We start from the raw sequence: 57,671 nt of genomic DNA, 5'->3' as shown, positions 1-57,671 counted from the left end.
GGGCGTACGAACAGGAACGAGTAGGTCACGTGATGTTTTCTCGCACGGCGCCTGATCGAGTGGCTCATCAGCCCGAAGAGGAAAGTGAAGAAGACATTCATCCGGCGAGCCTTGGCGAACGCTTTATCCAGTGGCCCGACGAGGGAGATGATCAAACCTCCTGGCTTGAGGATGCCGACGGCTTTTTTAATCGTGTCTCCTCGCGTTGTACCCAGCACCAGGTCGTAGTCGCGCAATGCTTGCTCGAACGCCTGATTTTTATAGTCCACCACTTCATCTGCACCCAGGCTGCGCACCAGCTCTACATTGCCGGTACTGGTGGTCGTGGCGACGTTGGCCCCCAGGTGTTTTGCCAGTTGAATAGCGAAGGTGCCGATACCTCCAGCCCCGGCCGGTATGAATACCTTCTGGCCGGGTTGAAGATTGGCGTGTTCCTTCAAGGCTTGCCAGGATGTAAGCCCGACCATTGGAATAGAGGCCGCTTGTACGAAATCCAGATTCGTCGGTTTAAGTGCAGCAGCGCGCTCAGGAACGGCTGCAAATTCGGCGATGCTACCTTTGCCGAGGTCAAAGATACTGGCGAAAATGGCGTCACCCGCCTTGAAGCGGGTGACAGCTTTGCCTACTGCTATGACCACGCCGGAAAGATCACTGCCCATAATGGCGGGTAGTTCGTGTTTGAGGACGGCCTTGAACGTGCCTGTGGTAATCATGTTGTCGATCGGGTTCAACCCGGCCGCGTGAACTTCCACCAACAGTTCATCAGGCTTGATGGTTGGCAGAGGCACATGCGTTATCGCAATTTCAGGCGACTTGCCATAGTTTTCGAAGGTAAGTGCTTTCATGACGCTAGATTTCCAGGGTCGTCTGACAGTGATGGGTTGTTTTTAAAAAACGATGTGCAGTTGAAGTTCGAACGCTTTATGCAAGGAACTCCAGAGCCGTTGAGACGAAGTCGGCGTGGTACTGAAAGGCGCAACCGTGGCCTGCGTCTTGATAAACCACCAGTTGCGCCTGCGGGAGACGTTGGCTCATATCGCGACTCAACTCGCTTGCGACCATGACGTCGCTGTCCCCGACGACGATAATTACAGGCACCCGCAGGCGTGCAAGATCCTGCTCTTGCTGTTTTCCCCAGGCTTTGATTGCTTTGAGTTGGCGAAGCAGCAAGCGAGGCGTCGGCGGCTTGTCGCGGTCGACGGTGCGTTCCTTCACCCTGCTCAAATAGCCTCTGGCGGCGCGTCGGCCATTGAGTGTGGAGGTGAAAAACATATAGACCTTGGGGTCTCGCAGCGTCAGCAAGCCTTTGAGAATAAGCGGCCAGGCCAGCGCACCTATGCGCTCGATACCGTCTCCGCCTGCCGGCCCAGTGCCTGCCAGAATAACCTTGCGTACCAGATCGGGTGCCTTCAATGCCAGGTCCTGAGCCACGAAACCGCCCATTGAAAAGCCAATCAGATCCACTTGCCTGTGGCCCATTGCCCGCACCAGCTCGAGGGTGTCCCGAGCCATCTCGCCTATCGTCAGCGGCGCGGTGCCGGTGGATAAACCAGCCCCGCGATAGTCGATGGCGATAACGTGATGTCGGGTGGCAAGACCGTCAACAATGCGCGGGTCGAAATCGTCCAGTACCGCGCCCCAATAGTTGAGCAACAAGAGCGGCACGCCACCACGCAAACCTGACTCGCGATAGGCGAAGGCAATGCCTGCGACTGTTGCGATTTTATTGGGCGCCTGGACAAACGACTGCGTCGAATGAGTCTGCAGATTTGAGCTAGGCATGATGGATACCCTGGTTTCAGGCTTTGGTCAGATAGCGCTCTGCGGCGTTCGCTTGTCGAATGTCCGACAGCAGCCCTTGCCGCGCGCCATCAAGCGCGTCCCAACGACCCGCAATGTGCAGTGGCGGAATGGTCACCAGTTCGCGACGGTCGAAGCCCACCAGCGCTGCATCGACCAGTTCTTCGACGTCCATCACCTCGGGGAGGGTGTTGAGGTCGATACCGGCGCGCTCCCAGATTTCGGTGCGGGTAGCAGCAGGCAGGACCGCCTGGACGTACACACCCTTGGCTGCCAGTTCCAGGTTCAAGCCTTGAGACAGGAACAGCACATAGGCCTTGGTAGCACCGTAAACGGTCATGCCGAACTCTGGCGCCAAGCCCACCACCGACCCGAGGTTGACGATTGAACCGGTACCGGACTGTGCGAAGCGGGGGGCTACTGCGGCAGCGAGTCGTGTCAGTGCAACAATGTTCAGGGCGACGAGTTTTTCAATGGCCTCAGCGCTCTGCTCAATGAACCCGCCGGACTGAGCTATACCTGCGTTATTGATGAGGACGCCGATGCTGGCATCGTCGCGCAGGCGAGTTTCAAGCGCTGTGAGGTCGGCAGAGTTGGTCAGGTCGGCCTGAAGCACTTCGACAGCTACGTTGTTTTCTTCACCCAGCCTTGCTGCCAAAGCATCGAGGCGTGGCTTGTCACGTGCGACAAGCACCAGGTTGTGGCCGCGACGGGCAAATCGCTCGGCATAAATGGCACCGATACCGCTGGAAGCGCCAGTGATGAGAACAGTGGGGAGAGTAGTCATTGGTGATGTCCTGACAAGTAATGCAATGAGGGCAGCCAAGCGTTTGCGCCTGCGATTGTCGGTCACCCGGCAGGGCCTTCGACGCTGACGCTGAAGGGCCCTGCCAATTGATCCTTGGCGTTATGATTACGATCTAAATCTAAAATGTCAACGTATTGATGTTGATCGACATCAAAATGCGGCGAGGTCGTGCGCACCCTGTATTCAGAGGCGAGGAGGAAGGAGAATCGTGCGCGCGGTTGCTTTCGCCGTTCTGGAGATGCGGCGCAGAGGGCGTTTCAGAGGGCTAAGTGGACGTGGAGGCCCGGCCGCATTTGCGGAGCGCGGAGCGCTATGGTGTAAGCAAAAAAGACGCCATCGGTTTGAGTATCGATTCGGCCGAGACCACAGAGAGTTCATCCGGCTTTCTGTCGATCGCCAACGAGGCATACCCATGCGCAGTGCTCCAGGCGAGGAAGGTGCGTTGCTCAAGCACTGTCGGGTCTGGTTCGGCACCATTTTTTGCGACCCACGCCGTACGTATCGACTGACGAAGCAGTTGCAGCGTGGCTTCGCCCGAAGTGAGCAACCTGGGTAATGTGCGGTTGACCCCGCCCATTCCGAACATCAACCGGAAGTGCTGTGGGTAGTTCTTAGCGAAATTGACATAGCCTATCCCGCAGCCCAGTACACAGTCGTCAAGGTCACGCTGTGCGGCATGAATAGCGTCGACCATCCGTTCATAACCATCGGCCACCACCTCTGCCATCAGGTTTTCCAGAGAGCCGAAATGGTGCGCAGGTGCGGCGTGTGAAACGTTCGCCCGTCTTGCGCATTCACGCAGTGAGAGTCCTCGCATGCCTGCTTCCCCCACGATGTCCCATGCCGCCTGCCGCAAGACGGTCGGCAAGTTGCCATGGTGGTAAGTACGCGGGTTATCTGAGGTCGGCATACGAAGCTCCCTGTCATGAAATAAAAGTTATACATCCATCGTACAGCCTATCTTGTCACTGACAAGATAGGCTGCTCTAATTGCGCAAGGTCTTATGGTTGGCGCGGAGAATACCGATGAGCAAACTTACCAACAGGCTTCGATTATTGACGCTGCGTGGCACCTTCATGCTTGCCAGCCGTATTCTACCGGGCCCCACCGGAAGATACCTTGCCCGACGTTTCGTGACACCCCAGGCCGCCGGACGTGCCAAGGCTGCCGCTACGCTCAGCGCATCGGCGGATGTGCAAACGGGCACTCTGGAACTGAACGGGATCAAGATCTGCACCTACGTGTGGGGAGATCCTTCCAGTCAACCTTATGTGTTGTTCTCCCATGGATGGTCGAGCTACGCGATGCGTTTTGTCGGCTGGGTGCCATTGTTACGATCGATGGGCTATGCGGTGGTTGGTTTTGATCAGCCTGCCCATGGATTAAGCGCTGGCGATATCAGCCACATGACGCAGTTCGTGAAAGTGCTTCGGCACGTTGGCCGCCATTTTGGAAAACCAGCGGCCGTGATTGGCCATTCGATGGGGGCCTCGTCAACCGTATTTGCTCAGGATGAGCAATGGCGTCCCGAGCGCTTTGTGTTGATTGCACCGTATCTAGTGCCAGCCCAGAGCGTATTTCAACAGTTTGATAGCGTCGGTGTTGCACACAAGGTATTCGTTCCCTTTGAGGCAGACATACATGCTCTGACGGGCGAGCGTTTCGCGGACTACGATGCTTCTCTGCGACTACATCTGCTCGACCGCCCGGCGCTTATTGTTCACGACCGCCACGATCGTGAAGTCCCTTGGGAAAACGGTGCCCGGTTCGCAAAACTATGGCCCGGAGCGCGTCTCTTCACCACGGAAGGGCTGGGTCATAACCGACTGATTGATCATCCCTCCGTTACTGCTGAAGTGATGGAGTTTCTGAAGCCGGGTAGTCACTTGCCAACGCCGATTGAACCCTGACCTGGCTGGAGAGGCGGGCCATGGTTGCGCAAGCGGGAGGTCACTGTGAGTAATCATCATTTTTCCGATGAGTTGGCCGTGCTGGAAATCGTTAACAACGCCCATTTTTTCCGCCCTGGAAAGATGACGTCTGGTCAGCTTTACCTGAATTTGATTCGTCTCCAGCCAGCGGTTCCGGCAATAGGGGAGTTCATGGAGATGATTGATCATCTCGTGAAAGAAGGCCTTTTGATTTCAGGTGCCGTATTGCCCTGCGACGCTTCGTTTCCCTATGTGCAGCATATTATTTTCGGTCTTACCGACGTGGGCGAGGCTGCATTGCAAGCAACGAGGTTTCAGCTAGAAAGCGTCAACAGCTGAGCGCCTGCACTCAGCCCGAAGCCCCCCGCACACATGCTCCTGAAATCTGTAGTGCAAACGTTCCGTGCGCAATGCTTGCAGATTGTCGACCTTCAAAACTACATTAGCGGGGTTGAGGGCATTGCGACATCAGTCGATAAAAACAGGAAGCCCAGACTTCCGCGCCCTTGAGAGTGACAACTTCTTTCCCTCTGTTTTTGCACGACGATCGTGCGATGGCTGCCGCCTACGGTAACTCATTGAAGCAGAAAGAAAATGATCGAACCCGAACGAATTGTGACCCTGTCCCGTGAAGTGGAATCGCTGGCGACTCGTGGCGTCAGCGACATACAACTGATTACCCGCCAGACTCGATTGCTGGCAATAAACGCGCTGATCGAAGCGGCGCATGCAGGGAAAGCCGGTCGGGGTTTTGCAGTGGTGGCCGAGGAGGTGAAGAATATCTCCGAGCAGATATCAAAAATTGCCAGCGGTCTGACTCAAGACCTGCAAGCGTCGGTCAATGAACTGACCGAACTTGGTAAGGGCATGTGTTTTGATGTACGAGGTCAGCGGCTGGCAGACCTCGCGCTGAACCTGATCGAAATCATTGATCGCAATTTGTACGAGCGCACGTGCGATGTTCGCTGGTGGGCGACCGATGCATCGCTGGTTGATGTACTGATGACCCCAACTGCGCAGAATCGCGCTCACTCCAGTGAGCGCCTCGGCGTCATTCTGGACAGTTATACGGTGTACCTGGACATCTGGGTTGCCGATACAACAGGCTGCGTGATTGCGTCCGGTCGGCCCGATACCTTCGGCAAGGTTATCGGCGCGAATGTAAATGATGCGACCTGGTTCAAGCAGGCGGTGCGGCACTCATCGGGCGATCAATACTTTGCCGGTGAAGTCGCTGTAGAGCCCTTGCTCAACGGCTCACAAACCTGTGCGTTCAGCGCAGCCGTGCGCAGTAACGCTGGCAAACACTCGCCTGTGATCGGCGTCATCGGGATTTTCTTTGACTGGAAGAATCAGTCGGACTCGGTGATCAATGGCGTGCGTCTGAGTGATGAGGAGCGCACCCGTACCCGAGTGATGATGGTCGATGCCAGCCACAGGATAATTGCCAGTTCCGACCCCCAAAGCCCGTTGGGCCACAGTATCGATTTGCAGACCAGAGCGGGGCAGGCCACCGGCTACAGCACACTGCCCAACAACAGCATTCAAGGCTATTCAATGACCCCGGGCTTTGAGACTTATCCCGGCATGGGGTGGCTGGGGGTGATTGAACAGCAGCTGCCTTAAGGGCCAGCAGGTTAGTCTGTTGAGGTGCTGTTGCGCTTTGACAGACGGTTCAGGGCCGCGATAAGCGTGGGTTGCCCCAGGGCACTTAAATGACCAGACAACGGACTGTCCATGCGGTCACAGCTTGAGGGCTGCTGGGTCATTCAAATCGAGATACCACTGCGCATAGGGTGTGTTTTCCACCTTGCACCGATTGAAATCCCTGGCCCCGTCAGTCCACCAGACGTCGCCGCGCTCGCCAAGCGCAACCTTGGCCTGGTGAACCCCGGCCCGGGCGGCTTTCAGTGCATCTGTATCCGTGCACGACTTGGCTGCCTTGACCTTGCGCCGGGCAGCCATCAACTCATCCACGCGTCGCTGACGAACCTCTTCGCTCAGGGACGGATTGGAACATCGCCAGAGTTGTCCCTTGACCACAAAATACCGGCCATCGGGTGTCGTAGGGTGCACGCTATCAATAGCCGCGAGCGGCTGCATCCGCGCCAATCAGGCCCGTCACTCGCCCGGCGAGCGCATCCAGCCCGAACGGCTTGGTCAGCACTTGTGTGCATGGCCGCAGGTGGCAGTCGTCCAGCACTGAAGTCTTGGCGTAGCCGGTGATGAACAGTGTCGGCAGACCCGGCCGGCAGTCACCCGCAGCGTCGGCCATTTCCCGGCCATTCATGCCGCCCGGCAAACCGATGTCACTGATGAGCAGGTCGATGCGGGTATCTGACTGCAGGATCTGCAAGCCTGACTGGGCGTCGGCTGCTTCCAGGCAGTTGTAGCCCAGACCGGTGATCACTTCGGCGACAAGCATTCTGACCGAGGGCTCGTCATCAACGATCAGAACGGTCTCGCCGGTGTGGTGCGCTGGCTCTTCGGTTATTTCGGGCTCGGCAGCGCGTGGAGCGTTTTCAGCAATATGGCGTGGCAGGTGCATGACCACGCTGGTGCCCTGGCCCTCAACCGACTCGACCCGGATCTGACCGCCGGACTGGCGCACAAAACCGTAGACCATCGACAGGCCCAGGCCGGTCCCGGCGCCAATGGGTTTGGTGGTGAAGAACGGTTCAAACGCCTTGGCGACGGTGTCCGGGCTCATACCCATGCCAGTGTCTGTGACGCGGATGCTCAGGTGCTCGCCGGCAGGAATGCCATGGTCCGGGTCGGTGCATTCTTCAATGGACGCATTGGCTGTTTCGATGATGATGCGCCCGCCATTGGGCATTGCGTCACGGGCGTTCAGGCACAGGTTCAATAACGAACTTTCCAGCTGGGCATGATCGATCAGCGCAGGCCACAAGTCATCGTGGGCAACGACTTTTATATCTATTTCCGGGCCGACCGTGCGTGCAATAAGCTCTTCCATGTCCTGAATCAACACGTTGACGTTGGTGACTCTCGGGGACAGGTTCTGGCGTCGTGAAAACGCCAGCAGTCGGTGAGTCAGCGAAGCCGCACGCCGTACCGCGCCCTGAGCGACCGACACATACCGGTCTACATCGCCGACACGGCCTTGGGCCAGTCGTTTGGTGATCAGCTCGAGACTGCCGGAAATGCCAGCCAGCAGGTTGTTGAAGTCATGTGCGATGCCGCCTGTCAGTTGCCCGACGGCCTCCATCTTCTGTGAGTGGCGCAGGGCATCCTCAATCTGCTCACGTTCGAAAACGGCTTGTTCGATGCGTTGTTCCAGCGTCTGGTTGAGCTCCTTGACGGCTTCTTCGGCTGTTTTTCTTGCCGTTACATCAATGGAGGAGCCGATCAGGCCGATGACTTCGCCGCTGCCATTGAGCAGGGGGGCTTTAGTGGACAGCCATACCGCTGCTGAGCCATCAGCCAGATTGACCCGTTCTTCGATCTGTTCGGCGGCGTTGTTCTGCATGATCCGGCGGTCGGTTTCCATCAGGATCCGCGCCTGCTCCTTGTCATCCAGAAAATCCATGTCGGTCTTGCCGATGAAGAAGTCTGGCGGCTTGCCGATCAATTCAGCGGTGCCTCGGTTGGCAACCAGCATTCGGCCTTCCAGGTCCTTGGCGTAGACAACGCCTGGCACGGCTGCCGTGAATATCTTGAGCAACTCGTTCAGCCGGTCGCGCTCGGCTTCAGCGCCACGCCTGCTGTCGATATCAAGCACTACGCCTGGACTGCGAACAGGCTTGCCGTGACTGTCGCGTTCAATTTTTCCGCTGGCTTCAACCCAGCGATAAATGCCGTCCTGGTGTCGAACCCGGTATTCGCATCGGTAGGTATCGCCGCCGAGCAGTGCCTCTTCGATAGCCTTGTCGACCCTGAGCGAGTCGTCGGGGTGAATGGACGCGGTCACCAGCTCAAGCGGCAGCCCTTTGGCACACAGCTTGGGGCACAGGCCGAATGTCCTGGCAAACCGCTCATCGCCCGTCAGTCGATCAGCAACGACGTCCCACACCCAGGTGCCCACCACTGCGCCTGAATCCAGGGCGAGTTGCAGCCGCTCGGCGGCTTCCTGCGCCGATGGACGGAGTGGCTGGGGGGCGAATGGCATGCCGCCGGAAACATCATTGCTCATTACTATCGACCCACTTGAACGCCTGGTTCACAAAGACTCAGTCATAGGGCAGCGCAGCAGCCTGAAAGTTGTACAAATTTTATTCTATTTTGTGCCTCAGGCCTTACAGGCGATCAGTGACACCTGATCATTCTATGGTTTTGGTCTGGAAGTGATATTAAATTAATATCATTTGATAGGTGTACTGTTTTCTATGGGGCACGCGCGGGGCCGTGCTTTCAGCCCATGCCGGGCTTGCCGAGCCAGCTGAAAGCACTGATATCACGAGGGGAGGGGTCTTTGTGCAACGTGCAGGCGCTGGTCCCGGTCAGGTGCCCAGCGCCTCGGCAGTTCTCAGTTCTGGCCGACAGGCGCAGGCAGGTTGGCAGCCTGCGCCGGAGACCAGCGGGTCATCGCATAAAACAGTGCGCCACCCAGGATGCAACCGGTGAACCAGGCAAAGTTGGCAATGGGCTTGAACCACTCGATAAAGGTAAAGCACAGACCGACCAGCGCCGTCAGCACTAGCGCTTTGACCGCGATCCAGTTCACGCCATTGGTGTACCAGTAGCGACCGCTTGGCGTGTCATTGAACAGGGCGTCGACATCAATCTGCTGCTTCTTTATCAGGTAGTAATCCACCAGCAGGATGCCGAACAGTGGACCGATGCAGGCCGCAAGCACGTCCAGGGTGTAATGAATCACTTCAGGGTTGTTGAACAGGTTCCAGGGTGTGATGAAGATCGACGCCACGGCAGCAATCATGCCGCCTGCACGCCAGCTGATGCGGCTGGGGGCGACGTTGGCAAAGTCGAAGGCCGGGGAAACGAAGTTGGCGACGATGTTGATGCCGACAGTGGCGGTCACGAAAGTAAATGCGCCGAGCAGCACGGCGGTGGTGTTATCGATACGCGCTACGGTGGCAATAGGGTCGTGGATCATTTCACCGAAAATCGGCAGCGTGCCCGACACAATCACCACCGTCACCAGTGAGAACGCCAGAAAATTCACTGGCAAACCCCAGAAATTGCCGCGGCGCACGTCAGCCATGCTGCGGCAATAGCGGCTGAAATCACCGAAGTTCAGGGTCGGGCCGGAGAAGTATGAGACCACCAGCGCGATGGCCATGACCACTTGCCCGAACGCCGCCCAGCCGGATAACTCTTTTTCAGCCAGGGTGAAACTGATGTTATCCCAGCCGGCGCGCCAGACAATCCAGCCTGCCAGCGCGAACATCACCGCATAAACGGCAGGACCGGCCCAGTCGATGAAACGTCTGATCGACTCCATGCCGGTCCAGAACACAGCAGCCTGAACCACCCACAACGCCAGAAAGCCGAACCAGCCAAGCCACGACAGCCCGAGAAAGGTCACGTTCTGATACGCAGCCAGTTCCGGGAAGAAGCGCAGAACCACGATCACCAGTGCGCTGGACGCCAGATAGGTTTGAATGCCATACCACGCCACTGCAATCAGCCCGCGGATGATTGCAGGAATGTTGGCACCGAAAACGCCGAAGGCCAGGCGGCAGATGACCGGGTAGGGCACGGCGGCTTGCTGGCTGGGTTTGGCGACCAGATTGGCAATCACTTGAATGATGCATATCCCCACCAGCAGCGCGATCAGCACTTGCCAACTGGCCAGGCCCAGAGCGAACAGACTGGCCGCGAAAACGTAGCCGCCGACGCTGTGCACGTCGCTCATCCAGAACGCCAGAATGTTGTACCAGGTCCACTTCTGCGGCACCGGCCCCAGATCATGGTTGTGCAGGCGCGGGCTGTATCCGGCCGGGCGTTGGTCTGTCATAGCGTTACTCCCTCGATGGATCGTGGCGGGATCGGGGTACGATCGATGATATTTTTGTATACGATCGTGTACGCAAAAGATGTGCCATACGTTTTTTCATAGGCAAAAAGTCAATGCGCGCTATGCCAGCTGGCGTTCCAGCCCAGAAAAGTCAGCACAGTGGGCACGTCCGTCATAGCGTTTAAAGCGCACACTAACGGAGCGCAATGGCCCATTTTCGGTGCGATTTTGCAGGCTGCCCAGCCCATAGGCGTTGCTTGGCGGCTTAGATAGCGCTATTCATCAAGTGATACATCGGGCACTATTCCTGTATACGATCTGTACCAAAATAGTGATACGAAACCATGACCCGACCTGCCAGCGCTCCCTTGTTCCTGACGCCCGCTGCCGATGAAAAAGGCCGTGACGAGCAAATTTACCAGCACGTGCTGGAAGCAATTGTCGAGCATCGGCTTGCGCCAGGCACGCGTTTGCCCGAGGACGCATTGGCTGAAGTGTTCGAGATCAGCCGGACCGGCATTCGCAAGGTCTTGCAGCGTCTGGCCCTGGAACGGCTGGTGACCTTGCGTCCCAAGCGCGGCGCAGAGGTCGCGCAACCGTCGGCGCAGGAGGCGCAGGATGTACTGGGTGCCAGACAGTTGATCGAACCCGCGCTGATGGCCGATATCGCCGCACGGGTAGGCGGCCAGCGTCTGGAATCACTGCGTACGCTCTGTGACCAGGAACATGAGGCGCAACACGCCGGGCGTCACAGCGAAGCTATTCAGCTGTCGGCGCGCTTTCATGTGCAGTTGAGCGCGCTGGCGGGCAATCAGGTATTGACTGAGCAAGTCGCACAGCTCACTACGCGTTCATCGCTGATCGTGGCGGTGTACGGTTCGCGGCGCAGCGTTGGCTGTGATTGTGGTCAGCACGTTGACTTGCTGACCTTGCTCGAAGCCGGGCAGGGTGAGCAGGCCCGCGTGTGGATGGCTGAGCATCTGCGCCTTATCCGCGCCAGCCTGAAGGTAGATGCACCGGTGAGCGAGACAGTGGATTTTCATAGCATTTTCAAACGGCGCTGAAGGAGTTCCGGTGCGTATTCAAGTAATCAACCCCAACACCAGCGAAGCCATGACCCACAAGATTGGCCTCGCGGCGCAAGCCATTGCGCGCCCCGGTACGCAGATTCTTGCGTGCAGCCCCGATGATGGCCCGGTGTCTATCGAAGGTCATTTTGACGAAGCGATAGCGACCCTGGGCGTGCTGGAAGAAATACGCAAAGGCCGTGAGCAACAGGTCGATGCGCACATCATCGCCTGCTTCGGCGATCCCGGCCTGCTGGCAGCCCGCGAATACGCCAGCGCACCTGTGATCGGCATTGCCGAAGCGGCCTTTCACATGGCCAGCCTGATTTCCACCCGATTCGCAGTGGTCACCACGCTGACCCGAACACGGATCATCGCCGAGCACCTGTTGCAGCGTTATGGCTTTAGCGAGCTGTGCACCTCGGTACGTTGTATCGATCTGCCGGTGCTGGCGCTGGAAGAGAGCGGGCCTGAACTGATCGAGTGCATGGCCGAACAGGCTCGCCGGGCACGCGATGAAGAGGGGGCCGGTGCCATTGTGCTGGGCTGCGGCGGTATGGCGGATCTGGGCAGGCAATTGAGTGAAGCGATTGGTCTGCCGGTGATCGACGGCGTAGCGGCGGCGGTGAAATTGGCGGAGTCTCTTGTAGACCTTGGGCTGAGCACCAGCAAGCACGGCGATCTCGCCGACCCCATCGGCAAACCGTTTAAAGGACGATTTGCCTACCTGAGCCGATAAAATGTGCGTCCGCAAATGCACTGACACACGCTTTGGGTGATGCTCCGCGGCACAAAGATCGGACGCAGAGCGTCCAGAACGGCATTCCCACGCTGGAGCGTAGAGAACGATAGTCTCAACGACCACTGTCTTCTGGACGCTCCGCATTCTCTATCGACGGAGCGTGTGGCGATCGCTCCCACGCTCCACGTGATAGCGCACTTCTGGACGCTCTGCGTCCGATCTTGAGCACCAAGGGTGCGCCTTACATGGCCGGCACGCCACCCGCAACCAGCGCTTCTGTCGTGGCGTCTGGCACCACAATGGTGTTATTACCCGGAGTCAGAATCACCTTGCGGCAATCCTCTTCCTTCTTGTCGAACAGCTTGTAACCCTTCGCGGCATCTTCCAGCGACATGCGGTGGGTGATGATGGCTTCGGGTTCAAGTCGTCCGGCTTCGATGTGCTCAAGCAGTTCAGGCATGAAGCGATGGACATGGGTCTGGCCCATCTTGAACGTCAGGCCCTTGTCGAACGCATCGCCGAACATGAAGCCGTGGATAAACCCTGCGTAAACGCCCGGTACGCTCACCACGCCGCCACGCCTTACCGCTGCGATGCACTGACGCAATGCCTTGCCACTGCTGCCTTCCAGTTTCAGCGTGGCCAGAATGGTTTCGGTGGTGCTGCCCTTGGCTTCGAAACCGACTGCATCCACCACACCGTCCACGCCGCGCATGCCAGTTGTCTGACGGATGATGGTGTCGGCCGGGTCATCGTCGTCATCGAAATTGATCGGGATCACACCATAGGTTTTTTGCGCGTAGGCCAGGCGATACGGGTGGTGATCGACCATGAATATCTTCTCGGCACCGAGCATTCTTGCGCATGCGGCGCTCATCAGGCCCACCGGGCCAGCGCCATAGATGGCGACGCTTGAGCCCTGGCCGATCCCCGCATTGGTTACCGCCTGCCAGGCAGTGGGCAAGATGTCGGAAAGGAACAGAACCTTCTCGTCAGCCAGTGTGCCCGGCACTTTGAACGGGCCGACATTGGCCTTTGGCACACGCACGTACTCAGCCTGGCCGCCGGGAATACCGCCATACAGATGACTGAAGCCGAACAGTGCTGCCCCTGGCGGAATGGACTTTTTGTTGATGATCGCGCCACGCCCGGTGTTGGTGGTTTCACAGGCTGCGAACAGGTCGATGTTGCAGAAAAAGCAGCTGCCGCAAGCAATCACAAAAGGGATCACTACGCGATCACCTTTCTGCACAGCAGTAACCGCCGGGCCAGTCTCTTCGACAATGCCCATGAACTCATGGCCGAATATGTCGCCGTGTTCCACCGTGGGTATCTTGCCGCGATACAGGTGCAGATCAGAGCCGCAGATTGCGGTCGCAGTAACTTTCAGAATGATGTCGTCGGCTTCTTGTATTTCCGGGTCCGGCACTGTGTCGACCTTCACACTGTTCGCGCCGTGGTAAGTCAAAGCTCTCATGATTAATCCTCGATGGCAGCAGAAGTTCTGATCCGTACTGAAGATGAACCATGAGGATTTTGTTGGTTCAGCGCGATTGGTCGATGCGGGACTAACGGTAGGTCAATTGCGAAACGCCGTCATGTCCTGCAACAGCATGCCCATCAGGCGGTTGGCACCGACGCTGAGCTGGCGACCCAGACGGCTGATCAAATGCGTCTGCGGGCTGCTGAACACCTCATGCTGCAAGGGCAGGGCGCGCAGTTTTCCGGCCTTTATCTCTTCCTCTACAACGAAGGTCGGCAGCAGCGTGACGCCACCCTGCATGGCGAAATGCTTGAGCATGGCGAAGGTGCTGCAGGTCAGGGTCGGTTGCACTGTGACACCCAGCTGATGTTCGGCTTGCAGAAGGATCTGGCGAATGCCGTAAGACACCGCAGGCAGCGCAACACGGTAGTGTTCCAGTGCCCGCAGCTCTATCGGAGCCTGCTCTTGCGTCAGCGGATGATCGGGGGCGGTGATCACGCACACCGGCTTGCGCTGATGGGCGTGAGAGCGGATTTTCGGGTCGGCAGCGGGGTTGAAGACCAGGCCGATATGCGCTTCGTCCTCCACCACCTGGCGAATTACCTCGTTGCTGCCGCAGACGTTCACGAGCAGTTCAATGCGCGGGTACAGCTCGGAAAACCGGGCCAGCGGCTGGGCGAGGCTTTCAAGAAAACCTTCTCCGGACACCAGTGTCACCGAGCCGCTGTGCAGGCCCTTCAGCGCCTGGATCGAGTCCAGCAAGACCTCCTGCTGCGTCAGCCGCTGGCGGTAATAGGCCAGCACCTTGTCGCCTGCTTCGGTAGGTTTCACCCCTCGACGATGACGCTCGAGCAATGGCGAGCCCAGCTCCTGTTCCAGTTGCGCGATCTGACGGCTGACCGCCGAAGGCGCAACGTTGAGGAAGTCGGCAGCAGCCCGGACGCTGCCCAATCGTACGGCTTCGAAAAAATACAGGATGCGTCGATCTTGAACGAGGCTCATGGGCTTCCAGTGTTGCGCTAAAGGCAACATAAATTCGATTTTTGGATTATTGCTGAGAGGGGAGAGCGCTGTCCATACTCGAATCATCAGCACATTGCAGGCCGAAGGGGCCCGCAGCGTCATCCTCTAATTCGTACAAAACCTTTGACCGGGATGCAGACATGACTTTGAAAGCAGGTGTGATCGGATTGGGCAACATGGGCGGCGGCATGGCTGCCACGCTGGCGGGCAAGGGCTTTGATGTCAGCGGCTTCGACCTGTCGCAGGCTGCGTTGGCCCAGGCTGAAAGCAAAGGCGTCAAGCCGGTTGCCGACCGCAAACAACTGATTCAAGGCGTGGATATTCTGATCCTGTCGCTGCCCAAGGCCGAGCATGTGGAGTCGGTGTGCCTTGGTGCGGGCGGTATCAGCGAGTTCGGTCGCAAGGGCTTGATCGTGGTCGATACCACCACATCAACACCGGAAATGAGCCGTAAGGTCGCCGCCGAACTGGCCAAAACCGGCATTGCCTTTATCGATGCACCTGTCTCGGGCGGCCCGAAAGGCGCAGCTACCGGCACCATGTCGATGGTCATCGGCGCTGAAGATGCCGATCTTGCGCGCGCCATGCCGATTTTGGAAGGAATGAGCGGCACACGCGTGCACGTCGGCCAGTGCGGCGCAGGCAATGTGGCCAAGATCGCCAACAACATGCTCGCCGCCTGCCACCTGATCAGCACTGCCGAAGCCGTGGCGATGGCCGCGCGTGCAGGTGTCGATCCGGAAAAACTTCTGCAGGGCCTGAATGCCGGTTCTGGACGCAGCGGTGCCACGCAAGTGATGTTCCCGACCTGGGTACTCAACAAGGCCTATGACTCGGGTTTCACCATGGGCCTGATGCGCAAGGACGTCGGCCTGGCCAGCGATCTGGCGGACAGCCTCGACATGGACCTGCCGCTGTCGCGCGTCGTCGCGCAATTGTGGCAGGCCAGCAGTGAAACCCTGGCGGACAACGAAGACTTCTGCGCCATCGTGCAACGCACCGATGGCAAACTTTACGGTCATGGAGAATAAGCGATGAGCACTGCAAAAATTCTTGAACTGATGCGTCCTTACTGGGGCGATCGCAGTGTCATTGCCAGCTACGTCGGCGGCCAGTTCATTGAAGGCCACGGCGCGCCGGTTGAAGTGCGCAATGCCCATGACGACAGCCTGCTGCTGAGTTTTCCGGACGCCGACGAGTCGTTGGTCGATGTCGCCGACAAGGCCGCCAAGGCTGCGCAGCAGCAATGGTGGGCGCTGACCGCTCAGGCGCGGGGTCGCGCGATGTACCAGGTGGGCAATCTGATTCGCGAAGAGCTGGAAAACCTCGCGCAGATCGAATCCCTGACCGCCAACAAGCCGATCCGCGATGCCCGCGTCGAAGTGCTCAAGGTTGCCGAGATGTTCGAGTATTACGCCGGCTGGGCAGACAAGCTGCATGGCGAAATCATCCCGGTGCCGACCACACACCTTAACTACGTGACCTACGAACCGCTGGGCACGGTGTTGCAGATCACCCCGTGGAACGCGCCGATCTTCACCTGCGGCTGGCAGATCGCCCCGGCGATTGCGGCGGGTAACGCAGTCATCCTCAAACCGTCGGAACTGACGCCGCTCAGCTCGCTGATGGTCGGTGTGCTGATCGAGCGCGCGGGCGTACCGAAAGGGCTGGTCAACGTGATTGCCGGTTTCGGTCATTCCATCGGCCAGGCGTTCATTGCCAAGGCTGACATTCGCAAGGTGGTGTTCGTCGGCTCGCCAGCGACCGGTCGCCATATCGCCGTGGCTGCGGCGCAGCGTTGCATTCCTGCGGTGCTGGAACTGGGCGGCAAGTCAGCCAACATCGTGTTCGACGATGCTGATCTGGAAGTGGCTTTGCGTGGTGCTCAGGCGGCGATTTTCTCCGGTGCCGGGCAAAGTTGTGTCTCCGGCTCACGGCTGTTGGTGCAGGAATCGATTTTCGAGAAGTTCACCAAAGCGCTAGCGGTGGCGGCAACTCAGTTCAAGGTCGGCGACCCCGGCGACCCGGACACCCAGATTGGCCCGATCAACAATGCCAAGCAGTACAACCATGTGAAGAGCATGGTCGAGCGTGCATTGAAAGACGGCGCAAGGCTGGTTGGCGAGCAGGCCGATCCTATCCCGAACAAGCCGGGTTACTACGTCAATCCGACGGTGCTGGCGGGCACCAACGAGCTGCATTGTGCGCAGGAAGAAATCTTCGGCCCGGTGGTGGTAGCGATTCCATTCAAGGACGAAGAGGACGCGATCCGTATCGCCAACGACAGCCGTTTCGGTCTGGCCGGTGGTGTCTGGACCCGCGATGTCGGGCGCGCTCACCGCGTTGCAAAGCAAGTGCGAGCGGGGACCTTCTGGGTCAACGGCTACAAGACTATCCACGTCAGCTCGCCGTTTGGCGGCTATGGTGAAAGTGGTTATGGCCGTTCTTCCGGTCTGGATGCACTGCGCGAGTACAGCGAAGTGAAAAGCGTCTGGGTCGAAACCGCCGCCAAGCCTGCCGCCAGTTTTGGCTACGGCGCGAGTCTGGAGTAAGTACATGCCTATTTCAAAGACACTGATCGACGAAGCAACTGTCTGGCGCCGCACGATCCACGCTGCGCCGGAGCTGGGGTTTCAGGAGCTGAAAACCTCGGACAAGGTGGCTGATCTGCTGAGTAGCTTCGGCATTCAGGTGCACCGCGGTCTGGGCGGTACTGGCGTGGTCGGCACCCTGCGCAATGGCGACGGCCCGACTATCGGCATTCGCGCCGACATGGACGCCCTGCCGATTCAGGAGCTGGGCGACAGCGTGCACAAGTCGGCCCATAAGGGTTGCATGCACGCCTGCGGACACGATGGCCATACGGCGATTCTGCTGGCCACCGCCCGGCACCTGTCGGAAACCCGCCGGTTTGCCGGCACGGTGCATTTTGTCTTTCAGCCTGCCGAGGAAAACCTCGGCGGCGCGCAACGGATGATCGAAGACGGCCTGTTCGAGCGCTTTCCTATGGAAGCGATCTACGGTCTGCACAACTGGCCGGGCGTGCCTGCTGGCAAGGTGGTGATCAATCCGGGGCCGATGATGGCGTCGCTGGACACCTTCGAAATCACCCTGACCGGCAAGGGCAGCCATGCGGCCATGCCTGACAAGGGCAATGACCCGATCGTGGCGGCTGCCGAACTGGTGCTGGGGCTGCAAACCATTGTCTCCCGGCGCCTGTCACCGCTCGACTCGGCGGTGGTCAGCATCACTCAGTTCAATGCCGGTGAGGCGATCAACGTCATCCCGGAAACCGCTGTTTTGCGCGGCACGGTGCGTTGTCTGCAAACGCCGGTGCGCGAGAAGGTTCAGCAACTGATCGGCGAGTTCGTCGAGCGTTTGCCGACGGCCTTCGGGGTGCGTGGCGAACTGGTCTACAACGTGGGGTATCCGGTGACTGAAAACCACGTCGATGCCGCTGCTACGATCCGCCGCGCAGCGGTCGCAGCGGTGGGGGAGAACAACGTGCAGTGGGGCTGCAACCCGTCGATGGCCTCCGAAGACTTCGCCTTCATGCTGCATGCCTGCCCGGGTGCGTACATCTGGATGGGCGTCGATGGCGACAAACCGTCAGCGGCGTTGCACAACCCGTACTACGACTTCAATGATCAGGTCATCGAACCTGGCGTTGCGGTCTGGACCTCGCTGGTGGAGCAGTGTTTGCCGCTGAGTTGATGGCTCGCATACATATGCCGTAGGAGTGAGCTTGCTCACGAAGGCAGTGGTCCAGACGCCCTTTTTTATGGGGTTTACCGGCCTCTTCGTGAGCAAGCTCACTCCCACCGGGAGCGGACTCCGTCAAGGTGCTGCGAGCAATTCCACTGCAATACCGGATATGTCCGGCAGGCAGGTCAGCAGGTGGTCGCGCAGTTCCAGTACTCGCTGGCGCTTGAAGCTGTCCTGCAGCCAGACCAGGTAATAGGCATCCCCGGTGCCAACCGCCGAGTTGAACGGCAGAAAAACCTGGCCTTCGTTCAAGTCATCAGCGACCAGAAACAGATCGCCAATCGACACACCGTGCCCTCTGACCGCAGCGGTAATGCCCTGATCAAGCGTGTCGAACACCTTGCCTTTGCTCAACGTCACCTGACCAGAGAGGTCCATCCGGCTCAGCCAGCGCCGCCAGTCGCGGCGGTCGCTGGATGGATGGATAAGTTCAGCGGCCTGAAGCCTCTCTGTTCCCCACGGCTGGTCGCCTAACGTGTCTGCCGAGCAGATCGGAATCAGCCATTCATCGAACAGCTTGCAGGTTTCCACCTCGGCACCAAAGTTGCCATTGCCCAGCAGAATCGCGCAGTCGAAAGGCTCCGAATAGAAATCCACGCTATCAAAATCCATCCACACGCTGGAGAGCTGCACCGGCAGGGCGGGTGCAGGCTTTTTGAAGGACTCCAGCGCGTGCAGCAGCCAGCGCATGGTCAGGGTGGACGGGGATTTAAGGCGCAGATTCGCGCCCTGACCCCGGAAGGGCTGGCAAGCGTCCTCGATAATCCGGAAGCCGATCTTGAGCTGGCTGGACAGCCGCCGGCCCTCGTCACTGAGCGAAAGCCGCGGGCCATTGCGCTCGAACAATCGACAGCCAAGGGTTTCTTCCAGGGTACGAATATGGCGGCTGATGGCACTCTGGGTAAGAGAGAGCTCCTGCGCAGCACGCGTAAATGAGCATGATCGGGCCGCTACTTCAAAGGCTCTCAGCGCGTAAAGAGGCGGTATACGTTCAGTCATGTGATAACTAACCATGATTATTTGTCATAGTAGGTTACACCTTTTTCCATTTTTCCGCGCACGCGTCTCCGGTCAGAATCGCCGGCTCGTCCACTGTCGTAAAAATCAAACAATAAGGCGGTGTTCTTATCTGCTGCGTGCGTGAGGGAATATGCTGCCCAAGTCCGAAAAGCTGTTGCGCCAATCTGTTGTAAGACATTTGCTGGAAAGTGACACCGCCCTGGAAATGGGCTGGCGGGTTCAGGCTTACAGGCAGTTCGAGCAGGTGCTGAGTGACAAGGGCTTTCCTTGTCTGTTTGGCCGCCGTGCCAACAAGTCCGGAAGCTGTCTGCTGCTGTTCATCCCCTGTGAGAATGAGCAACAAGCGCTACGTGACGGCATGGAAGCGTACGTAAAGTTCGTTAATGACACGCCACTTGAAGATCGCCTGTTCAACCCGTTGATTGTCATTTTCGAGAAAACCGATTTCAACACCTTGGCCGAAGAGCAGGCCTATGCCTGGGCCACCTTGCAGCATTTACATGACGGTGACCGAACGCCCTGGCCGGCCAAAGCCTGCACAGACCCTGAAGTGTTCGAGTGGACCTATCACTTCGCCGGACTGCCGATGTTCATCAACATGAGCTTTCCCCGTCACAGCGCGATGAAAAGCCGTTCGCTGGGTGGGCACATTGTGTTTGTGGTCAACCCTCGGGAGAACTTTGACGAGGTGGCAAGCGCCGAGACGGAAAGTGGTCGCAAGGTCAGGGAAAAGATTCGCCAGCGAATCGCCGATTACAACAACGGCGTGGTGCCCGACACGCTGGGTTTTTTCGGCGACCGTAGCAGCCTGGAATGGAAGCAATACCAACTATATGAAGAAGGCGGGCTTTCACTGTCCCGTTGTCCTCTGCATATCAAAGTCGACAAGACTGACCATTTGAACGAGCGTTGAGTACCCATGGATATATCGTTGCTGCTGATCTACATGTTCAGCGTCTTCATGCTGATCATCACCCCTGGTCCGGTGGTGGCACTGATCGTCAATACCAGCCTGGCGTGCGGGCCGAAACGCGCGATGCTGACGGCGTTGGGCACCAACTGGGCATCACTGGTGTTGGTGTTGGTCGCGGCATTGATTCTGACGGGAACGCTGTCGGTGAGCGTGAGCATGCTCAACTGGATCAGCCTGGTGGGCTGTTTCTTCATCGCCTATCTGTCGATGCAGGCGCTGGAACAGGCGTTGCGTTACGCCCCGACGCCGCCTGAAGCAGCGCCGGCACCGTTGCCTGCGCGTAGCAGGCACAGCGGGCTGGTGACCGGTTTTCTGGTCGGGATTTCCAATCCGAAGGACATCATCTTCTTCGTCTCGTTTTTCCCGCAGTTCATTCACGTCACCGAATCGTTCAAGGGCAGCATCGCCTTGTTGTCGTTGCTGTGGATCATCATTGATCTGTCGATCCTGTTCGCCTATATCTTCCTGATGCGCCAGAAACTGGCCTTGAAGTACAAGCGCAAGATCGAAGTCGCCTCCAGCGTAACCTTGCTGCTGATCGCGCTGGGCGGGATATTCTATTCGGGCTCGACACTGTTGAATCAGTAAACGCCTGCGCCGATCAGCACTCGATCAGATTGACTGCCAGCCCGCCGCGTGAAGTTTCCTTGTATTTGTCGTGCATATCCGCGCCGGTATCGCGCATGGTGCGGATGGCGTGGTCCAGCGAGATGAAGTGCTCGCCGTCGCCGCGCAGGGCCATTTGTGCAGCGTTGATTGCTTTCACGGCAGCAATCGCGTTGCGCTCGATGCAAGGGATCTGCACCAGCCCGCCGACCGGGTCGCAGGTCAGTCCCAGGTTGTGTTCCAGACCAATCTCTGCGGCGTTTTCCACCTGTTCAGGCGTGGCACCGAGAATTTCCGCCAGGCCAGCGGCGGCCATTGCGCAGGCCGATCCTACTTCGCCCTGACAACCCACTTCGGCACCGGAAATGGACGCGTTCTTCTTGCACAGAATGCCGACCGCAGCGGCGCTGAGGAAGAAACGCACCACGTCATCATCATTGGCCGTGGGCTTGAACTTCATGAAGTAATGCAGCACCGCAGGCACGATACCGGCCGCGCCGTTGGTGGGTGCAGTCACCATGCGCCCGCCCGCGGCGTTTTCTTCGTTGACCGCCAGGGCGAACAGGTTGACCCATTCCATGGCGCTCAGGGTCGAGCCGATCACGTTCGGGTTATCGAGGTTCTGCAGGCTCTGATGCAGGCGATAGGCGCGACGGCGCACGTTCAATCCGCCGGGCAGGATGCCGGTTTCAAGCAGGCCCTTGTCGACGCAGGCGCGCATCGCGGCCCAGATGACCATGATTTTCTCGCGAATTTCTTCCTCGCTGCGCCAGACCTTCTCGTTGGCCATCATCAGTTCGGAAATGCTCATGCCGTGGGTCTTGCACAGCTTCAGCAACTGCGCACCACTGAAAAAGTCGTAGGGCAGGACGGTGGTGTCGTTGTCCAGCACGCCGCTGGCGGCCTGTTCGGCGTCGATCACAAAGCCGCCACCCACCGAATAGTAGGTCTGCTCGTAAACTTCACCGGTCTTGCCGTAGGCGCACAGGGTCATGCCGTTGGGATGGTACGGCAGGTTTTCATTGAGCAGGCACATGTCCCGCTCCCAGACGAAGGTGATGGCCTGCTCGCCCGCCAGCATCAGCTGGTTATCGGCACGCAGCGCGTCGATGCGCTGGTTGACCTGGCTGGGGTCGATCTGGTCCGGCCATTCGCCCATCAAGCCCATGACTGTTGCGCGATCGCTGCCGTGTCCGATGCCGGTGGCCGACAGAGAGCCGTACAATCGCACCTCGATCCGTTCTACGCTGTGCAACCGGTTCTGGTTACGCAGCTCGGTCACGAACAGTGCCCCGGCGCGCATTGGCCCGACGGTGTGAGAACTGGACGGCCCGATGCCGATTTTGAACATGTCGAAGACGCTGATAGCCATCACGAAGGTCCTTCAGGTGAGATGATGCACGGGAATTTGGTATTCCCCTTTTTCTGTTACTCATCTTTGGCTTCGGCTGTCGAAACGACAAACGATTGTTGCTATGCAACGCTTTAGCGGAACTCTTCAATGAGCAGAATCTTCAACGCACAGATGCACGCCTGGTTACAGGTGTTCGCCTGCGCAGCCCGACATCTCTCCTTCACCCGGTGTGCCGAAGAGCTGCACGTCACCCCCGGCGCGATCAGCCAGCAGATGCGCCAGCTTGAAGAGCGCTTGGGCTTCGCGCTGTTTCACCGGATCGGGCGCGGGCTGGAGCTGACCGCCGAAGGTCAGCGTCTGGCGGTGGTCGCCAACGAGGTGCAGAGCCGTATCAGTGAAGAGCTGCGTCTGCTGTATTCCGGGCGCATCGGCGGGGTGTTCAAGTTGCGCTGCATCCCCTCATTCCTCAGCAAATGGCTGATGCCGCGCCTGCCACGCTTGCAGGAAGCGTTTCCGGACATCCAGTTGCGGATCATCGCCGAAGACAGTAGCGGGTCGTTGCGCGATGACGATTTCGATCTGGCCATCGACCTGAACGACGGCAGCTATCCGGGGCTGTCGACCACGCCGTTGCTGGAAGAAGAGCTGTTTGCGGTCTGTTCGCCAAGCCTGCTGGTGGGCAAGCCGCCACTCGATACACCCAGCCAGTTGGTGCACTTTCCGTTGCTGCATGACATCACTGCCTGGCGCGGCAGCTACGAATACGCTGAGTGGGAGTTTTATCTGACCGCCATCGGCGCTGACGGCATCGACGTGCGCCGTGGTCACACCTTCAACCGCAACCACCTGACCATCGACGCCGCGCGCATGGGCATGGGCGTGGCCATTGCCCGCAAGGCGCTGATTACCGACGAACTGGAACAAGGCTTGCTGATCGTGCCGTTCGGGCATCCGATCAAGGCCAGGAAGAAATACGTCTTGGCCTATCGTGAGGGTGCGCTCTCTACTCCGGCACGCCGCGCCGTGCATGACTGGCTGGTGAACGAAGCGGTGATCTAGTCCGCTCCGGAATCAATGAAACATCTCGGCAATCAGCACGGCGCCGATGAAGGTACCGAAGTTGGCCAGGAACGATACCAGCACAATTCTCCAGCCCAGACGGCGGAAGGCTGGCAGGTCCTTGGCAATCGACAGGCCGGCAAAGGTCAGCATCGGGGTAATGACCGCCAGCATGTTGATCGAACTGGTCATCCGGGCAATCTCGGCTGCCCAGGGGCAGGCCGGTGAAGTCAGGAACATCGCCACCAGCGACACCATGCACACCGCCGGGATCTTGCGACGGATCAGGTTGCACAGCGCTTCGCCGACGAATGCACAGAAAATCATGATGCCCATGCCGGTGAATGCATCTGCCGACAGCGTCTTGTAGCCGACATAATTGGCAATCAGCGCCAGTGCACCGGCGGCCAGCCACGCACTGATCTTGCCCGCCCAGCCCAGTTCCGGAACCTCCAGCGACACATCGCTGTGGCGCAGGCCTTCATCAGTCATGGACGCCCTGGTGGTGCGGCCGATCAGCGGCTCCAGCACCCGATAGCCCCACACTGCCAGTGGCAGGGAGATAAACAGGGTGAAATAAGTACCGATGGTGGTGGTGATCAGGTTTGATGCCGCCGCCAGCGTCATGACCTCCTTGGCGACTTCCGGCGTCTGCTGCGCGGCAATCGCTCCGGCTGCAGCAGCCATCATGCTGCCCGAGCCGATGCCCGAGCCCATCGCCAGCGAATTGGGATGGAAGATCCCCAGGCTGGCGATAAAGCCTGCAACGATGGCAATGAACAGCGCACCGAACAGGGTGCCGGTCAGGTACTCGGCCAGTACGCCGCGGCCTTCCGGGGAGTCCATGCCATAGCGCTCGCCGATGATTGCCAGGCTGGGCTCGCGGCCAACCGAGAACGTCGCGCCGATTGCCTCACGCTTGATGCCCAGCAGCAGCGCGACCGGCAGGCCGAGCACCACGGTGCCGACAAAGTGGCCAAACTCCTGAAACACCAGCGCCCATCCCGAGGCGAACACCACCGGCAGCGAGCCGCCGACGACGAGACCGAGTTTGGCGATGAAAATCAGCAGGGCGGGTTGCAGGATCGAGGCCGAGCGCAGCTGGATGCCGTGATCGATACCGATGCTGCCTGGCAGGCGGCGACTGGCGATCCCGACCATCGCACCCAACAGCAGCGCCCACACCATCGGTAGCAGCACCACCTTGCCGGGGCCCAGCGGGATACTGATGGCACCGATCATCTCGGCAATGATCAGGATAACGGCGGCCCAGAGATACAGCTTCACCGTCGATGAAACGGCCTGATTGTCGCCCGACACTGCAGCGTGTGAGTTTTGCATGATGATCCCCTTGCCTGCTGAATGGCCTTTTTCAGGCCTTATCAATCGTTATTCTGTTTTTCAGGTCGGCGCGATGAGGCGCCAGGGCAGCGTTGGAAAGTCCATGAAGTCATGGAGGCCGTTATCCGGCCGAGTATTTTTATGAAGTCTGAATGTGATCCAGACCCAGGCTGCTTCGAGCCTTTGCAAGGGGATTACAGGGTGCGTTATTTGAAGGGATGAGCCTTTGAACACGGCACTTTGCTGTCCACACGCAATCGCAGTATGCATAGCGCGAGGTTGCACACCAATATTGCGAATTTTATTTATCGTTGCGTTAAACAGAACACAGAAAGGGCTGCATGGCCCTTGAAAGTGACTATCGTGCGACGCTCCGCGTCGCATGCCGTTCCGGACGCTCTCGAAGGCTTGGCTATCGTGCCGACGCTCCGCGTCGGTATGCCGTTCCGGACGCTCGCGAAGGTTTGGCTATCGTGCCGACGCTCCGCGTCGGTATGCCGTTCCGGACGCTCCGCGTCCTCTTTTTTCGACGCAGAGCGTCGAGAGCTGCATTCCCACGCAGAGTGAGGAACGATCATCTTAACTATCGTGCTGGCGCTCTGCGCAGGCATGCAGCTCTGGTTGCTCCCACTAGTAAGCGGGACTGCTCAGCTCAAGCGCCTTGGCGCATTCCTCCAGCGAGCGCCGCTGGGTGTCTGCATACAACTCCAGTTCGTTGAGCGTATTGCGCCCCAACGCCTGCTCGAAATCCTGCTGGTTCGAATTCGTCGCGTAATGCGCCTGCGCGTTGTCACCCAGGTTGGACTGGAAGATGCCCGCCGCACTGACTGGCAGAAAGTCTTCATACACCAGCGGCTCGAAGCGCACGTGACCTGCTTCCACAAGCTGCTCCAGGCTGCCGGATGCGCGCTCGGCAGCACCTGATTCAGTCGGGAAATAGCGAAAGTAAGCCAGCCCCTGTCTACGCATTTCATGATGATTGTCCGGAAAAGCCTGAAATGCCTTTTCCAGCAATTCTGCATAGCGCACGGCGTTGGCTTCGTTGGGAAGCTCACCCAGTTCGTCGCGAGCTTCGTTCAACAGCCGGTCATACAGCGCGCGCCCTTTGGGCGTCAGGGCTGCGCCGCGCTGTTCGATCTCGCCGAAGCGTGCCGAATGACTGCCCGACTGACTGCCCCCCTGACCAATGAACGTAATGGGTTCTTCAAGCGCCTTGAAGCTGGTCTGGCGCAACAGAATCGGACACTGGCGACGCGGTGGCCCTTCAACCACGGCCTTGGGCGTGATGCCTTTGCCGGGCATGCCGCTTTGCACCGCATCGATATCCAGCGTGCGCGGGGTGAGGTGATTGATATGCGGACCTCGAAATGCCACCACATCAGCAATCAGGCGATGCTGGACGTTGAGCTTCTGGTACTCGTCAAGCGAGACCGTCGCCGTGTTATGCCAGCGAAAGGTTTCCAGCGCCTGCTGAATGAACTCGGCAGCGTCGGGCTCGCTCAACCCGCCGTCTGTCTCATGCTTGTCGATCAACGCCAGGGCACCGGGCGTGAAGATTCTGCGCTTGGCCAGCACCTGACTGGCAAACTCGCGCAGGCTGTCACTCTCGATCAGTTCCAGGCGCAGCAGTGAGGTGAACACCCGAAACGGGCTGACCTGCAACGCCTGTTCATGCACGGCACGAAACGCTGTGGAGTGAACCGGCACACCGGCTTCGGTCAGGTCGTAATAACCCACCGGCTGCATGCCCATCACCGCAAACAGGCGGGCGAGGGTGGCCAGTTCCTCAGCCGTACCGACGCGGATCGCGCCGTGGCGTTCCATGTCCAGCCGCTGGATCTCGCCGGTCTGGCGCAGGCTGCTCAGCACCTCGCTGTCGCGGCTCATGACCTGCGCATTGACCTCGCTGACCAGCCCCATCAGCGTGCCGTACAGCGGCACTTCGTGCTGGTACATCTGCGACATGGCGCGAGAAAAGCCCGCGCGGATCTGGTCCGGGTCGGCAAAGCGTGCAGTGCTCATCAGGATGGTTTCTCCGTACGTGTTCAAGCCAGCGCTGCCAGGCAACGCTCGAAAATATCCAGCCCTTCGTGCAGAACATCGGGCTCGATGGTCAGCGGGATCAGCAGGCGGATGATGTGCCGCGACTTGCCGCTGGGCATCAACAACAGGCCAGCGTCCCTCGCTGAGGCCAATAGGTCGGCAAGCTGCCGGTTCCCGGGCTCGCCATCCGCTGTGATCAGTTCGATACCGCGCATGCAGCCCACGCCGGTCAGCCTGCCCAGGTACGGCGACAGCTTGCCTGCCTGCCAGGCGTTGTAGCGCGAGACAATGGCGTTTTCCTGCTGTTCACCCCAGGTGGACAAATTGGCATCAGTCATTTGTGCCAGCGAGGCCAGGCCCGCAGCGCAGCCAATCGGGTTGCCGGAATAGGTGCCGCCGAGCCCGCCCTTGGGCAGGTTGTCGAGCAAATGCTTGCGACCGACCACGGCGCCCAGCGGAATGCCGCCCGCGATGCTTTTGCCCAGCAGGATCAGATCCGGCTCGATGCCCAGCCGGCTGAACGCAAAGCGCTGCCCGGTGCGGCCGAAACCGGACTGAATTTCATCGGCGATCAATACGATGCCATGTTCATCGCAGAACGCTCGCAGCGCCTGAGCAAAATCCGCCTCCATGGCCAGAAAACCGCCTTCACCCTGCACCGGTTCGAAGATGATGCAGGCCACGTCGTTGACATCGATCTCTACGCTGAACAGTCGCTCCAGTGCCTTTAGCGCCTGCTCTGTGGTCACGCCGTTGTCCTTGCTGGGAAACGGAATGTGAAAGACCGGGCCGGGCAGCACGCCGACTTTCTGTTTATAGGGCGCCACTTTGCCATTGAGGTTCAGGGTTGCCAGTGTTCGGCCGTGAAAGCCGCCATCGAAGGCAATCACAGCCGTGCGGCCCGTCGCGCCACGTACGATCTTCAAGGCGTTTTCCGCCGCTTCCGCACCGCTGTTGGTGAGCATGCCGCTGAGCGGGTAACTCACCGGTACGAACTCCGTCAGTTGCCGCATGAAGCGGATATACGGATCGTGAGGCGTAGCGTTGAAGCAGTAGTGGGTCAGCTTTGCCGCCTGATCCTGAATGGCCGTGACCACCTGTGGGTTGCAATGCCCCAGATTGAGCACGCCGATACCGCCGACAAAGTCGATGTAGCGCTTGCCGGTGGTGTCCCAGACTTCGGCATTGCGGCCGTGGGATAACGTCATGCTGTGGACAAACGAAATGGATTCGCTGATGTGTTCGCTCATCGGCCTGGCCCTGACTCCGGGGGATCATGATGGCCGTATCCAAACAAACATCGGGCGACGCTCGCAAACGAAATAAAATCACTGGGTCATTCCAATAATTCCCGATGTAGCGGCTTTCGTTGCTGTTAATGGCAGGAAGTTCATTCCTAAAAGGAATCATGTTTTTCAAAAACGTCGTTTGTGGGCCAGCCCCGAGTGGATCAATACTGGGTTCATCAGTGATTTCCACCGTTTCCATGACAGGAGAATCAACATGGTTGCCGAGTTATTAGCACGTCTGGGCGTGGCGAACAGTGCCCACACACAAGGGGACTATCCGGTTTATACCCCGATTGATGGCAGCCAGATTGCCTCGGTCACACTTGAAGGCAAGGCGCAGGTCGTGGCGCGCATCGACAGCGCCCACAGCGCGTTTCTGAAGTGGCGCACAGTACCGGCCCCGCGCCGTGGCGAGCTGGTGCGGATCTTTGGTGAAGTGCTGCGCGAGCACAAGGCTGACCTGGGCGAACTGGTGTCGGTCGAAGCAGGCAAGATCACTCAGGAAGGCCTGGGTGAAGTCCAGGAAATGATCGACATCTGCGACTTCGCCGTCGGCCTGTCGCGCCAGCTGTATGGCCTGACCATCGCTTCCGAACGTCCCGGCCACCACATGCGTGAAACCTGGCACCCGCTGGGCGTGGTCGGGGTGATCAGCGCCTTCAACTTCCCGGTTGCAGTCTGGGCCTGGAACACCACGCTGGCGCTGGTCTGCGGCAACCCGGTGATCTGGAAGCCTTCAGAAAAGACTCCGCTGACCGCCTTGGCCTGCCAGGCGCTGTTCGACAAGGCGCTGAAGATTTTCGGCGATGCACCCGCAGCGCTTGCCCAGTTGGTGATCGGTGATCGTGACGCTGGTGAAGCGCTGGTCGATGACCCGCGCGTACCACTGATCAGCGCCACCGGCAGCACCCGCATGGGCCGCGAAGTCGGTCCGCGTGTTGCTGCCCGTTTCGGGCGCAGCATTCTGGAGCTGGGCGGCAACAACGCGATGATTCTGGCCCCCAGCGCTGATTTGGACCTGGCCGTGCGCGGCATTCTGTTCAGCGCCGTGGGCACTGCCGGTCAGCGCTGCACCACGCTGCGTCGTCTGATTGTGCATCGCTCGATCAAGGACGAAGTGGTTTCCCGGGTCAAAGCGGCCTACGCCAAGGTGCGTGTCGGTGATCCTCGTGAAGGCAATCTGATCGGTCCGCTGATTGACCAGCAAGCATTTTCGGCCATGCAGAACGCGCTGACCAAGGCCCGTGACGAAGGCGGTCAGGTGTTCGGTGGCGAGCGTCAGTTGCAGGACCAATACCCGAACGGCTATTACGTCACACCGGCCATCGCCGAAATGCCTGGGCAGAGCGAAGTGGTGCGTCACGAAACCTTCGCGCCGATTCTCTATGTGCTGGCCTATGACGACTTCGAAGAAGCCTTGCGCCTGAACAACGAAGTGCCTCAGGGGCTGTCGTCGTGCATTTTCACCACTGACCTGCGCGAAGCCGAGGCTTTCCAGAGCGCGGCGGGCAGCGACTGCGGCATCGCCAACGTCAACATTGGCACCAGCGGTGCAGAAATTGGCGGTGCATTCGGCGGTGAAAAGGAAACCGGTGGTGGTCGTGAATCCGGCTCCGATTCGTGGCGCGCTTACATGCGCCGGCAGACCAATACCGTCAACTATTCCCGCGAGTTGCCATTGGCCCAGGGCATCGTTTTCGACTGATCTGTACCAGGCTATTACTTGAAGGGCATTGCTGGAGTTTTTCGATGGTGCAGTTTGCTGAAGGCTGTCTGTGGGAACAATTGACTCCGCAACGTCCGGTCAGTCCGGCCTTGATTGGGGAACGAAGCGCCGACGTGTGCATCATCGGCGCAGGTTTCACCGGTTTGTCGGCGGCGTTGCGGTTGCTGGAAGGCGGCAAATCGGTGTGTGTGGTCGAAGCTCATCAGGTTGGTCATGGCGGCTCCGGGCGCAACGTCGGTCTGGTGAATGCAGGCACTTGGGTGGCACCCGATGAACTGGACAAGGTATTGGGCAGTGTCGAGGCCAGCCGCCTCAATAGCGCATTGGGCGCGGCTCCGGCGCTGGTTTTTTCGACTATCGACAAGTACCGCATCGAGTGTCAGGACACCCGCACCGGCAACCTGCACATGGCCCACAATGCAAAGGGGCTGGCGGATCTGCGCAGCCGTGCCGAGCAGTGGCAGCGGCGCGGTGCCAGGGTCGAACTGCTGACCGGAAAACCCTGTGAAGACGCCTGTGGCACCGACAAGGTCAGCGGGGCGCTGCTTGATCACCGTGCCGGTACGGTGAACCCGATGGCGTATGTGTCAGGCATGGCGCTCAATGTTGTGGCGCTGGGCGGTCAGCTGTTTGGCGAGTCTCCCGTCAACGGGCTGCAACGCACTGCGGATGGCTGGAAAGTGTCCACCGCCGCGGGCAGTGTGCGCGCCGAGAAGGTCATCATTGCTTCCAACGCCTACACCGAAGGTGAGTGGACCGACGTCAAGGATCATATCTTCGCAGGCTACTACTATCAGGTCGCTTCACAGCCGCTCAGCGGTAGCGAGCAGGCGGGCATTCTGCGTGGCGGGCAGGGTTCCTGGGACACGCGTACGGTGCTCAGCAGTATTCGTCGCGATGCCCACGGGCGACTGGTGCTGGGCAGCCTTGGCAACGCTGGCAATTATCCGCTGTGGTTCATTCGTCAGTGGGCTGATCGCATCCAGCAGCACTACTTTCCCCAGTTGGGGCGGGTCGAGTGGCAGAGCACCTGGACTGGCCGCATCGGTTTCACGCCCGACCACTTGCTGCGTCTGTTCGAGCCTGCGCCCGGCTTGCTGGCCGCGACCGGTTTCAATGGCCGCGGCGTGACCACCGGAACGCTGGTGGGCAAATGCTTTGCTGATTACCTGCTGAGCAACGACGCAACTGCGCTGCCGGTGAGCTTTTCCAGCAGCAAAAAGGTCTCGGCCAATGGCCTGCGCACACTGGCGTACGACGCCGGTTTCACGCTGTATCACGCTGGCCAGTGCTTACGCGTGGTGCTCTGAACCGACACGCTTTCAAGCCATTCTGCTCTTGATTCGCAGCTCCGCACACAGCCCGCCCTGCGCTGAATTGCGCAGGTGCAGGCTGCTTTCCAGTTTGCGCACGATCATGTCGACGATCGCCAGCCCCAGCCCAGCGCCATTGCTGTGGCCCTGACTGTAGAAGCGTTCAAAAAGGCGTGCTTTCTGTTTCTCGTCGATACCCGGCCCTGCGTCTTCGACTGACAAGTACGCGCTGCCGTCTTCCTGGCGGTTGAGCATCACGCGAATCTCGCTGGCCGGCGGGGCGAAGTTGAGCGCGTTGGTCAGCAGGTTCTGTAGTGCGATGGTGATGGCCGATGGGTCGCTGTGGATCACGCAGTCATCGCCCGCCTCGAACACCAGATCGACACGCTTCTCCAGTGCCAGCGGGGTCAGCTCGGCCATTTCCTCGCGCACCAGAGTGTTCAGTTCAAAGGTTTGTAACTGGCTGACTTCAAGGCGCGGCTCAAGCCGGGCCATCGTCAGCAACTGGCTGGCGAGACGGGCGGCGCGGTCGACGCCGTGCACGAGAAAATCCAGTGCCTCAAGACGCTGTTCCGGGGTTTCGGCCTGGCGTGCGTTCTGTGCGTGGATACGCAGAATGGTCAGCGGTGTACGCAGTTCGTGGGCGGCGTCGGCGATAAACCGCCGCTCGCGCTCCAGCACGCTTTCGATCTGGGTCAGCAGACGGTTGAGCGCGTGTTGCATGGGTTCCAGCTCTTTGGGCAGCGGTGTCAGATCAAGCGGCTCAAGGCTTTCGGCATCGCGTTCGCGGATGACCCTGGCCATCGACTGCAACGGGCGCAGGCCCCAGCCGATCGCCAGCCAGATCGCGACCACCAGCAGCGGCACGCCGATCAGCGTCGGCCACAAGGTATGGCTGACAATGCGCTGAATCAGGTCCTGGCGTACATCATCGCGCTCACCGACCCAGATCAGGAAACCCTGCTGCGGGTCGGCCAGGAGAAAGCCGCACCACTCATGCCCGTTCTCGACCAGATCATGCGAGCCTTCTTCAGCGGGAGGCGCACTGAGCAGCGGCGCTTCGGCCGAACGCACCAAAAGCTCGCCCGACGTGCGCCAGACCTGAAACGTCAGCCGGGTTTCGTACGGATGGGCAACGCCACTGGTGCCGACCCGGCTCATGGCCTGATCGAACGCCTGGTACAGCTTGTCCAGGTCCTGTTCACCCGCGGCGCGCTGGCGCAGCACACCTTGCAACAGGCGCGCGCTCTGGGCCAGTTGCGCATCGTAGACTTCTTCTATTTCGTGATGGCTGTCGCGCAGCGCGAGCAGGCTGATCGCCAGGTCGCCGAGCAGCAACAGCACCAGCACCGGGACCAGAATGCGCGCGCGTACCGAGGTCATGCCTTGAGCTCCAGCAGGTAGCCGACGCCGCGCACGGTGCGGATCAGTTCGGTGGACAGTTTCTTGCGCAGGTTGTGAATCAGCACTTCCAGGGTGTTGCTTTCGACCTTGTCCTGCCAGCCATATAGGGTATTGGACAAGCGCTCGCGGGTGACCACCTTGCCGGGGCGGATCATCAATTGGTGCAGCAGTTGATATTCCATTGGCGTCATCGGCACTTCGCTGCCCTGAAAGCTGACCTGCTGCGACGCCGGGTCGAGGCTTATGCCAGCGTGTTCCAGCAACGGCTGCGCACGTCCCTGGCTGCGTCTGAGCAAGGCCCGGACCCGGGCTTTGAGTTCGTCGACGTCGAACGGCTTGATCAGGTAGTCGTCGGCACCGGCGTCCAGACCGGCAATGCGGTCGGCGGTGCCGTCGCGCGCGGTCAGGATCAGCACCGGCAGGGCGAGTTCTTCGGCGCGCAACTGACGCAGCAGGTCGAAACCGTCCATGCGCGGCAGGCCGAGGTCGAGCAGCAACAGGTCGAAGGGTTCGCTGCGCAGGGCGTGCAGCGCGCTCAGCCCGTCTTCCAGCCAGTCCAGCGTGTAGCCCTCGGTATTCAGGGCCACACGGATGCCTTGGCCAATCGCACGATCATCCTCGACAAGAAGCAGACGCATAGGGTTGTGACCAATGAATAGGGTGAGAAGGGCGCCATCATGCCGTCAGCAGGCAGTGTCGCGAAGTGCCGTGTGTCCGGGAAGATGTTACGAGCTGTTGCGTATTAAGCTTTTCCTAAGACTGGTTTCGCACAGTAGGGGCTCCTTAACTGCCTGTGAGTATCTGTCATGCGTAAAGTCCTGCTGGTTTCCCTGTTGCTGGCCAGCCCGCTGGCCCTTGCCGGTCCGCAATGCACCACCGCTGAAAAGTCCCAATGGCAGGATCAGGCCAAATTCCAGGAGCAGCTCAAGGCTCAGGGTTACGAGATCAGCAAGTTCAAAGTGACTGACGGCAACTGCTACGAGATTTACGGCTTCGACAAGGACAAGCGCAAGGTCGAGATCTATCACGATCCGGTCACCGGTAAAGCGGTCAAGACCGAGATCAAGTAATGAACCGGGTTTCCCTGCGCCTGTGGGACCCGCTGGTCAGACTGTTTCATATCTCGATCGCGGGTGTTTTCGTTGCCAATTACTTCTTCAATGAGGCGGGTGACGACTGGCACGTCTGGCTGGGCTATTACGCGGTTGCCTGGGTGGCGGTGCGAGTGGTGTGGGGATTCATCGGACCAACCAGCGCACGCTGGAGCGATTTCTGGCCAAGCCCGGCGCGCCTGCGTGCGCATGTCCGGTCGCTGATCAACCGGCAGCCGGTACACAGGCTCGGTCATTCTCCGCTGGGTGCGCTGGTCATGGTACTCATGATGGCGCTGATCTTCGGCATGGGCCTGACCGGTTTCCTGATGGAGGAAGTCGATGCTTTGTGGGGTGCCGACTGGCCTTTGCAGGCTCATGAAATTCTCGCCAATACATTGTGTGCCCTGGTAGTGCTGCACATGGCCGCGGCCATCTTCGAAAGCTTTCAAGTGCGTGACAACCTGCCCTTGTCGATGCTGACAGGCAAGCGACGTCCGTTACCTGAAGATCGCCATCGCTGAAACCACCTCCTTGCCCTTCATCACAGTGATGCCTCCTGATGCGTGTTATTTCCCGAAACCTGACTGCATGGAGCGCAGGCCTGATTGTTGTAGTGATTTTTCTCAGTGCATGGCTAAGCCATCCACCGCACCGGATATCTGCCTTTGCCGTGAGCGCAGCGCCGGTCGACGCTGAAAGTGTTGCGCCCACGGCATCCTACATTTCGCGTTTCGCATCTTCTGATCTGGACGATTTCGTGCATTCGTCAGCCGTGACGGCATTGCCTGGCGGCGACCTCATGTCGGTATGGTTCGCCGGTTCTCGCGAAGGGGCGGGAGACGTTGAAATACGTACCTCGCGGTTCGATGCGTCCAATGGTGAGTGGGGCGGCGAGCAGGTGCTGGCGACCCGCGCGTCCACTCAGTCAGGTACCGGCAAGTACATCCGCAAACTGGGTAACCCGGTGATCGCGCTGGCTCCGGACAAGCGCCTGTGGCTGTTCTACGTGTCAGTCTCGGTCGGCGGCTGGGCGGGCAGTACCGTCAATGCAATGGTGTCCAGCGATATGGGTGCCAGTTGGTCGCCGCCGTGGCAGTTGGTGACATCGCCGTTTTTGAACATCAGCACGCTGGTACGTGGCGCGCCGGTGTTTCATGCCGACGGCTCGATCGGCCTGCCGGTCTATCACGAGTTTCTCGGTAAGTTTGCCGAATACCTGTACCTGAGCGCAGATGGCGAAGTCATCGACAAGTTTCGCATCAGCCGCGGTAAAAATTCCCTGCAGCCCACTGTCGTACCGTTGGACGGCCAACGCGCCTTAGCCTTGCTGCGTTATGCCGGCGAGACGTTTCACCGGGTACTGGCCAGCCGCACCGAAGACGGAGGTCAGACCTGGAGCGAGCCGCAACCGCTGACCCCCAATAATCCCAACTCGTCGTTGGCCGCCGTCGGCGTACCAGGCAAGGGCTTGCTGGTAGCGTTGAATGATCTGCGCGAAGGTCGCTTCAAGCTCAGCCTGTACAGCACCGACGAGCAGATGAAGGTCTGGCGGCCGCTGCCGGATCTGGACAAGTCACCCGATCCGCTGGGTACACCATTCGCCCTGGAAGCCTATAAAGCTGCAATCGGCGAAGGCTTTCGCGCTTCCAGCGGCGCACGTCGCCAGCCGATGGAAGCCGAGTTTCTGAGCAATCTGGACCAGCGTGTATGTTCCGCGCAGGGGTGTGATTTTGAATACGAATACCCGTACTTCATCCGCAGCCCGGACGGCCTTTATCACCTGGTCTACTCCTGGAATAACACCTTCATCAAACATGTCAGCTTCAACGAGGCCTGGCTGGCGGAGCAACTTTTATGATCGCTTTGGGATTGGCTCATCTGGCGTTTGCCTGGACCCTGTTTGTACTGTTGGCTCCGCTGACCGCATCGTTATGGTGGCGCTGTGGCCTGCTGGCAGCCACCTCGCTGTTGAGCGTTATTTCATTCGACGGTTTGTCGATGGCGTCGTACGCTCGCAGCCTGACCGACGATCTGGCAATCAGCAGCCTGGTGGTGCTGGGCTGGCTGACCCTGCAGCGATTGGGTGTGCTCAGACCGATGGCAGTTTCCCGGCGATGGGTGATGTTGCTGGTGTTCGCCGCGCTGGCGCTGACGTTGTATCCGGCCACGCTGGGTCTGACTTACTTCGACCCCTACCGCTGGGGTTACAATCCGCGACCTATGATCATTATTGTCGCCGTTATCGCGCTGGGGCTGGTCTTTATGCGTAATGCGCTGGCTGTGGTGATGCTGGCTGCTGCGACGCTGGCATTCACATTTCGTATCAAGCCGTCGGAAAATTATTGGGATTACCTGATTGACCCGCTTCTCGCCCTGTACTGTTGCGGGGCTTTGCTGAGCCTGGCCATCCGTTTTGTTTATCGCCGGGCAACGGAGTCGCGCCGTTCGGCCACTCTGTCTGCCGGCAATGTCTAGAGGAATGACGATGAGTTGGTTGCAATCGCGACGCCTGCATTATTGGCTGGGCGCGGTCATGTTGGTATTCCTGCTGTCGGCGTTACTGAGGGGGGTGTTTTTCTTCGGGTTTTCCGGCGTCGAGCCGGGTGCCCTGTTTACCCATGGCGAGGTCGCGCAGACGCTGGGTATCGGTGTGCGTTTCGACCTGCGTCTGGCGCTGCTGATACTCATGCCGGTCGCGGTGCTGCTCTGGTTGCCGCGCTGGAACCTGGTCAGCAAGCCGGTCTTGCGCTGGCTGGCGCGAGGCTATTTGATTGTCGCGCTGGCTGTTCTGACGATGATTCATATCGTCGACTTTGGTCATTACGCCTATCTCGGGGTCAGGCTCAACGCCAGCGTGATGCGCTATCTGGAGGATGCGCAGATTTCCCGGGACATGCTCTGGCAGACCTATCCGGTGCTGTGGATCACTGCCGGCTGGTTGCTGACCGTTGCAGCGCTCGGCTGGGCGCTGCTCAGGCTTGAACGTGTCACCCTGGACCGCGAGGCCCGTCCGCTCAATCGCTGGTCCGTGGTCTGGGGGGCGGCACTGGTGGTCTGTGCGACCTTTCTCGGCTTGCTGGGCCGGGTCGAGAATCTCAATCTGGAAAATCCCGTACCGTTGCGCTGGAGCGATGCCTTCTTCTCCGGCAACAGCCAGGTCGCGGCACTGGGGCTCAACCCGGCGCTGTTTCTGTACGACACGCTCAAGGTCTCCCAGTCGCACTTCGATGAAGCTCAGGTGCGTGAGCACTATGAGTCGGTCGCACGCTATCTGGGTGTCCAGCAGCCAGATGCACAGGCCTTGAATTTCAAACGTCACCAGCCTGTGCAGCCTTACCGGGTGCGCAGCGAGCGGCCGCCGAATGTCATGTTCGTCATGCTTGAGTCACTGGGCACCAGTGCCGTCGGTGCCTACGGCAACCCGCTGAACCCGACGCCGAATCTGGATCATCTGGCGAGCCAAAGCTGGTTCTTTAAGCACTTCTATGTGCCGGTGACCGGCACTGCGAAAACGGTCTGGGCGAGCATCACCGGGGTGCCCGATGTCACCCGCCAGGAAACGGCCACGCGTCATCCTCTGCTGACCCGTCAAAACACCATCATCAATGACTTCAAGGGCTACGAGAAGCTGTACATGATTGGTGGCAATTCCGGTTGGGCCAACATGAATGCATTGATTCGCCGCAGTATCGATGACGTCCGCCTGTACGACGAGCGCGATTGGAAGTCGCCGCAGGTGGATGTGTGGGGGATTTCCGACCTGGATCTGTTCAAGGAGAGCGACCGGATCCTGCGCGCGTTGCCAGCTGACAAGCCGTTCTTTGCCTACGTGCAGACCGCTGGCAATCATCGGCCCTTCACAATCCCCAAAGACAACGACGGTTTTCAGGTCAGCGACAAGACACTGGAGCAGGTCCAGGCCGCCGGTTCGCGCAGTGTGGAGCAGTACAACGCGGTGCGTCTGCTGGACTTCAATATCGGCCGGTTGATGGAACTGGCCAAGTCGGGCGGTTATTACGAAAACACCATTTTTGTGCTGTTTGGCGATCACAACACACGCATCAGCCAGATCCCGCACATGGCTCCGGCGTTCGAGCAACTGGGCCTGGAGAGCAATAACGTTCCGCTGTTGATTCATGCACCTGGCCTGCTGGGCACCCGGGTAGTCGATGACGCGGTCGGCCTTGCGGATCTACTGCCGACAGTGGCGGGAATGGCCGGTATGCCTTTCACCAGCGGCACGATGGGCCGTGACATTCAGCAGCCCGCTCCCGAAGGCGAACGTGTGGTGCCATTGGTACTGCGTGAAGGCACGTTCCCGCTGATCGGCGGTGTCACCCGCAACTACCTGCTGCAGATGGAGCACGATGGCAGCTCGCCAACGCTTCACGATCTGTCTTCCCCCACGCCGCTGGATAACGTCGCCAAGCAGAACCCGCAAGAGTTCGAGCGGCTGCGTGACCTCACTCGCGGCCTGCATGAAACCTCGCGAATGATGCTGTATCAGAACGTGCGCTGATCACCCGAACCGCGCCAGGCGCAGGATATTGCGCAAGTCTATGGTGAAGGTCGTATGCTTGCGTAATGATGGCATCGGTGGTTGATGATGTTAAAGTGCTTGCCAATGAGAACCATGCACGTATGAAACACGTGCATGGCGCGGTTTTCGACTATCGTCACCAGTCAAGAGCAGTTTCTTCGGGCGGTGCAAACAGCCGCCCGAGACGCTGGCTGTTTTTCTGGTGGGTTGTGGTATTTCATCGCTAATACCGGAAAAAACTGTCGGTTTTTGCTTCGAATCTGTATTTTGGCGGCCTGTTTTCGCTCGGATGCGTTTTCTGTCTATTGCACACTCAAGAGCCTTCCTGGATGCCGGCAAGTTTTTCATGTGTTACCCCGCCGAAATTGCTTGATGCACTGCGTGCTGAAACGAGGCAGTTGCACGTCAAGCTTGAAAAACGCATGCCGTTTTTTTCATCTGCGCTGGATCATGCTCTTTACCTCCGCCTGCTTCAGGCCTACTACGGTTTTTATGCACCGCTTGAAGCGATACTGCATGGCAGTGCCTTGATACCTGCGGAGCTTATCCCGGTCGAGAGGGTCAAAACTCCTGTGCTGGTCGAGGATCTGCGTGCGCTGGGGCTGTCCGATCACGACATCGGGCAATTGCCCCGCTGCGAACGGTTGCCCACTGTTGATTCTGCCGGTGCATGCCTGGGTGTGATGTATGTGCTGGAAGGGGCGACACTGGGCGGGCAGGTGTTGCGACGTGAGATAAACCGGCGTTTGGGCCTGGATGGGCAACGTGGAACGGCCTTTCTCGATGTGTACGGTGTTCTCACCGGACCTCGCTGGAAGGCGTTTCTGAATCATCTGGACGACGTGCCGCGAGAAGTTGTTCTTATTGATGCTGCCGCGTTTGCAGCGCACTCCACATTTGCATGTTTCGAGCACTGGCTCGAGGGTCAAGAGGTACTGCTATGAGCCAACTCGACAAAGACGCCTTTGAAGTCCTTCTGGCCAATTGTGCGGATGAGCCCATTCAGTTCCCTGGCGCCATTCAACCCCACGGCCTGCTGTTCACGTTGCAAGGGCCCGAGCTGACTATCCTGCAAGTCAGTGCCAACGTGCACACTGTGCTGGGCCATGTGCCCGAGCAGGTGCTCGGCAAGGGGCTGGACTGTGTGCTGGGCGCTGGCTGGGCCGAGGTGATTAAAAGTGCCAGTGCTCATGACTCGTTCATCGACGCGCAACGCCTGCTGATGTCGATCAACGGCATCGAGTTTGAAGCCTTGCTGCACCGCAGCCAGGGCGTTCTGATTCTTGAACTGGAGATCCAGGACAAGGATGCGCAAGCGATCAGTTATTCCGAGCGCACCGGCAACATGGGCCGCATGTTGCGCCAGTTGCATGCTGCGAGTGATCTGCAGACCCTGTATGAAGTCAGTGTCCGCGAGATCCAGAAAATGACCGGTTACGACCGGGTGCTGATCTACCGTTTCGAAGAGGAAGGCCATGGTCAGGTGATCGCTGAAGCATCGTCGCCCTCCATGGAGCTTTTTAACGGACTGTTTTTCCCGGCATCGGATATTCCCGAGCAGGCGCGCGAACTGTATCGCCGCAACTGGCTGCGCATTATTCCCGATGCCGATTACATCCCGGTGCCCCTGGTGCCTCAACTGCGTCCGGACACTCAGGAGCAGCTTGATCTGAGTTTTTCGACGTTGCGCAGTGTTTCACCGATCCACTGCCAGTACATGAAGAACATGGGCGTGCTGTCATCCATGAGTGTTTCGCTGATTCAGGGCGGTAAGTTGTGGGGATTGATCAGTTGCGGCAACCGCACGCCGCTGTACGTGACTCACGAACTGCGCAGTGCCTGCCAAGCGATAGGTCAGGTGCTTTCCCTGCAGATCAGTGCCATGGAAGCGCTGGAAATAAGCCGTCAGCGAGAGGCGAAAGTCAGGGCGCTCGAGCAATTGAATCTGGCCATGGCCGAGTCCGAAGAAAACGTCTTTGACGGTCTGGCACAGCAGCCGCAATTGTTGATGGATCTGGTCGGTGCGACCGGTGTCGCGATCATCGAAGACCGGCAGACGCATTGTTACGGTATCTGCCCGGAGGTTTCGGATATACGTGCACTGCACACATGGATGATTGCAGGCGGCGAGCCGGTGTATGCCAGTCATCATCTCTCCAGCGTGTACGCGCCCGCCGAGGCTTACCAGCCAGTCGCCAGTGGCATATTGGCCATGAGCCTGCCCAAGCCTGTGGATAACGGCGTGATCTGGTTTCGTTCCGAGGTCAAGGAAAGCGTCCAGTGGAGCGGTGATCCGAACAAACCGCTGAACATGGAAAGCTCGGAAGGCGGTATGCGCCTTCGGCCGCGCACATCGTTTGAAATCTGGAAGGTCGAAATGACCGGGATTGCGCCAAAGTGGAGCCATGGCGACGTGTTCGCGGCTAACGACCTGCGCCGCTCCGCGCTGGAAAACGACCTTGCCCGTCAGGTGCGCAGGGAGCAACAGGCGGTTCGTGCCCGTGACGAACTGGTAGCGGTCGTTTCCCATGATCTGCGCAACCCGATGACGGTCATTTCCATGCTCTGCGGAATGATGCAGAAGTCGTTCAGCTCCGATGGTCCGCACACCTCGCGGCGTATTTCCACGGCAATCGACACCATGCAGCAAGCAGCCAGCCGCATGAATGTGTTGCTCGAAGATCTGCTCGACACGTCGAAAATCGAAGCAGGCCGCTACACCATCACGCCGCAGCCACTGGAAGTCAGCCAGATTTTCGAAGAGGCCTACACCTTGCTGGCCCCGCTGGCGATGGACAAATCCATCGAGATTTCCTTCAATGCCGAGCCAGACCTCAAGGTCCAGGCCGACCCCGAGCGCCTGTTCCAGGTGCTGTCCAACCTGATCGGCAATGCCATCAAGTTCACCCCGAAACTGGGCAAGATCGGCGTTGCGGCGATGTCCAACGGTACTGAAATCGTGTTCACCGTGCGTGATTCCGGCGAAGGCATCCCCCCCGAGCAATTGCCGCACATCTTCGAACGCTACTGGACCGTCAAGGAGGGCAACCCGACCGGCACCGGGCTGGGCTTGTACATCTCCCAAGGCATCATCAAGGCCCACGGCGGAGAACTGGGAGCGCAAAGCCAGGTCGGCGAGGGCAGCGAGTTCCGCTTTACTGTGCCGATTGCGCATTGATTGCTTTCTCAGGCTTGAGGCGCAAATGACTCAAGCCTGAGTTGCATCAGCCCTGATGCCAGTCAGTGGCTTTTTCGATGTATTGAGCGTTGGCTGGAAGGGCCTTGCGCAGAAACGCGAGGTATTCGTCCATAAGCGCCTTGCTGGGAAAACGCGCGGCGAATCCGCTGGTTATATCCTCGCAATGGATAATGACCATCAGACGTCTGTGATCAACCGTGACAAATTCATGCAAATGCCACGGGGCGGTTTGTCGATGGTGGACGGGGTTTTCCCAGTTCAGCAGTTTGATGGCTGCGACAAAAGCCATTGCCACCGGACCGACCAGGAACAGTACTGACCCAGTGGTTAGGGCGACGAGGACGAATGCCAGTATGACGAAAATAGCGATGCCTTTGAAAAGCGATGAGGCGAAGTCGGGGTAGTGGAGGTAGTACTCGACTGTGGCACCGTCGGTTTTCAGGGTGTAGTTGTAGATGGTTTTTTGGCGGATGATCAATGCAATCAGGTAGAGAGCCGCTCCTGCGGATGTATAGACTAAAAACAGTGCCTCGGAAGGACTGTCTAAGTATATATCCCGGCCAATCCATACAAAAAATAGTGATGGGCATGCACAGATGATTATTGTAATCAGCTCAGTCAAAAGTATTTCCTTAGGCGATCTTGCCATAGTTGTTATTGACCAATTCAAGACGTCCTCGCCACTCAGATAGTTTTTGGGTTTACTATTAATCTGTAACGCGTCAGTCATGCTTTCAAGCTCTTTTGGGGAGCAGGTATGGCAGTTCTTTTTTTCATGATTTTTACTCTGCTATTTCGAGTGTCAAGGTGCCAATTCGGCTAGTCGCCTTTATTTCAAGTTCGGTACTGATCAGGCCGTCGAATGTAGTCTTTCCATCACTAGTTAGTTCAAGCTGAAACAGATATTCGGTATCCTCTTTGCCTGACTTTATGAGGCTGCTGGAGTACCATATTTGTAGCTCAAGATACGTTGCTTCTTTATCAAGGGGCACCCATGTCTCCCATACGACAGCCTCATCCTCAGGAGGCATTAGCGGATAGGTAAAGTCCTCGCACGCATTGCGGGCAGGTTGATTGGAGAGCTTTCCAAAATAGTCTGTATTCTTGAACTGACCTCTGTCGAGAAAAGGCCAGTGTATGGGGTTATCTATTTTTTCTACCGGAAGCACGCCCAGCGGACTTTTGTTGCTGATGACGTCGAAATGCACAGACTGCCCGCGCAGAGTGGCATCAACCCTGATGCCAGTTAGTGGCTTTTTCGATGTATTGAGCGTTCGCTGGAAGTGCCTTGCGCAGGAACGCGAGGTACTTGTCCATAAGCGCCTTGCTGGGAAAACGCGTGGCGAACCCGCTGGTTATATCCTCGCAATGGATAATGACCATCAGACGTTTGTGATCAACCGTGACAAATTCGTGCAAATGCCACGGGGCGGTTTGTCGATGGTGGACGGGGTTTTCCCAGTTCAGCAGTTTGATGGCTGCGACAAAAGCCATTGCCACCGGACCGACCAGGAACAGCAATGACCCAGTGATTAGGGCGACGAGGACGAATGCCAGGATGACGAAAATAGCGATGCCTTTGAAAAGTGCGGAGGCGAAGTCGGGATAGTGGAGGTAGTACTCGACTGTGGCACCGTCGGTTTTCAGGGTGTAGTTGTAGATGGTTTTTTGGCGGATGAGCAGGCCTACGAAATAGGCAAGGTGGCCCCCAAGTACAAATATCACGCACACCAGAGAAGTCGGGCTGTCTGAAAACATTACCCAGCCTACCCAAATAAAAAGTGAGCTTGCCATTAAATAGAAGGCCGTAAATCCAAGCTGCGTGATCATGATCTCTTTAGGTGACCTTGCGAGGGTTTTAATTTTCCAGTTCAGAACATCCTTGCCTTTTGGCGGCCCCGGGGCTTTTTCTTGCTGAGTCATACAGGTGTACCCTCTGCAACTTCCAGGGTCAGCGTGCCGGTCCTGCTTGATGCTTTTACTTCAAGTTCCACAGCAGCCAAACCATCAATGTCAGTATCGCCTCTTGTGCCCAGATCCATCTGAAATAGATAGCCGCTATCGTCTTGACCAGGATTGATCAGATTGTTCGGATACCAGATTTGCAGCTCAAGGTACGTTGCGTCCTTGTCGAGCGGTACCCAGGTTTCCCAGATGAGGTCTTCGTTTTCGGGCGGCATCAACGGGTAGGTGAAGTCGTCACTTGCCTTGCCAGCAGGCTTGTTGGCAAGCGTCCCGAACTGTTCAGCTTTCCTGAACTGCCCGCGGTTTAGAAAAGCTTCATGCAGAGGGTCGTCTATTTTTTCTACGGGCAGCACGCCCCATGGTCGCTTGCTACTGACAATATTGAAATGTACGGATTGACCACGTACCAGATTGGGCAAGCGCACTTGTATCCCTGCGCCATTTTGTACCGCTACGCTGTAGTAATCACCTTTGCCAAGGTAACGGTCTTCATAATGTACGGTGCTTTTTACATGGATTTTAGGTGATAGCTGGATTTCCAGTAATGCCTGTATTTCTTCATTTTCACCGTTTGCTGTCTCTGCGTAGCGATAGTCTATGGTTTTTGACCAACAGCACTTGCGTAGCCACCAGCCGACACTGTCTTGCTTGAAATAATTCAGGGCCATCGTAGCAAGGAGATAAATAAAGCCTGTTGCGAACAGAGCTACGCTGAACCATGGATTCATCGCGATAATCGTAAAAGTACTAGCGGGAAAAATCCCCGCGAATAACTGGGCTGCAGAACCAAATCCCATCATTAATACAGAAGACCACTTTATACGAAGCCCATACTCTTCTTCTAAGGTTTTCGCTGTGTAAAAATCATCTGTGATATCAAATAGTTCAAGCGCAGCCGCTACAATCCCAAACCCACCCATCGCCACCATCGAAACCCTGAACCCAAATATCGCATCCCCCCAAACCGCATTACCCCGTGCTTTCCAATAAGCCGCCGATTGATCAAGAATGCCCACTGTGTACGTACCAATAACCACGGGCTTCGCCGTACTGATAACCGCCCACGGTGCTTCAACAAACACCGCCATCAACAGGTTGAAGCTATACCCCAGTCCATATGTCACCTTGCCAATATCTTTGGCACTGAAGTCTCCATCCCGAGTAAGGTCCCGATAAGTGAGCGCGGTATTGATGAAGTTGAGCATGATCACGCCCCAAGTGATCGCCCCGGCAATTCCTCCCAGCCCATCGATCCAGCGCTTGGCGGTGGTCAGCCAGTCTTTCGCCATGGTTTTGCCGGACTGGAAGTGCAGGCGAATCTCGTCCTGCAACTGCTTTGCGTATTGGTTGTTCTGATAGTCGAGCAGGGCGGGGATGCTCAATTCATGCAGACGAAGTTTTTCCTCGAGGGCGCGAAGGTGGCTGGCGTTGCTTTTGCGGGTGTTGTAAGCGGTTGGATAAAGCCAGCTGCGACGGGTATCGCTGATCTGCTTGTTGAGGACCTGCCACTCGCGTATCCACTGTTTGAGCTTGGTGAATACCTGTTGATCGACTGCAATACGCGCCTTCGAATCAAGCAAAATCTGGCCGATCAACAGGGTGCGAAGCAATGCGACGATGTTCTGCTGTTTGCCCAGGGCCATGCGGCTGTCGATGGGCACCCAGGCCAGCAGGATACTCTCGAGCGTTGCCTTGCCTGCGCCGCTGGCCAGTTCGCCGAGAGCCTTGAAGGTACCTTGAACAGGTTGCTTAAGCGCCTTCATCCACGGCTTGTCGGCAAAGCCCTGGTGATTGAGGGCGCCATTGAGTTCGCCAATACGTGTAGCCAGGTTGGTGACGTCGCCAAGGCCGTTCAGCAGCGCGTCGGCCTCCTGGTGCAGTGCTTGTTTGAGCGCGGGTGAGAAGCCGTAGCGCAAGGTACCAAACAGCGTGCTGGCGTTGGCTTCCTGCTCGGCCAGCCAGGTGGTGGCTGCGCTGTCCTGGGCGTAAATGATCTGCAGGTTGAGCATGATCGTTTGCAGGTACAGCAGTTGTGTTGGGCGGGTGGTATCGATAAACAGTTTGAACGGGTCTGTGCCGATATGTGTTGCCCAGAGCTGAAAATCGCGTTGAGTGTCACGTACCTGTTGCAGCAGTGCGTCTCCGCTTGGCAGATGCTGTTGAAGATACTGGCGCGCGCTGGCCAGATCGACTTCGCGCCGCCATTTGTGGCGATCTTTCCAGGTCTGTGCGGCCTCTTCGGTAGGGACGCTGCCGTAACGTGCTTCGATCGATTTGCGCATGTCCAGGCTCTTGAACATGTCCGGCAGCAGCAGAAAATCTCCGGGAACGTTGCTGCTGCTGATCTGTGCTTCTTCAAGGATGCATTGCTCGAAGTACGCTTCGACCTCGCTCAGGTACCGGTGCGTGAGTGCCGCATTGCCGCGCACCGACGCTGGCAGTTTTTGCGGGTCGCTCTCGGCACCACACAGTCCGGAGACAGTCTGGGCAATCTGGATCTTGTGTTCATGCGCGCTTTGCCATTCCCGAAAAGCCGCCTGATCAGCGGCCAGTTGCATGCCCAGATCATTGAAAACGGCCAGCGGGTCATCAAGGGCGATGAGCAGGGAACTGTCCTGATCGTCGACGCTGCCTTGCCAAAAAACATCAGCACCCAGTGGTGCCCATAACGGATGTGTTTCGGCGTCTTCCGACAGCGGGCGAGCAGTGGGGATCGCCGAGTCAGCGAAACGGCCGTCGTCAGTGACATGGCCCTTGTCGATGTCCGCCACGGCCTCGGCGATACGGTTCAACGGCAGGGTGTCCAGCTCGGCCATGGTGATGCAGTAACTGGCCAGGTCGAGTACTTTCATCCACAGCGCACGGCTTGAGGCGCTGGAGCGCATATGCTCGCAAACTCGCCATGTCCATTGCTGCGGGGAAAAGGCGATGTGCAGTGTGTTACGTCTCGGGTAGAGCAGAAAGGGCTTGCCATCGCTGGCGCCGCTTCTCTGGTCACTGCCGATCTGCGCGTCCGTCCAGACAATGCGGCTCAGATGGCCGTTGTTTGCTGAAGCGACATATTCATGCAGCGTCTCGGCGGTTTCGTCGAACACATAGACGTAGCCGTCGTACAGCTGGCGAAGGGTGTAGATGCGTGTTTCCAGTGTCGGCATCAGCGCCCATTTGCCCTGTTTCGGCAACGGCTTCAGTTGCTCCGGCGCGGCGTCGTAGCGGGATCTATCCAGCGCGTAGCGCACCGGCACGATGGCGACGTTCGGTCCTCTGAACGGGCAAAGGCTGATGGCCGTCGCCGGAGTCTTGGGGAACAGTGCGGCGCGTCGTTGCTGGTGTGTGCCGTGTTTATCGGTCATGCGGGAAACTCTCTGCGCAGAAGCGGGCAATTTCGCCTGCTGTATGCAGACGTACATTCCAAGATGTGTGCCGATAATATTTTTTTCTATTAAAAACAGATGGATAGCGTTTAAAAAATTAAAAAAAGCTCAATAATCAGGCAAAAAATGCGAAATATTGCGCAGGCTTTTGCGCATGTATGCGCAAGCTCGTTTAGGTGCTGGAGGGCTTTGTATATGGGGCGTGACCAGTTTCAGCGGTCATGTGATGCGCAAGAATTTGCACATCACGGTTTTATGCCATGAGCGTGAAGTCAGCCGGGCAGGGCAATTTCCACCTGAATGCCCTTACGAGCCCTGAATGGGGCGAGCAGTGACTCGTCATCCACCGGGTTGGTGATCAGCGTCCAGGGCTGGCGTAACGGTGTCCAGTGCTGCTGACGCGCGCGGCCCAGCTTGGTGACGTCGGCCAGTACGAAGACCTGTGCGGCACGCGCCAGCATGTTTTCCTTGAGGTACGCCTGCTCGGCGCTGGCCTCGCACAGGCCCAGTTCGGCCACCACGCCGTCGGCACTGATGAACAGTTTGTCGGCGCTCAGGTGTTCCAGCGCTGCCTGCGCCGCCACACCATAAGTCGACATGCTCGATGCCCGCAGTGTGCCGCCCAGCACGGTAATACGGCCTTCGGGTATCAGCGCCAGATCGCTGAGGGCCAACAGGTTGTTGGTGATTACATGCAGCCCGCGTCGCTGGTTGAGAATGTGCGCCAGTGCGCTGGTGCTGGTGCCACCTTCAAGAAACAGCGTGTCGTGATCGTTGATATGCGCCAGCGCGGCACGGGCGATGTCCATTTTTTCCTGGCTGTGCTGGCGGCTGCGCTCTTCCAGCGAGGTTTCCGGTTCGCGCTGGCCGACATGCGCCGCGCCGCCATAGGTGCGCAGGATCAAGCCATCTTCGGCCAGGGCTGTGAGGTCGCGGCGTACGGTGGCTTCCGAGACGCCCAGTTGGGCGCACAGCTCGTCCACGTTGGATTTGCCGGAAAGAACCAGTTCGAGTATCGCTTGACGACGGTTGGCGACTTTCATTACAGCCCTTGCGTTAAAGCCTGGAAACGGGATGCAACCTTACAACGACGCACCGCCGCACACCACCAGGCTTTGCCCGGTAATTGCACCCGCGTCGGGGCCAAGCAGAAAGGCCGCCAGACCGGCGATTTCATCCGGTTGCACAAAGCGGCCGATGGGCGGCTTTCGCGGTGGCGTGCCACTGCGTCCGGGGGCCAGCAACATGGGCGTTTCGGTGGCACCAGGGGCGATCAGGTTGACGGTGATGCCGCGTGGTGCCAGTTCGATGGCCCAGGAACGAACCATGCCTTGCAGCGCCGCTTTGGTGGCAGCGTACTGACTGCGTCCGGCGGCACCCTGCATGGTCCGGCTGCCGATCATCAGAATTCGCGAACCGGCGCGCAGCCGTGGGTACAGCGCGTTGACCATGTGACTGGCAGCAGCGACATGCAGATGCCACATGGCCTGGCCATCGGCGTCGTTCAGCTCGCCCAGCGGCGCGGTGCGCATGAAGCCTGCCGCATGGATCAGCGCATCGATGTGTGGCGTCTGTTGCAGCGCCTTGTCCAGCGCGGCGAAGTCATTGAGGTCGCACTCGCGCCAGGTGAAGTTCGGGTGTTGCAGGTCCGGCGCACGACGGCTCAGACCGGTGACCCGCAGGCCCTGTTCCAGCAGGCGCGTGACAATGGCTTTGCCGATGCCGGAGCTGGCACCGGTGACGAGTACGGACTGAATCGGTTCGGGCATGACATGGGCTCCGCAAAGGCGTCGATCGGCAACAGGCTAATCGACGCGGGTGGGTCAGCGGATCGCGTTCAGCGGCAGGTGAACATGCTTGATCTTCTGCCGGAAGTAGGTGAACGCGACGTGCAGGCTGCCATCGGCGGCCTGAATGATGCTGGGGTAGGAGAACTCGCGATTGAGCTTTTCCTGCGAGTTGTTGGTCAGGCAGAAGCCGTCACCCAGCTCCAGGTCCAGCCGGGTCGGCCAGCTGTGCCCGCCGTCGCGGGAGATCGCCAGGCTCATCGGTGCGCGGGGGATGCCCCACACCGCTGCCTTGCCGTCCTGACGTGCGCCCGGTGTGACGCGGTCGTCGCCCTCATCCTCGATTTCGTCGTACAGCGAGGCCCGGCGCTGGGCGTGGCCCTCGGCACTGACCGGGTTGTAGACCAGGGCCAGTTCGTCGGTCGCCAGCTTCACGAACTGGATCGACGAATTGTTATTGGGCAGTTCGGTCGGCGTCGGGGCGCTCCAGGAGCGGCCACGGTCGGTTGAGCGGCTGCTGTAGATGAAGTCTGCCCAGCGGCTGCGGAACAGGCCGAGCAGGCTGCCGTCCGGCAATTGATGAATATTCATGTGCACGCTGCCAGTGCTGTCCGGCACGTCATGGCGCGACCAGCTGTGGCCCTGATCGGTGGAGATCATCACCGCGCTGACATCATGGTTGCCGACCCACTTTTCGCCGGGCCCGGTGATGCAGTACCAGACCGGCAGCAACCAGTCGCCGTTATCCAGCACCACTGGCGGCTGGCGCACAAAGGTGCCGGGCTCGTCGAACAGGGTATCAATCGGCCCCCAGCTTTGGCCGTTATCCAGTGACAGACGACGGCGGATGATGGCGGTCTCCTGATTGCCGGAAATCTGTGCTGTCCAGATCAGCCACAACGGGCCACCGGGTGCCTGGAACAGAATCGGATTCTGTTCCGAGCGGGACGCATCTGCGGACATTTTCTGCGGCTCGCTCCAGACGCCGGTGGCCGGGTCGCGGCGCGACAGCAGCACGAAGATGTCGGCCATGCCCTCCTGAGTACCGGCGAACCAGGTGCACAGCAGGGTGCCGTCGGCCAGCTCGTGCAGGTTCGCGGCATGGTTCTGCGCGTAAGGCGTTGGCAGGAACGCGTCCTGGCGGGTATCAGCGGTTGGCATGGGGAACCTCGGTTTGAGCAGGTTTGGACGACGCGGACTGCGGCAGCAGTCGCTCGATGGCAATGACGATAGCCGGTGTCACCAGCGCGATATACATGTTGTCGATGCCGTAGGGGTTGTCCAGCAGATACCAGACGCTGGTGGTGATGGCTGAAGCGATCAACCCCAGGGTAGCGCCTCGGCCCGAACCGAAGAACGGCAAGTAGATCGCGATCATGGCGACCACGGCAATCGACAGCCGCAGGGCACGGGTAAAGAACGACAGGTTAAGGATCTCGGGCACGAAGAACACGAAGAACAGCGGCACGAAACCGATCACCAGTGCAATCAGGCGGGTGGTCTTGAACTCCTGATCCACCGACGGCTTGCGCCACGGCACGTAGAAGTCACGGACCACCAGCGAGGCAATGGCCAGCGCCACGGTGCTGACGCTGACGAAAATCGAGGCAACCAGCGAGATGGTCACCACGCCTGCCAATACCGGGCTCATCGATTGCAGGAAGATCGGCAGGGCGTACAGGCTGCTCATTTCCGGGTGCAGGTATTTGGAGGCGACACCGATGAAGCCCAGCGCCAGGGCAATCGGGATGCACAGCAGCGAGGCGTAGAAGGTCGAGCGGCGTGCCGCGTTCTGATTCTGGGTCGAGGAGATGGCCTGAATGATGAACTGCGTGGAGAAAATCGCGCCGACCGTGCCGATGATCCAGGCCATGATTTTCGAGCCGCCGATGGCCCCGTCCCACGTGAAGTAATGCTCGGGCATGTTCTGCACCACAGGGCTGAAGCCACCGGTCATTTTCAACGCCACGCCCAGTACGATCAATACACCGATGTATTTCACCCCGGTGTGCAGGATGCTCATGTAGGCCACGCTTTTCAGGCCGCCGAACACGTAGTACAGCGTGCTGATGATCGCCGTAATGAACGCCGCGGTGGTCAGGTTTATTTTCAATACCGTGGCAATGGCTGCCGCGCCGCTGACGTAGTTACCGACGTTCACCAGCAATAGCGCGTAGATCATTATGATCGAGACCGCGAGCTTGGTGGAGGTGCCATATTTTTTGGCGATGAAGCCGGAAATGGTGAACTCACCGGAGCTGTACAGTTTGCGTGCCATCAACAGGCCGAACAGCGGAAAGCCGATAGCCGCGGCAATCACCGACCAGGAGGCGGCGAAACCACTCTCGAATGCGGCCTGTGCCGTACCGACCGTCGACTTGGCACCGATGAACTCGGACATCATCAGCACGCCGACGACGAAGGCGGGCATGGTGCGCGAGGCGACCATGTATTGCTCGCTGGTCTTGCTGCGCAGGCGCATGCTCATCCAGGTGGTTATGACGATATAGACGACCACCATGCCGATGATGATCGAGGTGTCTTGCGCGTTGAAGGTATCCATCAGTCTCGCTCCATTGTTGTTGTTCTGGCGCGTTATGGGGTGCCGCTGGGGATCGTTGGGTCAGTACCGGTAACGACCTCAGACGGCGATGGAATTGCGGGTGTCGCGTTTACGGGTTGCCAGTTCCACGGCCTGACGCATGGCTTCGATAAGGCTGCGTTCGTCGGCAATGCCTTTGCCGGCAATGTCGAAAGCGGTGCCGTGGTCCACCGAGGTACGAATGACCGGCAGGCCGATGGTTACGTTGACGCCGGCTTCCAGGCCCATGACCTTGACCGGGCCGTGACCCTGATCGTGGTACATCGCAACCACCGCATCGAAGTCGCCACGTCCGGCGCGGAAAAACAGCGTGTCGGCGGGCAGCGGGCCTTCGACGCGCCAGCCGCGGGCGTGCAGTTCATCGATTGCGGGCTGAATCTTGGTGGCTTCCTCGCCATAACCGAACAGGCCGTTTTCCCCAGCATGCGGGTTGATGCCGCACACCGCGATCAACGGATTTTCGATACCGGCGCGGATCAGGGTTTCCCGGGCGCGTTCGATGGTGCGCTTGACCAGCCCTGGCTCGATCCGCGCAATGGCGTCGATGATGCCGATGTGCGTCGTGACGTGAATGACGCGCAAGGTCGGGGTCATCAACATCATCGAGACTTCTTCTATGCCCAGCAGGTGCGCGAGCATTTCGGTGTGGCCTGGGAAGATATGCCCGCCTGCGTGCAGCGCTTCCTTGTTCAGCGGGGCGGTGCATATGGCGTCCAGCTCACCGGCCTGAGTCAGTTGCACGGTGCGCTCGATGTAGCGGAAGGCTGCATTGCCGGCCACCGCTGACAGTTTGCCGTAGGGCAGGTCAGCGGGTATCAAGCCCAGATCGATGCAGTCCACCGTGCCCTGGGTGAAACGGGCTTCTGCAGGGCTGGCGATGCTGTTGACGCGCAACTGGCTGCCGACGATGCGGTTGGCGTCTTCCAGGCGTTGGGCATCGCCGATCACCAACGGACGGCAGGTGGCGTACACCGAGGCGTGGGTGAGCATTTTCATGATGATTTCCGGTCCCACCCCGGCGGCGTCGCCCATGGTGATACCAATGACGGGACGTTCAGACAGACGCTCAGACATAGGAAGCTTCCTCGTTGAAAGGGGTGCCGGTCGCAGCCGGTGCGTGGAGCATTTGCCAGGCGGTGAGCAAGGTGTCGGAGTTGCCGAACCCCCCGGCTTTGGTCACGACATTGAGCGTGTGTTTGCCCAGCCGGGCCTCGGCCAGGACCACGCCGGTGGCCAGTTCGCCAAACAGGGTCAAGCGTTTGATACCCGCAGCAATCAGAATGGCTCTGGCGGTTTCGCCACCGGTGGCTAGCACTGAACCGGCATGGGGCAGGGCGGGGGCCAGCCACTGCGCCAGCGCGTTGCTCAATGTGGCCGCCTGCGCCGGGTCGCGTTGTTGTTGATCGAGGCGTACCAGCACATCTCGCCCGTCGGTCAGATGTTCTTGGAGTTGCAGGTACGCTGCGGCGCGCTCGGCGTGCGCATCTTCATTGAGTAACGTTGCCGGTTGCAGTGTCAGGCACAGTGGCTTGCTGGCCTGTGCGAGCCGGTCGGCCTGGGCCTGGGAATGGCGGGACATGCTGCCCACCACGGTCAGCACCGGTGAACGCGGCTCGACCTTGATCGGCAAGGCTTCGGCCAGCCCGAAGGCGTGCGGTAGATGGCGAGCCAGCCCGGCCGAGCCAACCCAGAACAGTTCGTCATGCCAGGCCACCGATGCCTGGGCCAGTTGCAGCAGGTCACTGTCCAGTTCTGCATCGCAGACCAGCGCCTGCACACCCTGTTCAAGTGCGTTGCGCAATGTGGTTTTGAGCCGTGAAGAATCACGCAGGATGTCCAGGCCGAGCCACTGGGTACGCAGGCCCTGCGCGACAAACAGATCCAGCAGGTTGCCGGTGCCGTGCAGATTCTCGTTGCGCCAGACATCGCTCTGATCGACCGGCACACCGTCAATCAATTGCACGCCCTGAACGGTCGTGCGTTTCATGGCCGGGAACGCCGGAGCGACCAGCGCCATGCCGCGCAGGCCTTGCAAGGCATCGACCTCACTGGCGACGTTGCCGCGCAGTGTGGAGTCGATTTTCTTGTACAGCGCCATACCGATTCGGGACTGCTGTTGCAGGGCTGCGCGGTTCTGTTCGGCGGCCTGTTGCGGGTCAAGGCGACGTGAGTCGGCATCAATGGCGATCACCCCCGACAAGTCTTTGGCATTGCCGGTCAGGACCACGTGAGTGTCGATCCGTGAAGCAAAGTCCGCTGCGCAATCGGCTGCCCCCGACAGGTCGTCAGCAATGATCAGCAGGCCCGGAAATTCGGCGCGGCTCATGGCAGCAGGCACCGGTACAGTTGTTGAATATCATCCAGGCTGAGGGCTTTGGGGTTGTTGGTCATCAGGCGTGTGACCTTGGAAGCCGCTACCGCCATGTCCGCCAGATGCTCTTCGGCAACCCCGAATTCACGCAGGTTCTGTGGGATGTTCAGCACCTGGGTCCATTGGCGAATCTGTTCGATCAGCTTGTGGGCAGCGGTCTCGTTACTGTCGTCCTGCTGTGCCACGCCGCAGACCAGTGCCGCGCGCTTGAGGCGTTCGGCGCAGCTGTCCAGGTTGAAAGCCATCACGTGGGGCAACAGCATGGCGTTGGCCACGCCGTGGGTGACGTGAAACTTGCCACCCAGCGGGTAAGCCAGTGCATGCACCGCTGCGGTTCCGGCGGCGGTCAGCGCCAGGCCCCCATACATCGAGCCCAGCAGCATGTCGCCACGTGCGCGAACCGATTCCGGTTGTTGCCAGGCTTCGACAATGCTGCCTGCGATCAGGCGCATCGATTCCAGCGCAAACGCATCGCTGATCGGGTTGGCCTTGGTGGAGATGAAGGACTCCAGCGAGTGGGTGAAGGCATCCATGCCGGTCGCGGCGGTGATCGGGCGCGGCAGGCTGAGGGTCAGCAGCGGGTCGAGAATGACCAGCGTCGGCAGCAGATGACGGCTGACGACGCCTATCTTCAGTTCTTCATCGGGCAGAGTGACGATGGCATTGGGCGTCACTTCCGACCCCGTACCGGACGTGGTCGGGACCAGCACCATAGGCTTGCCGGGGTGAGTCACCTTGTCGATGCCCAGCAGGTCTCTGAGCGGCGTGTCGTTGGTCAGCATGACGGCGAACAGCTTGGCGGCATCCAGCACGCTGCCCCCGCCAATCGCGATCAGGGCGTCCGGGGCGTGCGGCGCAACATCCTCGCGGAATACCCGCTCGATATTTTCCAGCGTCGGTTCTATTTCGACGTTATCAATCATGTGCACACGGATATTCTGCGCACTGAGTTGCTCGGTGACGCGCTGGGTAACCCCCAGGTTATGCATGGCGTTCTGGGTAACCAGAATCACGCTTTTTACAGGTACATCGAGCAACGGCAGTTTTTCGCTCAGCAGATCGAGGCTGCCGGGGCCGTGGACCACATGTTTCACAGTCTGGAAGTGGTAGGTAGCAGACATCGCGATTACCTCAGGCTTGGCGGTAGACGGCCAACAGGTTCTGGAGTTTTTCCAGTGCGGCGGCATCGAGCGGCTGCACGGGCGCACGGCATGGGCCGACCGGGACATTGAGCAGTTGCGTTGCGGTTTTCAGCACCACCGGCATGGTGCCCAGCGCGAAGGCATCGCGCAGCGGGCGCAGGGCTTCCTGCGCGGCACGGGCCGCTTCGTGGTTGCCTGACTGGAAGTTGTTCCAGATCGACATGACCACCTCCGGCACGGCGTTGGCGGTTGCAGCAATAGCGCCGTCACCGCCAGCCAGCAGGTTCCAGTAGATCAGCGAGTCGGTTCCGGCGAACACCGCAAAGTCGTCGCTGCGGTACTGCATCATCTGCACCAGTGCGTCGAAATTGCCGGCGCTGTCCTTGATGCCCTTGATCTGCGGATGCTGGCTGAGGGTTGCCACTGCACCGATGCCGATCGACATGCCGGTCTTGGCCGGGATGTTGTACATCATCAGCGGCAGCTCGGAAGCGTCGGCGATGGCGGTGTAGTGCTTGATCAGCTCGGACTGGCTGATGGCGTTGAAGTACGGCGTGATGATCGACAGGGCATCTGCGCCCACATCAATCATCTTTTTGTTCATTTCAATCACTTCATGCGTAGCGAATGCGCCGGTACCGACCACAACCGGCACACGTCCTGCCGCAGCTTCGACAGTGATTCGAGCGATTTTGAGTTTTTCCGATTCGGAAAGGGTAAAGAATTCGCCATTGGTGCCCAGTACGAAAAGCCCGTGAACGCCTGCATTCAGGAGGTTTTCGATCAGATTGCGCAGGGCCTGCTCGTCGAGTTGCTGATCAGCGGTGAAGGGTGTGACCAGAGCTGGAATGATGCCGCGAAATTGCATGGCCAGGTTCTCGTTTTATTTTTAGTAAAACGATAGTGATTGAATCAATCATTGCTGGCAAGCGTTTTGATCGTTTTTTTCACGTGCGGGTAGGTTTTCTGCCTGAAAGTGACAGGTTCAATCAAAAAGCCAGGCGCATGGCCTGGCTCAAGAGAACTGTGTGGTTAGGTTCAGGCAGTCGCCGCAACCTTGCCTGCCGATTGACGACTGACTCGCAAGGCCACCAGGCTGCCGACGATGGTCAGCGCGGCCAGCGAGTACAGCGCCAGAGTGGTCGAGCCGGTCTGGTCCTTGATCCAGCCCACCAGATACGGGCTGAGGAACCCTGCCATCTGGCCGATCGAGTTGATCAGCGCCAGCCCGCCCGCTGCAACGCTGGCGCTGAGCAGTGCGGTTGGCAAGGGCCAGAACATTGGCAGGCTGGTGAGGGCACCCATGGTCGCGATGGTCAGGCCGAGAATGGCGATGATGGGCACTGTCGCGAAGTTGGCGGCGATGATCAGGCCCGTGGCGCCCATCAGCATCGGCACCACCAAATGCCAACGGCGCTCATTGCGCAGGTCGGCGGAGCGGCCGACCAGCAGCATGAACACGCCTGCCATAAGGTAAGGCACGGCGCTGATCCAGCCGATCACCAGGGCATCGCTGAAACCGAGGTTCTTGATGATTGACGGTAGCCAGAAGTTGATTGCGTAGACACCGCTCTGAATGCAGAAATAGATAAAGCCCAGAATCCATATGAACGGCATGCTCAGCACCGAAGCCACCGAGCTTTTACCCTGCACCGGGCGGCTCAGTTCATCGTTGGTGATATCGGTCTTGACCCGCTGGCGCTGCTCAGGCGTCAGCCAGCGAGCGTCCTCGACCTTGTCACACAGCAGAACGAACGCCAGCACACCGAGCGCCACGGTCGGCAGGCCCTGAATCAGGAACATCCACTGCCAGCCCGCCATGCCGCCCTGACCTGCGGCGAAGTGGTTGAGGATCCAGCCGGAAAACGGACCGCCCAACAGCCCGGAGACCGGAATGGCCGACATGAACAACGCCATGATCCGCCCGCGCCGCTGGTTCGGGTACCAGCGCGAGAGGTACAGCACGATGCCGGGGAAGAAACCGGCTTCTGCCATGCCGGTCAGAAAGCGCAGCACGTAGAACTCGACCGGCGTGGTGACGAACAGCAGGCAGGTCGAGAAGATGCCCCATGTAATCATCATCAGGCCGATCCAGCGGCGCGGCCCGAAACGGTTCAGCGCCAGATTGCTGGGCAGGCCGCACAGCACGTAGCCAATGAAGAAGATACCGGCACCGAGGCCATAGACCGTCTCGCTGAAACTCAGGGCGTCGAGCATCTGCAGCTTGGCGAAGCCGACATTCACGCGGTCCAGGTAATTGAACAGGTAGCAGATGAAGATAAACGGGATAAGGCGCAGGGTGATGCGACGGTAGACATGATTGCCGTCAGCGTCGCCCGCCTCGTGGGTCGAGGTAGCGGTCATGGCGTGTGTTCCTCTGTGCTTGTTGTTTTTATGCAGCGATGGAGCTGTCGGGTGCACTCCCGATCATAGGGCGGTGTCCATGAAAACGCTTTGGGGTTTTGCACGGCTGTGAAGGGTGTGCGTTGTGTGATTGCACAACGTAAGGCTCTCCGCTGGCCTGCATCAGGTGGCTATGCGTCCTTTTGCGACGCGGCTCAAGATTGGACGCAGAGCTCACTACCGCTATCGTGCGACGCTCCGCGTCGGCATGCCTTTCAGGACGCTCCGCGTCCTCTTGGCGACGCCGCTTAAGATCGGACGCAGAGCGTCCAGAACTGCATTCCCACGCTGGAGCGTGCGGAACGATGATCTCACTACCGCTATCGTGCGACGCTCTGCGTCGGCATGCCTTTCAGGACGCTCCGCGTCCTCGTTGCGACACGGCTCAAGATCGGACGCAGAGCGTCCAGAACTGCATTCCCACGTTGGAGTGGTATGACCCCCGAAGGTTGGACGCAACCTTTGGAGGCGTCATGGGTAAATATACAGAGCAGGCAAAACTCGCAGC

49 protein-coding genes (1 of these 49 running past the window's edge) are annotated in these 57,671 nt (G+C 59.0%); 20 read left to right on the top strand and 29 right to left on the bottom strand.

Translation table 11 applies throughout. The annotated features are described in order from the left end of the window. From RYC17_RS15690 to RYC17_RS15675, 4 genes are all read right to left on the bottom strand, one after another. Positions 1 to 845: the 5' portion of an NADP-dependent oxidoreductase gene (locus RYC17_RS15690; protein WP_316903694.1), read on the bottom strand. 157 nt of this gene lie to the left of the window's left edge; 845 of the gene's 1,002 nt are visible here — the first part of the coding sequence; its start codon is at positions 843 to 845; its stop codon lies off the left edge, out of view. Between the two features lie 76 nt (positions 846 to 921). Next, on the bottom strand, positions 922 to 1,782 hold the full coding sequence (locus RYC17_RS15685) for an alpha/beta fold hydrolase (protein ID WP_122258018.1): 861 nt from the start codon (positions 1,780 to 1,782) through the stop codon (positions 922 to 924). A gap of 16 nt (positions 1,783 to 1,798) precedes the next feature. After that, positions 1,799 to 2,587 carry an SDR family NAD(P)-dependent oxidoreductase gene (locus RYC17_RS15680; RefSeq protein ID WP_122258019.1) on the bottom strand — a complete coding sequence of 263 codons (789 nt, stop codon included), beginning with the start codon at positions 2,585 to 2,587 and terminating at the stop codon, positions 1,799 to 1,801. 331 nt (positions 2,588 to 2,918) lie between these two features. Then, entirely contained in the window at positions 2,919 to 3,518 is a 600-nt protein-coding gene (locus RYC17_RS15675) for a TetR/AcrR family transcriptional regulator (RefSeq protein ID WP_058399970.1), read from the bottom strand. 116 nt (positions 3,519 to 3,634) lie between these two features. Here RYC17_RS15675 and RYC17_RS15670 point away from each other — a divergent pair, with 116 nt between their 5' ends. The 3 genes from RYC17_RS15670 to RYC17_RS15660 all read left to right on the top strand — a co-directional run bounded on the left by RYC17_RS15670 (position 3,635) and on the right by RYC17_RS15660 (position 6,166). Next, positions 3,635 to 4,519 (top strand): alpha/beta hydrolase, encoded by an 885-nt coding sequence (locus tag RYC17_RS15670; RefSeq protein WP_316903690.1) that lies wholly within the window; start codon positions 3,635 to 3,637, stop codon positions 4,517 to 4,519. Positions 4,520 to 4,564: 45 nt separating this feature from the next. Next, on the top strand, positions 4,565 to 4,879 hold the full coding sequence (locus RYC17_RS15665) for a hypothetical protein (protein WP_058399997.1): 315 nt from the start codon (positions 4,565 to 4,567) through the stop codon (positions 4,877 to 4,879). 255 nt (positions 4,880 to 5,134) lie between these two features. Further along, on the top strand, positions 5,135 to 6,166 hold the full coding sequence (locus tag RYC17_RS15660; protein WP_316903688.1) for a methyl-accepting chemotaxis protein: 1,032 nt from the start codon (positions 5,135 to 5,137) through the stop codon (positions 6,164 to 6,166). A 117-nt stretch (positions 6,167 to 6,283) separates the two neighbouring features. Here the strand turns inward: RYC17_RS15660 and RYC17_RS15655 are convergent, their stop codons facing one another. The 3 genes from RYC17_RS15655 to RYC17_RS15645 all read right to left on the bottom strand — a co-directional run bounded on the left by RYC17_RS15655 (position 6,284) and on the right by RYC17_RS15645 (position 10,478). After that, positions 6,284 to 6,616, bottom strand: coding sequence for a hypothetical protein (locus RYC17_RS15655; RefSeq protein ID WP_316903751.1), 333 nt, complete (start codon positions 6,614 to 6,616; stop codon positions 6,284 to 6,286). 4 nt (positions 6,617 to 6,620) lie between these two features. Further along, positions 6,621 to 8,693, bottom strand: a complete 2,073-nt coding sequence (locus tag RYC17_RS15650) for a PAS domain-containing sensor histidine kinase (RefSeq protein ID WP_058409611.1) — start codon at positions 8,691 to 8,693, stop codon at positions 6,621 to 6,623. A 333-nt stretch (positions 8,694 to 9,026) separates the two neighbouring features. Then, a complete protein-coding gene (locus tag RYC17_RS15645) occupies positions 9,027 to 10,478 on the bottom strand; it encodes an NCS1 family nucleobase:cation symporter-1 (RefSeq protein WP_058399974.1) in 1,452 nt (483 codons plus the stop codon). A gap of 344 nt (positions 10,479 to 10,822) precedes the next feature. Between RYC17_RS15645 and RYC17_RS15640 the strand changes: the two genes are divergently transcribed. Both RYC17_RS15640 and RYC17_RS15635 read left to right on the top strand, forming a co-directional pair. Beyond that, complete coding sequence (locus tag RYC17_RS15640; protein ID WP_058399975.1) at positions 10,823 to 11,542, top strand: GntR family transcriptional regulator; 720 nt, start codon at positions 10,823 to 10,825, stop codon at positions 11,540 to 11,542. Positions 11,543 to 11,552: 10 nt separating this feature from the next. Further along, the gene (locus RYC17_RS15635; RefSeq protein WP_002554379.1) at positions 11,553 to 12,284 is read left to right on the top strand and encodes an aspartate/glutamate racemase family protein; all 732 of its coding nucleotides are present in this window, start codon (positions 11,553 to 11,555) and stop codon (positions 12,282 to 12,284) included. 244 nt (positions 12,285 to 12,528) lie between these two features. On the opposite strand, the gene RYC17_RS15630 is transcribed toward RYC17_RS15635, so the two are convergent. Then, on the bottom strand, positions 12,529 to 13,764 hold the full coding sequence (locus RYC17_RS15630; RefSeq protein WP_058399976.1) for a zinc-dependent alcohol dehydrogenase: 1,236 nt from the start codon (positions 13,762 to 13,764) through the stop codon (positions 12,529 to 12,531). 102 nt (positions 13,765 to 13,866) lie between these two features. Further along, positions 13,867 to 14,772, bottom strand: a complete 906-nt coding sequence (locus tag RYC17_RS15625) for a LysR family transcriptional regulator (RefSeq protein WP_057403112.1) — start codon at positions 14,770 to 14,772, stop codon at positions 13,867 to 13,869. 161 nt (positions 14,773 to 14,933) lie between these two features. Here RYC17_RS15625 and RYC17_RS15620 point away from each other — a divergent pair, with 161 nt between their 5' ends. Genes RYC17_RS15620 through RYC17_RS15610 form a run of 3 tightly spaced genes read left to right on the top strand, consistent with a single transcriptional unit; the run spans position 14,934 to position 18,507 of the window. Continuing rightward, complete coding sequence (locus RYC17_RS15620) at positions 14,934 to 15,824, top strand: NAD(P)-dependent oxidoreductase (RefSeq protein ID WP_004660684.1); 891 nt, start codon at positions 14,934 to 14,936, stop codon at positions 15,822 to 15,824. A 3-nt stretch (positions 15,825 to 15,827) separates the two neighbouring features. After that, positions 15,828 to 17,345, top strand: coding sequence for an aldehyde dehydrogenase family protein (locus RYC17_RS15615; RefSeq protein ID WP_058399977.1), 1,518 nt, complete (start codon positions 15,828 to 15,830; stop codon positions 17,343 to 17,345). Positions 17,346 to 17,349: 4 nt separating this feature from the next. Continuing rightward, positions 17,350 to 18,507 carry a M20 aminoacylase family protein gene (locus tag RYC17_RS15610; RefSeq protein WP_058399978.1) on the top strand — a complete coding sequence of 386 codons (1,158 nt, stop codon included), beginning with the start codon at positions 17,350 to 17,352 and terminating at the stop codon, positions 18,505 to 18,507. Positions 18,508 to 18,630: 123 nt separating this feature from the next. Here RYC17_RS15610 and RYC17_RS15605 read toward each other — a convergent pair whose 3' ends face one another. Continuing rightward, the gene (locus RYC17_RS15605) at positions 18,631 to 19,557 is read right to left on the bottom strand and encodes a LysR family transcriptional regulator (RefSeq protein WP_002554373.1); all 927 of its coding nucleotides are present in this window, start codon (positions 19,555 to 19,557) and stop codon (positions 18,631 to 18,633) included. A 151-nt stretch (positions 19,558 to 19,708) separates the two neighbouring features. On the opposite strand from RYC17_RS15605, the gene RYC17_RS15600 reads away from it, so the two are divergent. Further along, a complete protein-coding gene (locus tag RYC17_RS15600; RefSeq protein WP_005733792.1) occupies positions 19,709 to 20,491 on the top strand; it encodes a YqcI/YcgG family protein in 783 nt (260 codons plus the stop codon). 6 nt (positions 20,492 to 20,497) lie between these two features. Beyond that, positions 20,498 to 21,139: a LysE family translocator gene (locus RYC17_RS15595; protein ID WP_058409604.1), complete on the top strand. Its 642-nt coding sequence runs from the start codon at positions 20,498 to 20,500 to the stop codon at positions 21,137 to 21,139. A gap of 13 nt (positions 21,140 to 21,152) precedes the next feature. On the opposite strand, the gene RYC17_RS15590 is transcribed toward RYC17_RS15595, so the two are convergent. Further along, on the bottom strand, positions 21,153 to 22,529 hold the full coding sequence (locus RYC17_RS15590) for an L-serine ammonia-lyase (RefSeq protein ID WP_122281816.1): 1,377 nt from the start codon (positions 22,527 to 22,529) through the stop codon (positions 21,153 to 21,155). Positions 22,530 to 22,658: 129 nt separating this feature from the next. Between RYC17_RS15590 and RYC17_RS15585 the strand changes: the two genes are divergently transcribed. Continuing rightward, positions 22,659 to 23,570 (top strand): LysR substrate-binding domain-containing protein, encoded by a 912-nt coding sequence (locus RYC17_RS15585; RefSeq protein ID WP_122281815.1) that lies wholly within the window; start codon positions 22,659 to 22,661, stop codon positions 23,568 to 23,570. A gap of 12 nt (positions 23,571 to 23,582) precedes the next feature. On the opposite strand, the gene RYC17_RS15580 is transcribed toward RYC17_RS15585, so the two are convergent. The 3 genes from RYC17_RS15580 to RYC17_RS15570 all read right to left on the bottom strand — a co-directional run bounded on the left by RYC17_RS15580 (position 23,583) and on the right by RYC17_RS15570 (position 28,204). Beyond that, on the bottom strand, positions 23,583 to 24,911 hold the full coding sequence (locus RYC17_RS15580) for a DUF3100 domain-containing protein (protein ID WP_122258027.1): 1,329 nt from the start codon (positions 24,909 to 24,911) through the stop codon (positions 23,583 to 23,585). Positions 24,912 to 25,541: 630 nt separating this feature from the next. Beyond that, positions 25,542 to 26,933: a VOC family protein gene (locus RYC17_RS15575; protein ID WP_316903680.1), complete on the bottom strand. Its 1,392-nt coding sequence runs from the start codon at positions 26,931 to 26,933 to the stop codon at positions 25,542 to 25,544. A gap of 23 nt (positions 26,934 to 26,956) precedes the next feature. Further along, positions 26,957 to 28,204 carry an aspartate aminotransferase family protein gene (locus RYC17_RS15570; protein ID WP_316903678.1) on the bottom strand — a complete coding sequence of 416 codons (1,248 nt, stop codon included), beginning with the start codon at positions 28,202 to 28,204 and terminating at the stop codon, positions 26,957 to 26,959. A 253-nt stretch (positions 28,205 to 28,457) separates the two neighbouring features. Between RYC17_RS15570 and RYC17_RS15565 the strand changes: the two genes are divergently transcribed. Together RYC17_RS15565 and RYC17_RS15560 are read left to right on the top strand one after the other, a co-directional pair. Further along, positions 28,458 to 29,948, top strand: a complete 1,491-nt coding sequence (locus RYC17_RS15565; RefSeq protein WP_058399983.1) for an aldehyde dehydrogenase family protein — start codon at positions 28,458 to 28,460, stop codon at positions 29,946 to 29,948. 44 nt (positions 29,949 to 29,992) lie between these two features. Beyond that, the gene (locus RYC17_RS15560; protein WP_057405049.1) at positions 29,993 to 31,279 is read left to right on the top strand and encodes an NAD(P)/FAD-dependent oxidoreductase; all 1,287 of its coding nucleotides are present in this window, start codon (positions 29,993 to 29,995) and stop codon (positions 31,277 to 31,279) included. A gap of 12 nt (positions 31,280 to 31,291) precedes the next feature. Here the strand turns inward: RYC17_RS15560 and RYC17_RS15555 are convergent, their stop codons facing one another. Continuing rightward, positions 31,292 to 32,665 (bottom strand): sensor histidine kinase, encoded by a 1,374-nt coding sequence (locus RYC17_RS15555; protein WP_058409598.1) that lies wholly within the window; start codon positions 32,663 to 32,665, stop codon positions 31,292 to 31,294. After that, positions 32,662 to 33,324: a response regulator gene (locus RYC17_RS15550; protein ID WP_002554362.1), complete on the bottom strand. Its 663-nt coding sequence runs from the start codon at positions 33,322 to 33,324 to the stop codon at positions 32,662 to 32,664. The genes RYC17_RS15555 and RYC17_RS15550 overlap by 4 nt, the downstream gene beginning before the upstream one ends. A gap of 168 nt (positions 33,325 to 33,492) precedes the next feature. On the opposite strand from RYC17_RS15550, the gene RYC17_RS15545 reads away from it, so the two are divergent. The 7 genes from RYC17_RS15545 (at position 33,493) to RYC17_RS15515 (ending at position 41,498) form a co-directional block, all read left to right on the top strand. Continuing rightward, the gene (locus RYC17_RS15545) at positions 33,493 to 33,756 is read left to right on the top strand and encodes a PepSY domain-containing protein (protein ID WP_002554361.1); all 264 of its coding nucleotides are present in this window, start codon (positions 33,493 to 33,495) and stop codon (positions 33,754 to 33,756) included. Then, positions 33,756 to 34,301 (top strand): cytochrome b/b6 domain-containing protein, encoded by a 546-nt coding sequence (locus RYC17_RS15540; protein ID WP_316903674.1) that lies wholly within the window; start codon positions 33,756 to 33,758, stop codon positions 34,299 to 34,301. The genes RYC17_RS15545 and RYC17_RS15540 overlap by 1 nt, the downstream gene beginning before the upstream one ends. 38 nt (positions 34,302 to 34,339) lie before the next feature. After that, complete coding sequence (locus tag RYC17_RS15535) at positions 34,340 to 35,638, top strand: sialidase family protein (RefSeq protein WP_316903673.1); 1,299 nt, start codon at positions 34,340 to 34,342, stop codon at positions 35,636 to 35,638. Further along, positions 35,635 to 36,255, top strand: a complete 621-nt coding sequence (locus tag RYC17_RS15530) for a hypothetical protein (protein ID WP_122281810.1) — start codon at positions 35,635 to 35,637, stop codon at positions 36,253 to 36,255. Before RYC17_RS15535 ends, RYC17_RS15530 begins: the two co-directional genes overlap by 4 nt. 10 nt (positions 36,256 to 36,265) lie before the next feature. After that, positions 36,266 to 38,299 (top strand): LTA synthase family protein, encoded by a 2,034-nt coding sequence (locus RYC17_RS15525; RefSeq protein WP_316903670.1) that lies wholly within the window; start codon positions 36,266 to 36,268, stop codon positions 38,297 to 38,299. A gap of 350 nt (positions 38,300 to 38,649) precedes the next feature. Then, positions 38,650 to 39,264 carry a biliverdin-producing heme oxygenase gene (locus tag RYC17_RS15520; RefSeq protein ID WP_316903668.1) on the top strand — a complete coding sequence of 205 codons (615 nt, stop codon included), beginning with the start codon at positions 38,650 to 38,652 and terminating at the stop codon, positions 39,262 to 39,264. Beyond that, positions 39,261 to 41,498, top strand: coding sequence for an ATP-binding protein (locus RYC17_RS15515; protein WP_316903666.1), 2,238 nt, complete (start codon positions 39,261 to 39,263; stop codon positions 41,496 to 41,498). Before RYC17_RS15520 ends, RYC17_RS15515 begins: the two co-directional genes overlap by 4 nt. Positions 41,499 to 41,544: 46 nt before the next feature. Here RYC17_RS15515 and RYC17_RS15510 read toward each other — a convergent pair whose 3' ends face one another. The 13 genes from RYC17_RS15510 to RYC17_RS15450 form a co-directional block, all read right to left on the bottom strand. Continuing rightward, on the bottom strand, positions 41,545 to 42,249 hold the full coding sequence (locus RYC17_RS15510) for a permease (protein ID WP_316903664.1): 705 nt from the start codon (positions 42,247 to 42,249) through the stop codon (positions 41,545 to 41,547). Positions 42,250 to 42,301: 52 nt separating this feature from the next. After that, entirely contained in the window at positions 42,302 to 42,727 is a 426-nt protein-coding gene (locus RYC17_RS15505; RefSeq protein WP_064744665.1) for a hypothetical protein, read from the bottom strand. Between the two features lie 22 nt (positions 42,728 to 42,749). Continuing rightward, on the bottom strand, positions 42,750 to 43,442 hold the full coding sequence (locus RYC17_RS15500) for a hypothetical protein (RefSeq protein ID WP_058399993.1): 693 nt from the start codon (positions 43,440 to 43,442) through the stop codon (positions 42,750 to 42,752). Then, positions 43,439 to 46,837, bottom strand: coding sequence for a toxin VasX (locus tag RYC17_RS15495; RefSeq protein ID WP_316903663.1), 3,399 nt, complete (start codon positions 46,835 to 46,837; stop codon positions 43,439 to 43,441). The genes RYC17_RS15500 and RYC17_RS15495 overlap by 4 nt, the downstream gene beginning before the upstream one ends. Before the next feature lie 293 nt (positions 46,838 to 47,130). Further along, a complete protein-coding gene (locus tag RYC17_RS15490) occupies positions 47,131 to 47,901 on the bottom strand; it encodes a DeoR/GlpR family DNA-binding transcription regulator (RefSeq protein ID WP_058408791.1) in 771 nt (256 codons plus the stop codon). 39 nt (positions 47,902 to 47,940) lie between these two features. Next, on the bottom strand, positions 47,941 to 48,627 hold the full coding sequence (locus RYC17_RS15485) for an SDR family NAD(P)-dependent oxidoreductase (RefSeq protein WP_058408790.1): 687 nt from the start codon (positions 48,625 to 48,627) through the stop codon (positions 47,941 to 47,943). A gap of 54 nt (positions 48,628 to 48,681) precedes the next feature. Then, the gene (locus RYC17_RS15480) at positions 48,682 to 49,806 is read right to left on the bottom strand and encodes a sialidase family protein (protein WP_316903661.1); all 1,125 of its coding nucleotides are present in this window, start codon (positions 49,804 to 49,806) and stop codon (positions 48,682 to 48,684) included. Continuing rightward, a complete protein-coding gene (locus tag RYC17_RS15475) occupies positions 49,793 to 51,208 on the bottom strand; it encodes a sodium:solute symporter family protein (RefSeq protein WP_005744538.1) in 1,416 nt (471 codons plus the stop codon). The genes RYC17_RS15480 and RYC17_RS15475 overlap by 14 nt, the downstream gene beginning before the upstream one ends. Positions 51,209 to 51,286: 78 nt before the next feature. After that, entirely contained in the window at positions 51,287 to 52,321 is a 1,035-nt protein-coding gene (gene pdxA, locus RYC17_RS15470; RefSeq protein ID WP_005731526.1) for a 4-hydroxythreonine-4-phosphate dehydrogenase PdxA, read from the bottom strand. After that, a complete protein-coding gene (locus RYC17_RS15465; protein ID WP_219169666.1) occupies positions 52,314 to 53,573 on the bottom strand; it encodes a four-carbon acid sugar kinase family protein in 1,260 nt (419 codons plus the stop codon). The genes pdxA and RYC17_RS15465 overlap by 8 nt, the downstream gene beginning before the upstream one ends. Further along, positions 53,570 to 54,739, bottom strand: coding sequence for an iron-containing alcohol dehydrogenase (locus RYC17_RS15460; RefSeq protein ID WP_122258554.1), 1,170 nt, complete (start codon positions 54,737 to 54,739; stop codon positions 53,570 to 53,572). Before RYC17_RS15460 ends, RYC17_RS15465 begins: the two co-directional genes overlap by 4 nt. 10 nt (positions 54,740 to 54,749) lie before the next feature. Next, positions 54,750 to 55,628 carry a 4-hydroxy-tetrahydrodipicolinate synthase gene (gene dapA / locus RYC17_RS15455; protein ID WP_004664412.1) on the bottom strand — a complete coding sequence of 293 codons (879 nt, stop codon included), beginning with the start codon at positions 55,626 to 55,628 and terminating at the stop codon, positions 54,750 to 54,752. A gap of 170 nt (positions 55,629 to 55,798) precedes the next feature. Continuing rightward, a complete protein-coding gene (locus RYC17_RS15450) occupies positions 55,799 to 57,124 on the bottom strand; it encodes an MFS transporter (protein WP_046835351.1) in 1,326 nt (441 codons plus the stop codon). Between the last annotated feature and the right edge of the window lie 547 nt (positions 57,125 to 57,671).

Origin of the sequence: Pseudomonas syringae group sp. J248-6 (assembly GCF_032586995.1) — a bacterium.
GTDB classification, from domain to species: domain Bacteria; phylum Pseudomonadota; class Gammaproteobacteria; order Pseudomonadales; family Pseudomonadaceae; genus Aquipseudomonas; species Aquipseudomonas amygdali.
Note: the sequence above shows the minus strand (reverse complement) of the source record. Positions and strands in the feature narration are given on the sequence as shown.

Coding starts and splice junctions, on each gene's coding strand:
- RYC17_RS15515 (WP_316903666.1), top strand. CDS start 39,261: ATGAGCCAACTCGACAAAGACGCCTTTGAAGTCCTTCTGGCCAATTGT.
- RYC17_RS15555 (WP_058409598.1), bottom strand. CDS start 32,665: ATGACCTCGGTACGCGCGCGCATTCTGGTCCCGGTGCTGGTGCTGTTG.
- RYC17_RS15575 (WP_316903680.1), bottom strand. CDS start 26,933: ATGAGCACTGCACGCTTTGCCGACCCGGACCAGATCCGCGCGGGCTTT.
- RYC17_RS15625 (WP_057403112.1), bottom strand. CDS start 14,772: ATGAGCCTCGTTCAAGATCGACGCATCCTGTATTTTTTCGAAGCCGTA.
- RYC17_RS15530 (WP_122281810.1), top strand. CDS start 35,635: ATGATCGCTTTGGGATTGGCTCATCTGGCGTTTGCCTGGACCCTGTTT.
- RYC17_RS15545 (WP_002554361.1), top strand. CDS start 33,493: ATGCGTAAAGTCCTGCTGGTTTCCCTGTTGCTGGCCAGCCCGCTGGCC.
- RYC17_RS15460 (WP_122258554.1), bottom strand. CDS start 54,739: ATGTCTGCTACCTACCACTTCCAGACTGTGAAACATGTGGTCCACGGC.
- RYC17_RS15685 (WP_122258018.1), bottom strand. CDS start 1,782: ATGCCTAGCTCAAATCTGCAGACTCATTCGACGCAGTCGTTTGTCCAG.
- RYC17_RS15630 (WP_058399976.1), bottom strand. CDS start 13,764: ATGAGAGCTTTGACTTACCACGGCGCGAACAGTGTGAAGGTCGACACA.
- dapA (WP_004664412.1), bottom strand. CDS start 55,628: ATGCAATTTCGCGGCATCATTCCAGCTCTGGTCACACCCTTCACCGCT.
- RYC17_RS15500 (WP_058399993.1), bottom strand. CDS start 43,442: ATGACTCAGCAAGAAAAAGCCCCGGGGCCGCCAAAAGGCAAGGATGTT.
- RYC17_RS15600 (WP_005733792.1), top strand. CDS start 19,709: ATGCTGCCCAAGTCCGAAAAGCTGTTGCGCCAATCTGTTGTAAGACAT.
- RYC17_RS15525 (WP_316903670.1), top strand. CDS start 36,266: ATGAGTTGGTTGCAATCGCGACGCCTGCATTATTGGCTGGGCGCGGTC.
- RYC17_RS15680 (WP_122258019.1), bottom strand. CDS start 2,587: ATGACTACTCTCCCCACTGTTCTCATCACTGGCGCTTCCAGCGGTATC.
- RYC17_RS15610 (WP_058399978.1), top strand. CDS start 17,350: ATGCCTATTTCAAAGACACTGATCGACGAAGCAACTGTCTGGCGCCGC.
- RYC17_RS15645 (WP_058399974.1), bottom strand. CDS start 10,478: ATGACAGACCAACGCCCGGCCGGATACAGCCCGCGCCTGCACAACCAT.
- RYC17_RS15565 (WP_058399983.1), top strand. CDS start 28,458: ATGGTTGCCGAGTTATTAGCACGTCTGGGCGTGGCGAACAGTGCCCAC.
- RYC17_RS15650 (WP_058409611.1), bottom strand. CDS start 8,693: ATGAGCAATGATGTTTCCGGCGGCATGCCATTCGCCCCCCAGCCACTC.
- RYC17_RS15480 (WP_316903661.1), bottom strand. CDS start 49,806: ATGCCAACCGCTGATACCCGCCAGGACGCGTTCCTGCCAACGCCTTAC.
- RYC17_RS15485 (WP_058408790.1), bottom strand. CDS start 48,627: ATGCCCGAACCGATTCAGTCCGTACTCGTCACCGGTGCCAGCTCCGGC.
- RYC17_RS15535 (WP_316903673.1), top strand. CDS start 34,340: ATGCGTGTTATTTCCCGAAACCTGACTGCATGGAGCGCAGGCCTGATT.
- RYC17_RS15585 (WP_122281815.1), top strand. CDS start 22,659: ATGAGCAGAATCTTCAACGCACAGATGCACGCCTGGTTACAGGTGTTC.
- RYC17_RS15495 (WP_316903663.1), bottom strand. CDS start 46,837: ATGACCGATAAACACGGCACACACCAGCAACGACGCGCCGCACTGTTC.
- RYC17_RS15640 (WP_058399975.1), top strand. CDS start 10,823: ATGACCCGACCTGCCAGCGCTCCCTTGTTCCTGACGCCCGCTGCCGAT.
- pdxA (WP_005731526.1), bottom strand. CDS start 52,321: ATGTCTGAGCGTCTGTCTGAACGTCCCGTCATTGGTATCACCATGGGC.
- RYC17_RS15550 (WP_002554362.1), bottom strand. CDS start 33,324: ATGCGTCTGCTTCTTGTCGAGGATGATCGTGCGATTGGCCAAGGCATC.
- RYC17_RS15560 (WP_057405049.1), top strand. CDS start 29,993: ATGGTGCAGTTTGCTGAAGGCTGTCTGTGGGAACAATTGACTCCGCAA.
- RYC17_RS15540 (WP_316903674.1), top strand. CDS start 33,756: ATGAACCGGGTTTCCCTGCGCCTGTGGGACCCGCTGGTCAGACTGTTT.
- RYC17_RS15465 (WP_219169666.1), bottom strand. CDS start 53,573: ATGAGCCGCGCCGAATTTCCGGGCCTGCTGATCATTGCTGACGACCTG.
- RYC17_RS15590 (WP_122281816.1), bottom strand. CDS start 22,529: ATGGCTATCAGCGTCTTCGACATGTTCAAAATCGGCATCGGGCCGTCC.
- RYC17_RS15595 (WP_058409604.1), top strand. CDS start 20,498: ATGGATATATCGTTGCTGCTGATCTACATGTTCAGCGTCTTCATGCTG.
- RYC17_RS15660 (WP_316903688.1), top strand. CDS start 5,135: ATGATCGAACCCGAACGAATTGTGACCCTGTCCCGTGAAGTGGAATCG.
- RYC17_RS15615 (WP_058399977.1), top strand. CDS start 15,828: ATGAGCACTGCAAAAATTCTTGAACTGATGCGTCCTTACTGGGGCGAT.
- RYC17_RS15675 (WP_058399970.1), bottom strand. CDS start 3,518: ATGCCGACCTCAGATAACCCGCGTACTTACCACCATGGCAACTTGCCG.
- RYC17_RS15605 (WP_002554373.1), bottom strand. CDS start 19,557: ATGACTGAACGTATACCGCCTCTTTACGCGCTGAGAGCCTTTGAAGTA.
- RYC17_RS15620 (WP_004660684.1), top strand. CDS start 14,934: ATGACTTTGAAAGCAGGTGTGATCGGATTGGGCAACATGGGCGGCGGC.
- RYC17_RS15580 (WP_122258027.1), bottom strand. CDS start 24,911: ATGCAAAACTCACACGCTGCAGTGTCGGGCGACAATCAGGCCGTTTCA.
- RYC17_RS15510 (WP_316903664.1), bottom strand. CDS start 42,249: ATGACTGACGCGTTACAGATTAATAGTAAACCCAAAAACTATCTGAGT.
- RYC17_RS15490 (WP_058408791.1), bottom strand. CDS start 47,901: ATGAAAGTCGCCAACCGTCGTCAAGCGATACTCGAACTGGTTCTTTCC.
- RYC17_RS15475 (WP_005744538.1), bottom strand. CDS start 51,208: ATGGATACCTTCAACGCGCAAGACACCTCGATCATCATCGGCATGGTG.
- RYC17_RS15450 (WP_046835351.1), bottom strand. CDS start 57,124: ATGACCGCTACCTCGACCCACGAGGCGGGCGACGCTGACGGCAATCAT.
- RYC17_RS15670 (WP_316903690.1), top strand. CDS start 3,635: ATGAGCAAACTTACCAACAGGCTTCGATTATTGACGCTGCGTGGCACC.
- RYC17_RS15570 (WP_316903678.1), bottom strand. CDS start 28,204: ATGAGCGAACACATCAGCGAATCCATTTCGTTTGTCCACAGCATGACG.
- RYC17_RS15520 (WP_316903668.1), top strand. CDS start 38,650: ATGCCGGCAAGTTTTTCATGTGTTACCCCGCCGAAATTGCTTGATGCA.